The organism is Serratia sp. NPDC078593, assembly GCF_050268245.1.
Classification (GTDB): domain Bacteria; phylum Pseudomonadota; class Gammaproteobacteria; order Enterobacterales; family Enterobacteriaceae; genus JBNNGK01.
In genome coordinates this window covers 1-57,671 of the sequence record NZ_JBNNGK010000005.1, presented here as the reverse complement: position 1 = coordinate 57,671, position 57,671 = coordinate 1, and the positions used below count along the sequence as shown (strand labels likewise).

The 57,671-nt window shown below is 51.2% G+C and carries 53 protein-coding genes, 2 pseudogenes and 1 other annotated feature (1 of these 56 running past the window's edge); of the genes and pseudogenes, 19 read left to right on the top strand and 36 right to left on the bottom strand.

Annotation, left to right across the window (positions count from 1 at the left end; all coding sequences use genetic code 11):
* From hemP to ACQKDS_RS07550, 6 genes are all read left to right on the top strand, one after another.
* A protein-coding gene (hemP, locus tag ACQKDS_RS07575) for a hemin uptake protein HemP (protein ID WP_399668548.1) crosses the window boundary here: on the top strand, positions 1-170 show its 3' portion. 16 nt of this gene lie to the left of the window's left edge; 170 of the gene's 186 nt are visible here — the last part of the coding sequence; its start codon lies beyond the left edge, outside the window; the stop codon is at positions 168-170.
* Between the two features lie 96 nt (positions 171-266).
* A complete protein-coding gene (locus ACQKDS_RS07570) occupies positions 267-2,339 on the top strand; it encodes a TonB-dependent hemoglobin/transferrin/lactoferrin family receptor (RefSeq protein WP_399668551.1) in 2,073 nt (690 codons plus the stop codon).
* Positions 2,340-2,403: 64 nt separating this feature from the next.
* Entirely contained in the window at positions 2,404-3,438 is a 1,035-nt protein-coding gene (locus tag ACQKDS_RS07565) for a hemin-degrading factor (RefSeq protein WP_399668554.1), read from the top strand.
* Entirely contained in the window at positions 3,435-4,265 is an 831-nt protein-coding gene (locus ACQKDS_RS07560) for a hemin ABC transporter substrate-binding protein (protein ID WP_399668557.1), read from the top strand. Before ACQKDS_RS07565 ends, ACQKDS_RS07560 begins: the two co-directional genes overlap by 4 nt.
* A complete protein-coding gene (locus ACQKDS_RS07555; RefSeq protein ID WP_399668560.1) occupies positions 4,265-5,269 on the top strand; it encodes a FecCD family ABC transporter permease in 1,005 nt (334 codons plus the stop codon). Before ACQKDS_RS07560 ends, ACQKDS_RS07555 begins: the two co-directional genes overlap by 1 nt.
* On the top strand, positions 5,262-6,050 hold the full coding sequence (locus tag ACQKDS_RS07550) for a heme ABC transporter ATP-binding protein (RefSeq protein ID WP_399668563.1): 789 nt from the start codon (positions 5,262-5,264) through the stop codon (positions 6,048-6,050). The genes ACQKDS_RS07555 and ACQKDS_RS07550 overlap by 8 nt, the downstream gene beginning before the upstream one ends.
* A gap of 90 nt (positions 6,051-6,140) precedes the next feature.
* Here ACQKDS_RS07550 and ACQKDS_RS07545 read toward each other — a convergent pair whose 3' ends face one another.
* From ACQKDS_RS07545 to ACQKDS_RS07535, 3 genes are all read right to left on the bottom strand, one after another.
* On the bottom strand, positions 6,141-7,583 hold the full coding sequence (locus ACQKDS_RS07545; RefSeq protein WP_399668566.1) for a protein adenylyltransferase SelO: 1,443 nt from the start codon (positions 7,581-7,583) through the stop codon (positions 6,141-6,143).
* 251 nt (positions 7,584-7,834) lie between these two features.
* Positions 7,835-8,569: an EAL domain-containing protein gene (locus ACQKDS_RS07540; RefSeq protein WP_399668569.1), complete on the bottom strand. Its 735-nt coding sequence runs from the start codon at positions 8,567-8,569 to the stop codon at positions 7,835-7,837.
* 427 nt (positions 8,570-8,996) lie between these two features.
* Positions 8,997-10,010 carry a lipoate--protein ligase A gene (locus ACQKDS_RS07535; RefSeq protein WP_399668572.1) on the bottom strand — a complete coding sequence of 338 codons (1,014 nt, stop codon included), beginning with the start codon at positions 10,008-10,010 and terminating at the stop codon, positions 8,997-8,999.
* A gap of 51 nt (positions 10,011-10,061) precedes the next feature.
* Between ACQKDS_RS07535 and ACQKDS_RS07530 the strand changes: the two are divergent.
* Positions 10,062-10,218: pseudogene (locus ACQKDS_RS07530) on the top strand (IS200/IS605 family transposase); the annotation flags it as partial.
* A gap of 28 nt (positions 10,219-10,246) precedes the next feature.
* Here the strand turns inward: ACQKDS_RS07530 and ACQKDS_RS07525 are convergent.
* From ACQKDS_RS07525 to ACQKDS_RS07385, 29 genes are all read right to left on the bottom strand, one after another.
* Entirely contained in the window at positions 10,247-11,833 is a 1,587-nt protein-coding gene (locus ACQKDS_RS07525) for a toxin (protein WP_399668574.1), read from the bottom strand.
* Positions 11,834-12,367: 534 nt separating this feature from the next.
* A complete protein-coding gene (locus ACQKDS_RS07520; RefSeq protein WP_399668577.1) occupies positions 12,368-12,826 on the bottom strand; it encodes an NlpC/P60 family protein in 459 nt (152 codons plus the stop codon).
* Positions 12,827-13,029: 203 nt separating this feature from the next.
* Positions 13,030-13,419 carry a 4-amino-4-deoxy-L-arabinose-phosphoundecaprenol flippase subunit ArnF gene (gene arnF, locus ACQKDS_RS07515; protein WP_399668580.1) on the bottom strand — a complete coding sequence of 130 codons (390 nt, stop codon included), beginning with the start codon at positions 13,417-13,419 and terminating at the stop codon, positions 13,030-13,032.
* Positions 13,416-13,760 carry a 4-amino-4-deoxy-L-arabinose-phosphoundecaprenol flippase subunit ArnE gene (gene arnE, locus ACQKDS_RS07510; protein ID WP_399668583.1) on the bottom strand — a complete coding sequence of 115 codons (345 nt, stop codon included), beginning with the start codon at positions 13,758-13,760 and terminating at the stop codon, positions 13,416-13,418. Before arnE ends, arnF begins: the two co-directional genes overlap by 4 nt.
* Entirely contained in the window at positions 13,757-15,421 is a 1,665-nt protein-coding gene (gene arnT / locus ACQKDS_RS07505) for a lipid IV(A) 4-amino-4-deoxy-L-arabinosyltransferase (RefSeq protein WP_399668586.1), read from the bottom strand. The genes arnE and arnT overlap by 4 nt, the downstream gene beginning before the upstream one ends.
* A complete protein-coding gene (gene arnD / locus ACQKDS_RS07500; protein WP_399668589.1) occupies positions 15,418-16,323 on the bottom strand; it encodes a 4-deoxy-4-formamido-L-arabinose-phosphoundecaprenol deformylase in 906 nt (301 codons plus the stop codon). Before arnD ends, arnT begins: the two co-directional genes overlap by 4 nt.
* The gene (arnA, locus tag ACQKDS_RS07495; protein WP_399668708.1) at positions 16,320-18,302 is read right to left on the bottom strand and encodes a bifunctional UDP-4-amino-4-deoxy-L-arabinose formyltransferase/UDP-glucuronic acid oxidase ArnA; all 1,983 of its coding nucleotides are present in this window, start codon (positions 18,300-18,302) and stop codon (positions 16,320-16,322) included. The genes arnD and arnA overlap by 4 nt, the downstream gene beginning before the upstream one ends.
* Positions 18,302-19,282 carry an undecaprenyl-phosphate 4-deoxy-4-formamido-L-arabinose transferase gene (gene arnC / locus ACQKDS_RS07490; RefSeq protein WP_399668592.1) on the bottom strand — a complete coding sequence of 327 codons (981 nt, stop codon included), beginning with the start codon at positions 19,280-19,282 and terminating at the stop codon, positions 18,302-18,304. Before arnC ends, arnA begins: the two co-directional genes overlap by 1 nt.
* Positions 19,269-20,423, bottom strand: coding sequence for a UDP-4-amino-4-deoxy-L-arabinose aminotransferase (gene arnB, locus ACQKDS_RS07485; protein WP_399668595.1), 1,155 nt, complete (start codon positions 20,421-20,423; stop codon positions 19,269-19,271). The genes arnC and arnB overlap by 14 nt, the downstream gene beginning before the upstream one ends.
* A gap of 403 nt (positions 20,424-20,826) precedes the next feature.
* Positions 20,827-21,582, bottom strand: coding sequence for a vitamin B12 ABC transporter ATP-binding protein BtuD (gene btuD / locus ACQKDS_RS07480; RefSeq protein WP_399668711.1), 756 nt, complete (start codon positions 21,580-21,582; stop codon positions 20,827-20,829).
* 15 nt (positions 21,583-21,597) lie between these two features.
* Entirely contained in the window at positions 21,598-22,149 is a 552-nt protein-coding gene (locus ACQKDS_RS07475; RefSeq protein WP_399668598.1) for a glutathione peroxidase, read from the bottom strand.
* Between the two features lie 42 nt (positions 22,150-22,191).
* The gene (gene btuC / locus ACQKDS_RS07470) at positions 22,192-23,199 is read right to left on the bottom strand and encodes a vitamin B12 ABC transporter permease BtuC (RefSeq protein WP_399668600.1); all 1,008 of its coding nucleotides are present in this window, start codon (positions 23,197-23,199) and stop codon (positions 22,192-22,194) included.
* A 296-nt stretch (positions 23,200-23,495) separates the two neighbouring features.
* The gene (ihfA, locus tag ACQKDS_RS07465; RefSeq protein WP_004943604.1) at positions 23,496-23,792 is read right to left on the bottom strand and encodes an integration host factor subunit alpha; all 297 of its coding nucleotides are present in this window, start codon (positions 23,790-23,792) and stop codon (positions 23,496-23,498) included.
* Positions 23,793-23,796: 4 nt separating this feature from the next.
* Positions 23,797-26,184, bottom strand: a complete 2,388-nt coding sequence (gene pheT, locus ACQKDS_RS07460) for a phenylalanine--tRNA ligase subunit beta (RefSeq protein ID WP_399668604.1) — start codon at positions 26,182-26,184, stop codon at positions 23,797-23,799.
* A gap of 14 nt (positions 26,185-26,198) precedes the next feature.
* Positions 26,199-27,182, bottom strand: coding sequence for a phenylalanine--tRNA ligase subunit alpha (gene pheS / locus ACQKDS_RS07455; protein ID WP_399668607.1), 984 nt, complete (start codon positions 27,180-27,182; stop codon positions 26,199-26,201).
* A 203-nt stretch (positions 27,183-27,385) separates the two neighbouring features.
* Positions 27,386-27,510 (bottom strand) — a sequence feature (Phe leader region).
* Positions 27,460-27,504, bottom strand: a complete 45-nt coding sequence (pheM, locus tag ACQKDS_RS07450; protein ID WP_399668714.1) for a pheST operon leader peptide PheM — start codon at positions 27,502-27,504, stop codon at positions 27,460-27,462. It overlaps the preceding feature by 45 nt.
* 112 nt (positions 27,511-27,622) lie before the next feature.
* On the bottom strand, positions 27,623-27,979 hold the full coding sequence (gene rplT / locus ACQKDS_RS07445; RefSeq protein WP_004963673.1) for a 50S ribosomal protein L20: 357 nt from the start codon (positions 27,977-27,979) through the stop codon (positions 27,623-27,625).
* Positions 27,980-28,022: 43 nt separating this feature from the next.
* Positions 28,023-28,220 (bottom strand): 50S ribosomal protein L35, encoded by a 198-nt coding sequence (rpmI, locus tag ACQKDS_RS07440; protein WP_024485856.1) that lies wholly within the window; start codon positions 28,218-28,220, stop codon positions 28,023-28,025.
* A 98-nt stretch (positions 28,221-28,318) separates the two neighbouring features.
* Positions 28,319-28,870, bottom strand: coding sequence for a translation initiation factor IF-3 (infC, locus tag ACQKDS_RS07435; protein WP_399668717.1), 552 nt, complete (start codon positions 28,868-28,870; stop codon positions 28,319-28,321).
* A 3-nt stretch (positions 28,871-28,873) separates the two neighbouring features.
* Positions 28,874-30,802, bottom strand: coding sequence for a threonine--tRNA ligase (thrS, locus tag ACQKDS_RS07430; protein WP_399668611.1), 1,929 nt, complete (start codon positions 30,800-30,802; stop codon positions 28,874-28,876).
* 820 nt (positions 30,803-31,622) lie between these two features.
* A complete protein-coding gene (locus ACQKDS_RS07425) occupies positions 31,623-32,753 on the bottom strand; it encodes an ABC transporter substrate-binding protein (protein WP_399668614.1) in 1,131 nt (376 codons plus the stop codon).
* A gap of 146 nt (positions 32,754-32,899) precedes the next feature.
* Complete coding sequence (locus ACQKDS_RS07420) at positions 32,900-34,183, bottom strand: HAAAP family serine/threonine permease (RefSeq protein WP_399668617.1); 1,284 nt, start codon at positions 34,181-34,183, stop codon at positions 32,900-32,902.
* Positions 34,184-34,614: 431 nt separating this feature from the next.
* Positions 34,615-35,238, bottom strand: a complete 624-nt coding sequence (locus ACQKDS_RS07415; protein ID WP_399668619.1) for a tail fiber assembly protein — start codon at positions 35,236-35,238, stop codon at positions 34,615-34,617.
* Complete coding sequence (locus tag ACQKDS_RS07410; protein WP_399668622.1) at positions 35,238-36,617, bottom strand: phage tail protein; 1,380 nt, start codon at positions 36,615-36,617, stop codon at positions 35,238-35,240. The genes ACQKDS_RS07415 and ACQKDS_RS07410 overlap by 1 nt, the downstream gene beginning before the upstream one ends.
* The gene (locus ACQKDS_RS07405; RefSeq protein ID WP_399668719.1) at positions 36,614-37,225 is read right to left on the bottom strand and encodes a phage tail protein I; all 612 of its coding nucleotides are present in this window, start codon (positions 37,223-37,225) and stop codon (positions 36,614-36,616) included. Before ACQKDS_RS07405 ends, ACQKDS_RS07410 begins: the two co-directional genes overlap by 4 nt.
* 747 nt (positions 37,226-37,972) lie before the next feature.
* Positions 37,973-39,310, bottom strand: coding sequence for a c-type cytochrome (locus ACQKDS_RS07400; protein ID WP_399668625.1), 1,338 nt, complete (start codon positions 39,308-39,310; stop codon positions 37,973-37,975).
* A gap of 12 nt (positions 39,311-39,322) precedes the next feature.
* Positions 39,323-41,107 (bottom strand): GMC family oxidoreductase, encoded by a 1,785-nt coding sequence (locus tag ACQKDS_RS07395; protein WP_399668627.1) that lies wholly within the window; start codon positions 41,105-41,107, stop codon positions 39,323-39,325.
* 2 nt (positions 41,108-41,109) lie between these two features.
* Entirely contained in the window at positions 41,110-41,835 is a 726-nt protein-coding gene (locus ACQKDS_RS07390) for a gluconate 2-dehydrogenase subunit 3 family protein (RefSeq protein WP_399668630.1), read from the bottom strand.
* A gap of 337 nt (positions 41,836-42,172) precedes the next feature.
* Positions 42,173-42,838: a transglycosylase SLT domain-containing protein gene (locus ACQKDS_RS07385; RefSeq protein ID WP_399668633.1), complete on the bottom strand. Its 666-nt coding sequence runs from the start codon at positions 42,836-42,838 to the stop codon at positions 42,173-42,175.
* 109 nt (positions 42,839-42,947) lie between these two features.
* On the opposite strand from ACQKDS_RS07385, the gene ghoS reads away from it, so the two are divergent.
* The 6 genes and pseudogenes from ghoS (at position 42,948) to ACQKDS_RS07355 (ending at position 48,016) form a co-directional block, all read left to right on the top strand.
* Entirely contained in the window at positions 42,948-43,247 is a 300-nt protein-coding gene (gene ghoS / locus ACQKDS_RS07380) for a type V toxin-antitoxin system endoribonuclease antitoxin GhoS (RefSeq protein WP_399668636.1), read from the top strand.
* A 147-nt stretch (positions 43,248-43,394) separates the two neighbouring features.
* Positions 43,395-44,333 (top strand): metal ABC transporter substrate-binding protein, encoded by a 939-nt coding sequence (locus ACQKDS_RS07375; RefSeq protein ID WP_399668638.1) that lies wholly within the window; start codon positions 43,395-43,397, stop codon positions 44,331-44,333.
* On the top strand, positions 44,330-45,220 hold the full coding sequence (locus tag ACQKDS_RS07370) for a manganese/iron ABC transporter ATP-binding protein (RefSeq protein ID WP_399668641.1): 891 nt from the start codon (positions 44,330-44,332) through the stop codon (positions 45,218-45,220). Before ACQKDS_RS07375 ends, ACQKDS_RS07370 begins: the two co-directional genes overlap by 4 nt.
* Positions 45,220-46,086, top strand: coding sequence for a metal ABC transporter permease (locus ACQKDS_RS07365; protein WP_399668644.1), 867 nt, complete (start codon positions 45,220-45,222; stop codon positions 46,084-46,086). The genes ACQKDS_RS07370 and ACQKDS_RS07365 overlap by 1 nt, the downstream gene beginning before the upstream one ends.
* Positions 46,086-46,946, top strand: coding sequence for a metal ABC transporter permease (locus ACQKDS_RS07360; protein ID WP_399668646.1), 861 nt, complete (start codon positions 46,086-46,088; stop codon positions 46,944-46,946). The genes ACQKDS_RS07365 and ACQKDS_RS07360 overlap by 1 nt, the downstream gene beginning before the upstream one ends.
* Before the next feature lie 204 nt (positions 46,947-47,150).
* Positions 47,151-48,016: pseudogene (locus ACQKDS_RS07355) on the top strand (fructosamine kinase family protein).
* A 192-nt stretch (positions 48,017-48,208) separates the two neighbouring features.
* On the opposite strand, the gene ACQKDS_RS07350 reads toward ACQKDS_RS07355, so the two are convergent.
* On the bottom strand, positions 48,209-48,769 hold the full coding sequence (locus tag ACQKDS_RS07350) for a YniB family protein (protein WP_399668648.1): 561 nt from the start codon (positions 48,767-48,769) through the stop codon (positions 48,209-48,211).
* Between the two features lie 196 nt (positions 48,770-48,965).
* Here ACQKDS_RS07350 and ACQKDS_RS07345 point away from each other — a divergent pair, with 196 nt between their 5' ends.
* The gene (locus ACQKDS_RS07345) at positions 48,966-50,243 is read left to right on the top strand and encodes an HdeD family acid-resistance protein (protein ID WP_399668651.1); all 1,278 of its coding nucleotides are present in this window, start codon (positions 48,966-48,968) and stop codon (positions 50,241-50,243) included.
* Positions 50,244-50,300: 57 nt separating this feature from the next.
* Complete coding sequence (gene hxpB, locus ACQKDS_RS07340; protein WP_399668654.1) at positions 50,301-50,966, top strand: hexitol phosphatase HxpB; 666 nt, start codon at positions 50,301-50,303, stop codon at positions 50,964-50,966.
* Positions 50,967-51,077: 111 nt separating this feature from the next.
* Here the strand turns inward: hxpB and ACQKDS_RS07335 are convergent, their stop codons facing one another.
* Entirely contained in the window at positions 51,078-51,239 is a 162-nt protein-coding gene (locus ACQKDS_RS07335) for a hypothetical protein (RefSeq protein ID WP_399668657.1), read from the bottom strand.
* A gap of 57 nt (positions 51,240-51,296) precedes the next feature.
* On the opposite strand from ACQKDS_RS07335, the gene ACQKDS_RS07330 reads away from it, so the two are divergent.
* The 3 genes from ACQKDS_RS07330 (at position 51,297) to ACQKDS_RS07320 (ending at position 53,854) form a co-directional block, all read left to right on the top strand.
* A complete protein-coding gene (locus ACQKDS_RS07330) occupies positions 51,297-51,578 on the top strand; it encodes a hypothetical protein (RefSeq protein WP_399668660.1) in 282 nt (93 codons plus the stop codon).
* A gap of 152 nt (positions 51,579-51,730) precedes the next feature.
* On the top strand, positions 51,731-52,279 hold the full coding sequence (locus ACQKDS_RS07325) for a metal-dependent hydrolase (RefSeq protein WP_399668663.1): 549 nt from the start codon (positions 51,731-51,733) through the stop codon (positions 52,277-52,279).
* A gap of 183 nt (positions 52,280-52,462) precedes the next feature.
* Complete coding sequence (locus ACQKDS_RS07320) at positions 52,463-53,854, top strand: L-cystine transporter (RefSeq protein ID WP_399668666.1); 1,392 nt, start codon at positions 52,463-52,465, stop codon at positions 53,852-53,854.
* A 143-nt stretch (positions 53,855-53,997) separates the two neighbouring features.
* Here the strand turns inward: ACQKDS_RS07320 and kdgR are convergent, their stop codons facing one another.
* A complete protein-coding gene (gene kdgR / locus ACQKDS_RS07315; RefSeq protein WP_399668669.1) occupies positions 53,998-54,789 on the bottom strand; it encodes a DNA-binding transcriptional regulator KdgR in 792 nt (263 codons plus the stop codon).
* Between the two features lie 210 nt (positions 54,790-54,999).
* Between kdgR and ACQKDS_RS07310 the strand changes: the two genes are divergently transcribed.
* Entirely contained in the window at positions 55,000-56,394 is a 1,395-nt protein-coding gene (locus ACQKDS_RS07310) for an MFS transporter (RefSeq protein ID WP_399668672.1), read from the top strand.
* 74 nt (positions 56,395-56,468) lie between these two features.
* On the opposite strand, the gene htpX is transcribed toward ACQKDS_RS07310, so the two are convergent.
* Positions 56,469-57,347 (bottom strand): protease HtpX, encoded by an 879-nt coding sequence (gene htpX, locus ACQKDS_RS07305; RefSeq protein ID WP_399668675.1) that lies wholly within the window; start codon positions 57,345-57,347, stop codon positions 56,469-56,471.
* Between the last annotated feature and the right edge of the window lie 324 nt (positions 57,348-57,671).

Genomic DNA, 57,671 nt, shown 5'->3' with positions numbered 1-57,671 from the left:
TTCGCCCCACGCCAACCAGTACGGAAAACGATGCCCAAACACGCCTAACGTTGCCCAGCTATGACAGTCGTCAACTGCTGGGCACAGAGGGCGTGGCCATTATTACGCATCAGGGTCAACGTTATCAGTTACGCCAGACCAAAGCAGGAAAACTGATCCTAACCAAATAAATCGAACGATTTCTCAATGCGAGCCACCCCGATTCCTGTGATCCAGGCAGCCAGCAAATCTATTGATATGTTTAACAGCATACGGAGAGTTGCCCCATGCCGCTTACCTTTTCCACCCGGCTGCATTTTTCTACTTTAAGCCTGGCTGTTGCCTGCGCGCTGCCTGCGGTGGCTTTTGCCAACACCACCGTTTCCTCAAGCACTACGGCTGCAAAACACGCCACAAACAAAGACGACACCTTGACGGTTGTCGCCACGGGCAATCAACGCAGCAGTTTCGAAGCGCCGATGATGGTCACCGTGATCGAGGGGCATAGCCCGGAAAGCCAGACTGCGACCACCGCCGCAGAAATGTTACGCAAAGTCCCGGGTATCACCGTCACCGGGACCGGTCGCAGCAATGGTCAAGATATCGTCATGCGCGGTTACGATCGCCGCGGCGTTTTAATCCTGGTGGATGGTATCCGGCAAGGCACCGATACCGGCCACATCAATGGTACGTTCCTCGATCCAGGTTTGGTAAAACGCATTGAAGTGGTGCGCGGCCCCGCCGCTCTGCTGTATGGCAGTGGCGCATTAGGCGGCGTGGTATCTTATGAAACCGTTGACGCCGCCGATTTACTGCTACCTGGCCATAACAGCGGTTTCCGGGTGTTTGGCCACGCCGCCAGCGGCAATCATAGCTTCGGCATGGGTGCCAGCGCCTATGGCCGCAGCGACAACCTAGATGGTGTGCTGTCGTTTGGTTCCCGCGACGTAGGCAATATCCGTCAGGGGAATGGGTTCAACGCGCCCAATGACGAAAACATCAACAATATGTTGGCCAAAGGTCGTTGGACCCTTGACGAAAATCAGTCGCTGAGCGCTAACCTTCGTTATTACAACAACCGCGCCCAAGAACCGAAGAATCCGCAAGAATCGGCCACCTCTGCCAGCAACCCATTGACCAATCGTTCGACTATTCAGCGAGACGCTCAACTGAGCTATAAACTGAAACCTGTGGGTCAGCACTGGCTGGACGCCGAAGCCAAGCTGTATTACTCCGACGTCAACATTAATGCCCATCAGAGCGGCCGCGACGATGAAGCCCGTAAACAAACGACGCGCGGTGCCAAACTGGAAAACCGCACCCGTTTGTTTAGCGACAGCCCAGCCGCGCATTTATTTACCTACGGTACTGAAGCCTATAAGCAAGAACAAACGCCGGGCGGCGCTACCGAAAGCTTCCCGCAGGCAAAAATTAACTTTACCTCCGTTTGGCTCCAAGACGAAATCACCCTGCGCGATCTGCCGGTATCGATTTTAGCAGGAACACGCTATGACGATTATCAAGGCCAAAGCGACGGCTATGCCGATGTCAACGCGGATAAATGGTCTTCACGCGGCGCGCTCAGCATTACGCCGACCGACTGGCTCATGCTGTTCGGTTCGTATGCGCAGGCGTTTCGCGCTCCGACCATGGGTGAAATGTATAACGACGCTAAACATTTCTCGATTCCCATGGGACCGACGACGATCACCAATTACTGGGTGCCCAATCCAAATCTGAAACCAGAAACTAACGCCACACAAGAATATGGGTTTGGCCTGCGCTTTGACGATCTGTTATTGGCCGATGACAGCCTGCAATTTAAGGCCAGTTACTTCGATACCCAAGCCAAAGATTACATTTCTACTGGCGTCACCATGAACCTTGGCAGAGGGCCAACCGGACCGTACTGCATCAGTTGCACCACTTACTCCACCAATATCGATCGCGCCAAGATCTGGGGCTGGGATGCCAACCTCAGTTACAAAACCGCTTGGTTTAGCTGGGATATGGCCTACAACCGCACGCGCGGCAAAGATGCAACTACCGGAGAGTGGATCGCCAGCATCAATCCTGACACCGTCACCAGCGTATTCGATTTCCCGATCGCAGATACCGGGCTTTCTACCGGTTGGATTGCGACCTTCGTGCAGCGTGCCACCCACTTGCCAAGCGGCACGGCGCAGCAGGCTGGCTACGGCGTCAATGATTTCTATCTAAGCTATAAAGGCCGCGCCGAACTGCAAGGATTAACCACCACCGTGGTGCTCGGTAATGCCTTCGACAAAGAATATTACTCACCGCAGGGTATTCCGCAGGATGGCCGTAACGCCAAATTGTTAGTGAGTTATCAGTGGTAATGGATTGATTGGCCGGTGGGTCAGCCCGCCGCACCGCTAACTTCGTCTCGTCAGGAGAAAATGAATGAACAATACGCTCTATAACGACTACCAGCAGGCTAAAGTGGCTAACCCCGGTAAATATGCTCGCGAGCTGGCGGAACTGCTTGGCGTCAGCGAAGCAGAACTCACCCACGCGCGCGTCGGCCATGATGCGCGCCGTCTGGGGGGCGATGCCCGCACACTGCTGAGCGAACTTGAACAGGTGGGCGTCACGAAGTCCATCACGCGTAATCCGTACGCCGTACATGAACAATGCGGTCGTTATCAGAATCAACACTTAAATGGCCATGCCGGGCTAATCCTCAACCCGCGCGCGCTGGATCTGCGGTTATTCCTCAATCATTGGGCTACGGCTTTCGCCCTCAGCGAAACGAACAAGCGCGGTGTTCGCCACAGTATTCAATTTTTCGACCATCAAGGCGAGGCGCTGCATAAAGTCTATACCACCGATGAAACCGATCTTGTCGCTTGGATGAGTCTGGTTGAACGCCACCACAGCGATGACAGCCCCGCTCTTACGTTACAGGCGGCAGAACTAAAAACCGCCGCCGGTGCGCCGAACCATCAAGAGATTGATCGTCAATGGCGTGCCATGACGGATGTGCATCAGTTCTTCCAATTGTTAAGCCGCCATCAACTGACGCGTCAACAGGCATTCCGCGCCGTTGGCGATGATTTAGCTTATCCCGTGGATAACCGCGCGTTGACGCAAATCCTCCATGCGGCGCAGCAGGCGCAAACCGAAATCATGATTTTCGTGGGTAATCGCGGTTGCGTACAAATATTTACCGGGCACATTGAGCGCCTGATGCCGCAGGACGGCTGGGTGAACATTTTCAATCGCCACTTTACTCTGCATCTGATCCAAGGGGCGATTGCTGAAAGCTGGGTGACCAAAAAACCGACTAAAGACGGTATGGTCACCAGTCTTGAACTGTTCGCGGCCGACGGTACGCAAATCGCGCAGCTGTACGGCCAACGCACCGAAGGCCAGCCTGAGCAAAGCCAATGGCGTGAACAGATTGCCGCGCTCCCCAGCAAGGACATTGCCGCATGAATACAGTCCTCACCCGTGGTCTGGCGCTGTGTACCGCGTTATTGCTGATGTGCAGTGCCACGGCGGCGGAACGTATTATTTCCATTGGTGGCGACGTTAGCGAAATCGTCGCTGCACTCGGCGCAGGCGATCGGTTGGTCGCTCGCGACAGTACCAGCCTGTATCCGTCCACCGTTAAAAATCTGCCAGACGTCGGCTATATGCGTCAACTCAACGCAGAAGGCATTTTAGCGCTTAAGCCGACGCTGGTCTTGAGCAGCGAACTCGCTCAACCTGCGTTGGTATTCAAACAGTTAGCAGCGAGTAAGGTGAACGTGGTGCGCATCCCTGCGGATACCACCCTGGAAGCGGTGCCGGATAAAATCGCCGCCGTGGCCGCCGCGCTAAATCGTACCGCGGTGGGGCAACAATTAGCCGAACGCTATCGCCAGCAAATTGCGGCCGTCAACACGCAGCCACTGCCGGTTAAGGTTCTGTTTGTGATGAGCCACGGCGGGATGACGCCGATGGCCGCCGGCCAGCATACCGCCGCGGATGCGGTGATCCGGGCAGCCGGGCTGACGAATGCCATGCAGGGGTTTAACCATTATCGTCCACTGTCGCAAGAGGGCGTGATTGCCAGTGCGCCTGACCTGCTGTTGGTTACCACCAGCGGCGTACAAACCCTCGGCGGGGTAAAACAGCTGTGGGAACTCCCCGGCATCGCCCTCACACCGGCGGGTAAACATCGTCGGTTGCTGATCGTCGATGATATGGCGCTATTAGGTTTTGGCCTACAAACGCCAGCCGCGCTGGCTAAACTGCGCCATGCCGCGGAGCAGTTGTGATGTTTTCCCGCACCTCACCCCGGCTGGCAATGGGAGGTCTGTTGCTGGTGTTAGCCTTGTTGGTCGTCGTCGCCGCCAATTACGGTGCCTTGACGCTGTCGTTTCGCACGCTATGGCAACAACCCTTTAGCGATACCGCCTGGCACATCTGGTTCAATATTCGTTTACCGCGCGTGCTATTGGCGGTGATTATTGGTTGCGCACTGGCGGTTTCCGGCGCCGTGATGCAAGGGTTATTCCGTAACCCACTGGCGGATCCCAGCTTGCTGGGCATCAGCAGCGGCGGAGCACTGTGCGTTGCACTGACCATCGTGTTACCGTTGACCTTACCCACCGTCATCGCGCTCTACGGTCAAATGCTGGCTGCATTCATCGGCAGCCTGTTAATCTCAATACTGATTTATGCCATCAGCCGCCGTGGGCACGCCAGCCTGTCGCGTTTATTGCTCGCCGGTATCGCGATCAATGCGTTGTGTATGGCAGCCATCGGCGTCCTGTCGTATCTCAGTAGCGATCAGCAACTGCGCCAGTTTTCACTGTGGATGATGGGAAGCCTCAACCAATCGCAATGGCCGACGCTGCTCATCAGCGCCTCTCTGATCCTGCCTGCCGCCTTGCTAACATTGTTGCAGGCTCACCGCCTCAATGTGTTACAGCTGGGTGATGAAGAGGCGCATTATCTGGGGATAAACGTTCAGCGCAGCAAACTGCAACTGTTATTGCTCTGCGCGTTGCTGGTCGGTGCCGCGGTGGCGGTTAGCGGCGTGATTGGCTTTATTGGCCTGGTGGTGCCGCATCTGGTGCGTATGCGCCTCGGTGGCGACCACCGCTGGCTCTTACCTGCCTCCGCGCTGGGGGGCGCCTGTCTGTTGCTGATCGGTGATACGTTGGCCCGAACCTGGGTTGCCCCAGCCGAAATGCCGGTTGGCCTGATGACCAGCCTACTTGGCGGACCGTATTTTTTGTGGCTGGTGATGCGCCAGCGGGAGCGCAGCGATGGATAAGCGCGCCCGTCTGACGGCACAACAACTTCGTTACACCCTCGGTTCGCGTCGCATCATCCATGACGTTTCAATGACGCTCACCAGCGGTGAGTTAGTGGCGATTATCGGGCCAAACGGTGCCGGTAAATCGACCTTGCTTCGGCTGCTAACCGGCTACTTATCCCCTGCCTACGGCGAATGTCGATTGCTCGAGCGTCCATTGGAACAGTGGGAAGCGCTGCAATTAGCCAAAGTGCGGGCGGTAATGCGACAACACAGTCACTTGGCGTTTCCATTCAGCGTCGAAGAGGTGATCGCCATGGGTCGAGCACCGCATGGCAAACGTGATTTACAGCAAGCATTACAACAGGTGATGCAACAGACCGATTGCCTCAGTCTGGCATCGCGTGATTATCGCCAACTGTCCGGCGGCGAACAGCAACGCGTCCAGTTGGCTCGGGTATTGGCACAGCTGTGGCAACCTGATCCTGCACCGCGTTGGCTATTTCTTGATGAACCCACTTCTGCGCTCGATCTGTACCACCAGCAACATACCTTGCGCTTGTTGCGTTCACTCACCCGCCAACAACCGCTGGCGGTATGTTGTGTATTACACGATCTTAATCTGGCCGCGCTGTATGCTGACCGTATTTTACTGATGCATCAAGGGTGTCTGGTGGCGAGCGGCACTCCCGCTGAGGTATTGCAAACAGAGATCCTCACCCGATGGTATCAGGCAGACTTAGCCGTTATGCCCCACCCAGAAACCGCCGACTTGCCGCAGGTGTTTTTACGCCAATAGCGACGCGACTCTCATGGCGTTTCTAGATCGCCTAGCCTGCCAAACAGTAACACGATGCTAACGGCGCTGAGGGAGAAGCGCCGCTATCGTTCAGCTTGAGCAGGATATCGCCAAATGCTTGCCCCAGTCTGGCGGCAGCGCGGCTAAATCATCGTAGCGCGGATCGTCGTCAAACGGTTTCAATAGCGCCTGATGCAACCGCGTCAACTTACTAATATCGTCCTGCTCAGCAGCTTCTATCGCTTCCTGCGCCAGATAATTACGCAAGATCAGCTTAGGGTTTACCGCCTTCATCGCCTGCTGTCGCTGCGCGTCACTGATCTGCTCTTGCTGTAAACGTTGACGGTATTGCTGATACCACTGGTCAAACGCATCACGGTTAATAAACTCATCGCGCAAGGGCGATTGCGCTTGTTGCTGTTCAACCTCACTCAACAGCCTAAAGGTTCGGGTATAGTCGCGCCCCTCTGCAGTCATTAACCCCAGTAGACCAGTGAGCAGATCGTTGTCCTCCTTGGCCTGAGTAAAGAACCCGAGTTTGGCGCGCATTTTGTCGCCGAAGGCACGCATCAGCGCCGGTTCATAGGCAGCCAAAGCGGACGTCAACTGCTCAGTGGTCATTAAACCCGATAAGCTCTGCGCCAAACGATGCAGATTCCACAGTGCTACCGCCGGTTGATTGTCGAAGGCATAACGCCCTTGATGATCCGAATGATTGCAGATATATCCCGGCTGATAATCATCTAAAAATCCGTAGGGCCCATAATCCATGGTGATCCCCAGGATCGACATGTTGTCAGTATTCATTACACCGTGAGCGAAACCGACGGTCTGCCAAGCGGCGATAAGATGCGCGGTACGCTCGACCACATCGGTAAACCACCGCTCATATTTATCAGCCACATCGTTCCATTGTGGCCAGTGCCGGTCGATAACAAAGTCTGCAAGTTGCTGAACTTGCTCGGGCTGATGACGGTAATAGTAATGTTCGAAGTGACCGAAACGCACATGGCTTTCCGCCACCCGAAGTAACATCGCTCCCCGCTCCGGCTGTTCACGAAACACCGGTTGTTCACTGGTGACAATCGTCAGCGCGCGTGTGGTCGCGATCCCCAGATGATGCATGGCTTCCGAAGCCAAAAACTCACGCACGACCGAACGCAACACAGCACGGCCGTCCCCCATGCGGGAATACGGCGTCAATCCCGCACCTTTGAGGTGCCAATCCATACTGCGGCCATCCGGCAAGCGCTGTTCGCCAAGCAACAGGCCGCGGCCGTCGCCTAACTGCCCCGCCCAGACGCCAAACTGATGGCCGCTGTAGACCTGCGCCAGCGGGCGCATCCCCGGGAGCAGACGCTCCCCCGCCCATATCGGCGTATTTTCCGGCGTAAACAGGCTTTCATCCAGCCCAAGCTCACGCGCCAGTGGTTCGCTGTGATACAGCAAACGCGCACCTTCCAGCGGCGTTGGGGATAATTCAGTATAAAAACCAGGCAATTGCTGGTGATAGGCATTTTCGAACTGCGGCATAGGCCCTCCGTTCATCGTAGTGTAGAGCCAGAACGTACTGATTAACACGGATGAAATGCAGGGAAAAGCCGCCGTCTGCACACTCGGCGACTAACGGCGGCAAAAAGAATCGGCGCTTATATACCCTTCATACTTCAAGTTGCTTGAGTGTTAGCTGCCTTCTTTCACCTAGTCTCATATTGGCTATTCTCCCAGGGACTCATTCAGTTGCTGCCTACAAGCAACTCGAATTATCTTGGGTATAGCAATTATTAATATTTTTTAAATTCATCCGGTACAGCGCACAGTACGTCCAAATTATCCACATTAATACTGGGCCATATCCCCCCTTGCAGACCATAAATGCCAGCGTAACGTAGTTTATTCAAATACAATCTATTCTCTATTCCGGTAACGATCACCCCTCGACAGAGTAAATTAATATTCTTCAATAACGAATCGAACATGACGTCATGCCCCTGTTGTGCAAACAGCCGCCAGTAAAAATGTTTATCTATTTTTACGTAGTCAAACAAACCGTCGTATAACCCATTCAACGTCGCCTTACCGGAACCGAAATTGTTCAGCCATAAGGTAAACACTTCACTCAGTCGACTGATTTTTTTATTATTTTTTCCAGCGGAAAGCTGAGTAAACGCTTCACTGATGCCTAACACAATAAAAGGTAATTGCCGTAAACGTTGCCGTAAAACTGCATCACTTAGGATGCCATCCACTACATCCTCTTCGATGGGGATACTCAATAACACCTGATGCTCAACAAACCACAACGCATACTGTTCCACTAACAGCAATTGTTCATTAAATAACTCAATCTTTTGTAACGGGTCGAGTAAATGAATGCCGATTTCGATCGGCATAACCAGATCACCATCAAGGCTATTGAAACGGCTTAAGATTTCTAACGCTAACAACCGACCATCCATTGAATAAATCGGTTGGAAAACATAGCGACTAATAAAGTCAGCTTCAAATTGAATTTTCATTTTAATGCCAGAGGGCAAATGGCGAGCATCTCATCGTATATCAATATATTTTACCGATCAATACCTGCGATATTAATCGGGATTATCAATGCAATTACCTATAGAAAAGGGTTTTAATTGATGGATTGAAACCCTACGCGAATCTTTTGGTATCAATAAATAAGATTACTTAAAGTAGACTCATTCATAAAACCGTTTTTATGCTAAGCATTTAACTTAAGTAATATAACTATGCTATTAATTTAACTTAGCGTTGTTGTTTTTGTAGAAAAAAACTACGTATCATCAGCGATCCCTAACCGAGTATTATTTTTCATTCGCTCAATAGGAAAGGGGTGTCATCTGATTACACCCCTATTTCTCTGTTTATTCCCGCGATTGAATTCAATAAAAACGCGCGGTTAATTATTGAGATCGACAGCAATGGTCATTTAATGACGTCATTCAGCCACTGGGCTAACTCGGTCAGTTCCGCCGACTGCTCAGGATAACCCGCAATAACGCGTTGGCAGCAGGCCGTGACGGCTTCGCTACGATACCCGCAGCCAACCAACAACGTTGCCAATTGTTGTAACGGTGCCGGGTGCAGACTATCGGTGAAAATTTGTGCCCGGCTAATGGCCCCGTGCTCGACATCAAAGAAGATGTCCACGCCGCCCCAGACAAAACGCGTGTTGAGTAAATGGCTAAACGCGGGCGCTTTACCGAAATTCCATTGCCAGCTGCTTTGTTTTTCAAACTGTTCTGCAAAATGCGTCAAATCAGGTAAGACATCTGGGGAAATCACTTCCGGTTGCACACTACTGCCGTAATAGTCAAAAAAGGCCTGAGCGATAGCCTCGCATACCTGCTGATGGGTCAGGCCCGGTACGTATTCCGCCAAATTGGCAACGCGTGAACGCACGGAAGTGATGCCTTTCGCTTGCAGCTTTTTCGGATCGGGATTGAGATAATCCGCCAAGCGGTTGAGATCGGCATTGAGCAACAGCGTACCGTGATGGAAACCGCGATCTTGGGTTTCGCGGTAGGCCGAACCCGATATTTTGCGTATACCGTCGGCGGTGTCGATCACCAGATCATTACGGCCTGAGGCGCTTGCGTTGATCCCTAATGTCGATAACGCATGCAAAATGATTCCGGTCGATACCGTTTTGTCGTAACCCGGTTTCCCCGCCATAAAGGTAAAACACGTATTGCCCAAATCGTGAAACACTGCCCCACCTCCGCTACTGCGCCGCGCCAGCCGGATACCATCCTGTTCCATACGCCGCGTGTTGCACTCTTTCCACGGATTCTGCGACTGGCCGATCACCACCGTTTCTGCGTTGCGCCACAAGAACAGAATTTTTTGTGCGTTCATCTCGCGGAAGATACATTCTTCTACCGCCAGATTGAACCAAGGATCGTACGAGTCGGAAATCAAGAGACGTAAATCAGACATGGTAGACACCACTGAAAAAATAACAGGCTGCCATTATATCGAAAACAACGGGCAAGTAGTTGCGGTGGTGCGCCAATATCGCTCATCCAGCAATACATCGAGCAGCAGCAAACACCAAGTTAGTCGGAAAAACGCGCCTTATATCCCCGCCCTGAAGGACGGGGGTTTTACGGCGCACCTGATAAATTATCAACAGCGCCTCTTTTGATGGCTTGTCACCGTTAAGCAACAGAACCTTATTTTTTCCCTGGAACACTGCTTGCACAGTTGTACTCTGCACCTTGCAGACCCATTTTTTCGCAAACCGTTGTTAACACATCATTAGGTGTTGCCCAATCTGGCTGCCAGTTTCCACCATCATGGCGTAGATCTTTAAACAGATCCCACATAATGATGCCTGTGGGGCTGTATTTAACCGTTTGATCAACAATCGCGTTCAGATCTGCATGAGTCAGAGTCAGATTACCGGTCGCCGGCTTTCCGACTTCAAAGCCCACAGTGATCGGTGGTTTGATAAGTAAACGCTGTGGCTGAATAGAAGCTGCGGCCCAGTTTTTAGCGCCTTTGACCAGCGTATGATGAGAGGCCGTTTTGTTAACGGATTTCAGCCAATTCTGATATTGCCCCATGTAGAAACCAACTTGACCTGGCAGGTCGCAAGGGATTTCAGAATCACTACCGCAATCCTTTTCATCAAGGTCATATGACATCACACCAATGTGATTCAGGCGATCAATACTCTCAGGATACAGTAGCGCGGTGTTATAGATCAGACCATACAAATTGCCTCCCCACCACGCTCCACCATAGACATCTGCATTAGTGGCTACAGTGCCGTAGTTGGCGGCCATATTGGGCAGGCCACCCACGGCAGGGGCTGCGGTACTGATTTTAAGCTCAGGGGCAATCTCATCAGCAGCTTTATAAATCGACTTCAAGATAGCGTTGAATTTATCAATCGTAAATGGCATTGCGCGAGGGAGTTTTTCAGCACCTGCTACGATCTTCATATTGTCATCGTAAACATTGTCACCTCCGCCACTACCGATCCCCCCTTTGTCCATTAACTGGGCAGTAGTGAGGTTCTCGAAATTATGTTCGGGGGCGTTTCCAATCGTATCGGGTGTCAGTTTCCACTGTTTGGCATTGATATCCGCGTGCCAGAATTCTTCATAATCAACGTCAATCCCTGTTGCCCCCAGATCTTTAGCCAGACTGACCAACGCGTGATAAGCCTTATCCGCCTCAGCGCCGATAATTTTACTCTCAAATTCTGAACGCGGGATTTGACTAGCAGCCATTGGATTCGGGAAAGTGTCATACACTGCATCTTTTTCGTTGCCACAGGCATCAACTTTGCCCGTAGTGGCATCATAAATCTCTGGGGCACAGCTGAAATTCCAACCACCTACAGCAATATAGACGTCAATTTTATTATTTTTTAATCGACCGATAATATTTTTCAGACGTACAAAATCTGTTTTTGCTTGTTCATTCTTGGCTAAATTTTTTGATTGGGCCTTTGTATCATAGACGTAACCAAATAACCCCGTATTAGCCAGTGAGTTTGGCTCATATTTCACTAATGAAGGTTGGACAAATGAAATAACCAATAAATTAAAGGGGGATTTATTATTTTCAATGCTATCAGTCATCTTCTCCAAATTATCCAGACTAGCATACCAAGATTTTTCTCCTACGGGCGCTGCAGGGCCAGAGAGGTAATAGGCGCTAATCTCAGGCTGTGTAGCAATTGCCTGCGTACAAATTGTGGCTGTCAGTAGGGCGGCACTGAATGGGTTAATCACGGATTTCAGTTTCATCACTATCTCCATTCTCAATGGTAATTATTATACGGGAAACTTATTGGTTATGAGTCATTGCTAATTTTCACCGCAAAGCTCGCGATAAAGTGTAGTACAGCAAATGCTTATTCTGGTGAAAATATCTTTTATGATTAGGAAACTCAATCGCCTCTTTTTGAGTTTCCTTAACATGACCAGTGGCGAAGAAGATCCGCATATAATGAGGTCTGTCGCACAGTAATAACGGGGCGGAGTAACTTTCATCATAATCCACTGTAATTATATTATTTTCACGGCTTATCATTATCACGCTACCGTTAAGCTATTGTACAGTCCGTGCACAGCAGAATATATACTCCAACGACTACATTATTTAATCGAAAAACAGAGGGATATTAAATCAATACGACTAAAAAAGGCCGCTTTCGCGACCTTTTTTGACTGCACCATTCATGGAGAACGCTCAAGTACTCTATATGCTGCCCATCACTAAAATAACATGCTGCCATTATATCGAAAACAACAGGTTAGCTTACCTAAAAGGGCACGTGATTAAATACGCCGCGCTTGCCAATACACCTTTTTCCAATAGACATTATTGAGAGAAGAACGGATCACGCCGCGGCTGGTTGATGCATGAATAAATTGATCGTTGGTGTCATAAATGCCAACGTGTAGGCCACTACCGCCCGCTCCGGTTTTAAAAAATACCAAATCCCCGGGCAATAACTCATCGCGGGACACTTTCGCCCCTAACTCGGTTTGATCTTCCGTTGAACGCGGCAATTGCATGTCGAAGCGATCGCGGAAAGTACGGTATACGAAGCCAGAACAATCGACACCGCCGCGATCCAATCCGCCATAACGGTATGGCGTACCGTGCCATTGACGAAGCTGTTCATTTAATTGCGCCACAACCACGATAGAGTCTGCCAGCTTTCCGCTAGGCGGAGGGGCGTGACTACTGCAACCAACCAAAACCAGGCTGACCAACAAGAATAGTGTGCGCATCCTTCCTATCCCTTTATTGTATATGTCGCTGCATGTTTATGCTGTTGCAGGTAATTTATCCCCACAGAGAGGAAAAAGGCAAGCATGGTGAAAGCATGTCGTGACGTTAATAGCGAACGGGCATTTTCTATAGGTTGTTTTGCCCCCTTATCTCATCGACAGGGGCTTGGCCGCCGCAGGTTTAGCGCTGGCGTTTAGCACCGTTATCCATGACCTTGCGCCTTACCGGCGTTAATCAACCAAACGCCAAATAGAATACAGAGTGTGCCCAGCGTTTTCAGATAGGTTGCTGACTCAGCGAACCACGGCAACATGACCGCCGCCAGATACACTAATGCATAACTGATACTGAGCAACGGGTATGCGCAACTCAGCGGCAGCCAACGTAAGGCGAAGAACCAACACAGCATCGACAGCGCATAGCCCCCGATTCCCCCGCTCACCACCAGCAATGGCACCTGATAGTGCCGCAACAATGTTACGCTGACGTCATTAAGTGACAACGGCGGTAACTGCATCATGCCCCATTTCATCAGTAATTGTGACAACGTCACTAGCAATATGCTCGCTGCGCCCCAACCGTAACCTTTCACGGATTGATACTCATCAAAAAAATCCCCAGCATGATCGAGGCGACGCCGCACCAATGGCGCAGCGTCGTCGGCTCATTGAACAGCCAGCGCGCCGCCAGCGTTACCAACACGAAATTCAGGCTAAGCATCGGATAAGCAACGCTGAGCGGCAGCCGTTGCAGCACACTGAGCCACAATGCCATACCCGATGCCAATAACAGTAGCGCCAGCAGCAGCCAACGCAGCGCGTGACGGCGGCGCATAGCTGCGGGCAATTCCCCACTGCGGGTCGCCTGCTTCTGGCAGAGCTGACCTGCACAGGTTAACAGGCTGACCAACAGCACCAACAGATAACCGATCATGGCTGTTGCTGATACCACAGCAGCACAAACCGATTCATCCGTTGTTGGCTATCAGGCTTCGGCAGGCTGGTTGGGATGCCTTCACCGCGCGACAGTTGCAACACCAGTGAAACGTTGCCTTGCTTGCGCGCCTGCGCCAGCCACTGAGGGAAATGGGCATCACTGACAAAATGGCTACGTGCATCTGCGTAATCAAGCCCGTACGCCACTTCACCTTTTTCACTATACATCAGAATATCGCTGCGCTTAAGTTGCCACGCCAACCCGGCCGCCAGCCCGACGCTATCACTCAACACATACTGGCTCTGCTCAAGTGTGGTCTGATTGGCGCGAATAAAGTGCTGGGGTTGTTTGGAGTCAATCACCTGTTGCGGGATGGCGTAACCGATCAACAAACACAGTAACAGCGGGCAAGCTGCGGCCCAGCGCCAACGCTTAGCCCCGTCGCGCACCGATACCACGGCGAACAGTAACCAACCCGCAAAAGCGATCACGCCGAGAAATATTTTTGGCCACTCATGCGTGGTGAATAAATGCACCCGCGGCAGGAGACCCAGACCAATTGTCAGCAACGCCGCCATCCCCAACACGCCAAATAATCCGTTCAACAACGCGTTGCACTTGAATACCTTCTGACGTAACGCAGCGGCAGCGTCTTCCGCATAGGCCGCCATCAATAGCGCTAACGGTGCCATGCATGGCAGAATATACGTCGGTAATTTTCCTTTGGCGATGCTAAAGAAAATCAGCGGCATGACCACCCAACTTAACAAAAAGAACAGCTCAGGCCGCCCGCTACGCTCACGCCAGCCTTTGATTAAAGCGCCCGGTAATAGTGCCAACCACGGTAACACTCCCGCCATTAATATGGGCAAGTAATACCAGAATGGGGCTTTATGCTGGGCATTGCTCTCGGCAAAACGTTGAATGTGTTCAATCCAGAAGAAGTAGTGCCAGAAATCCGGTTCACGTTGAGCAATCGCCAACGCCCACGGTAGGCTCAACAATGCCGCTACAACAATCGCCAGCGGCCCATAAATCAGTAAGTCCCGCCAGCGCCGTTGGCCGATAGCAACCGGCAATACCGCAATCACCGGTACCGCTAACGCCAGAAAGCCTTTGGTCATAAAGCCCATGCCACAGGCCAACCCGAGCAACACATAGCCACCGACTTTACCCTTCACCGTCGTGGCACGCAGCGTCAGGTAATAACTGAACATCGCGGCAGATAGCCACAATGCGATCATTGGATCGAGCACGCTGTAGGAACCGATGCTAAATACCAGCACCATCGACAAGAACATCAGCGTCGCCAGTCCGGCACGGCGTGCGTTACGCCACATCAACCAGCCTAAGCCAAACACCACCAAGGCGGTAATACCGGTGCTGAACACCGAGCCAAAACGCACCGCAAAGTTGGAATCGCCGAACAACCACTGGCTGATATTGTTGAACCAGTAACCCGCCACCGGTTTTTCAAAATAACGTAATCCAAGCAGATTCGGCACCAGCCAATCGCCGCGTTGCAACATTTCACGACTAATTTCGGCATAGCGCGTCTCATCCGGCTGCCACAGCAAACGGCCGTTAATCGGGATCAGATACACTATCGCGAAAAACAGGGCCAGCAACCCGCCCCAAGCCACTTTTGATGCCTTCATTCTTCGTCCTTTGTTGCAGTTTGACAGCCTAACCAACCTTCCCGCCCTGGGAATGGTGCACGAATAACTCGCCCCTCAGGTAACGAGGTCAGATCCTGTGGCAGTAACCTGCTCAGCGGGCAAAACTCAATGCCTTGCTGCTGCGCACGTTGCAGCAATTGTTCAAACATCGTCGCTTGAGACATACCCTCTACTTCACTATGAATGGTGTAGACCGGTACGCCAGAATGGTTTTCGATCGCCTGTAGAATGTAATCGTTGAAGTTCGCCAGACTGACCTCACTGCCGATCACCTCATCAAAGGTCGGTAAGGTCACCGGAATCTGTACCGTACCAAATCGATCGTCACTCAGCCGAGGGCGAAACGGCTCGCTGCCACGGCAATCGCTGTTATAGTGGAAACCGAAGCGCTGTTTCACCTCTAATACCCGTGAATCGGCACGCCAACCGGCCACTGCGGAGCATTTCACCGGTTGGCCGATCGCCGCAGTTAAGGCATCCAGCCCCCGTTGAGTCTGCCGTACCAGTTCCGCCTCGCTCCAGCGGCCTGCGTTAGCCTGCCACCCTTGGTGATCCCAAGCATGCAAGCCCACTTCATGACCCGCCATGGCCGTTTGTTTCATCACTGACCCTAGCGAACGCGCGATCTGCCGCCCCGGCCAAGCGGTACCCGCCAGTAAAATATCCCAACCGTACAGTGAGGCGGCGTTCGAACGTAGCATCTTCCACAAAAAACGTGGCTTTAACAGGCGCCACAGATGGCGCCCCATATTGTCCGGCCCAACGCTGAAGAAAAAACTGGCCTGAATCTGGTACGTGTCGAATAAGCGCAACAGGCGCGGCACACCGTCACGGGTGCCGCTAAACGTATCGACGTCAACCCGTAAGCCGACGCGCTTCATGCCACGTTACCTGCCTCAGCGGTAGTACGCAGGAAGTAATCCAGCGTATCGGCGACAGTTTGCTGCATCGCAATCGTTGGCTGCCAATTCAGCAAGCGCTGCGCATTCTTGATGCTCGGCGTACGGTGTTCGACATCCTGATAACCTTTACCGTAATAGCTGCTGCTTTCCACATCTTTGAAGCCGGCAAACGGCGGGAAGCGATCGCGCAAAGGATGTCGGTTGAAGCTGTCCAACAACATCTCTGCCAGTTCACGGATGCTGGCCTCATTGGTGGGGTTACCGATGTTAACGATCTGCCCGTCGCACAAACCGTCGCGATTTTCGATAATACGGAACAGGGCTTCTATACCGTCATTGATATCCGTGAAGCAGCGTTTCTGCGCCCCGCCATCCACCAATTTAATTGGCGAACCTTCCACCAGGTTCAAGATCAACTGGGTAATAGCCCGTGATGAACCGATGCGAGCCGCATCAAGGTTATCCAAACGTGGCCCCATCCAGTTGAACGGGCGGAACAGTGTAAAGCGCAATCCCTCTTTGGCACCGTAGGCCCAGATCACCCGATCCAGCAACTGTTTCGACACCGAGTAAATCCAACGCTGTTTATTGATTGGCCCGACAATCAACCGTGACGTATCTTCATCAAACTGCTTATCGTCACACATGCCGTACACTTCTGACGTCGATGGGAAAATAATGCGTTTGTTGTATTTCACACAGTCACGCACAATCTTTAAGTTTTCTTCGAAATCCAGCTCGAAAACGCGCAACGGATTACGGGTATATTCGATTGGCGTGGCGATCGCGACCAGCGGTAGCACCACATCGCATTTCTTGATGTGATATTCAATCCATTCGGAGTGAATGCTGATATCCCCCTCGACAAAGTGGAAACGCGGATTATCCAAGAAGCGGCTAATCGCATCGGAACCGATATCCAGCCCGTAAATTTCATAGCGGTCTTCACGCAACAGACGCTCAGTCAGATGGTTACCGATAAAGCCGTTAACCCCGAGGATCAGCACCCGCGTTCTGCGCTGCACCACACTGCTTGGCTTGGTGGTCAAACGCACGTCGGCCATGATGCCCATTTCCTGCGCCAGACGACTACCGGGGACATACAGCCCCCCTTCGCTCTGCCCGGTGATGATTTCCAGTGCGCCCTCACCGCAGGCGATCACCAGCGGCGTATTACGTAATACGGTGCCCGGTTGTTTGCCGTGCTGCTCATTCAATACGCGGGAACGCCATACCGTCAGTTTGCGCTGGCCAAGATAGCTAAAGGCGCCTGGATACGGTTCAGTCACCGCACGCACCAGATTGTGAATATCAGCGGCAGATTTATGCCATTGGATCTCGCCATCGGCGGGCGTACGGCGGCCAAAATAGCTGGCTTGCGCTTCGTCCTGTGGCGTCAAAATGGCGGTGCCGTTCTTCAACATCGGTAACGCTTCACGTAATACCACCTGCGCGGCTTCACGGACTTTATGATGTAGCGTTAACGCGGTATCGTCAGCGGAGATTGCCACCCGATGTTGCGCGACAATATCGCCAGCATCGGCACGTTTAACCATTTTATGCAACGTCGCGCCGGTTTCTTGTTCGCCGTTGACCAACGCCCAGTTGATCGGCGCCCGGCCACGGTAGCGTGGCAGCAAAGAGCCATGCAGGTTAAAACCGCCCAACGGTGCCAACGACAGGATGGCGTCATCGATTAGGTTGCGGTAGTAGAACGAGAAGATGATATCCGGCTGTAGCTCGCGAATACGTTCGACCCACAGCGGATGGTTAACATCCTCTGGGGCGTAAACGGGCAAGTTCAGTTCCGCCCCCACGCGTGCTACCGAAGAGAAGAAGGTATTCTCACCCGGCTCATCAGTATGGGTAAATACCGCCTGAACGTCGTAGCCAGCTTCAGTCAACGCCTTTAAACCAGCGCAACCAATATCATGGTAAGCAAATACAATAGCTTTCATCATTCTTCTTCCTGAGTGTTGTGGTTCAGCTGTTTTCCAACCACTTTTTGAACAAAATAACGTGGGCGAGCACGTACATCGTTATAGATACGACCGATGTACTCACCCAATAACCCCATGCCAACAAACTGCGCACCAATGAAGGTAAACAGCACTGCAAACAGGGTGAATACCCCGCCCTCAGCCCATTCAGGCCCCAACAATAAACGCATCACGATCAACAAAACGGCCAAGACAAACCCGGACAGCGCCACCACGCTGCCCACCACGCTGAGCAAACGCAGCGGCGTGGTCGTCAGGCAGGTGATCAGGTCATACATCAGGTTGATCAACTTCATCAGGCTGTATTTAGAATCGCCAAATTCGCGCTCGGCGTGGGTTACCTGAATTTCGGTGGTTCGCCGCGCAAAGGTATTGGCTAAAATAGGAATAAAGGTGCTACGCTCGTGGCAATGCAGCATGGCTTCAACGATGTGACGACGATAGGCGCGCAGCATACAACCGTAATCCCCCATCGATTTGCCGGTAGCACGCTGGATCATCATGTTGATCAGCCTCGAGGCGCTTTTGCGGAACCACGAATCCTGGCGGTTGGCACGCACGGTGCCCACTACGTCATAACCCTGCTCGGCCACGCTCACCAGACGGGGAATTTCTTCCGGAGGATTTTGCAGATCGGCATCCAGCGTTATCACCAGATCGCCAGTGACCTGATTAAAACCGGCCATGATCGCCGAATGCTGCCCATAGTTACGATTGAGCAATACCGCTATCACGCAACTGCCCGCTTGCTCAGCCGCAGTGGTCAACAGCTCAGCAGAATTATCGCTACTGCCGTCATCTACCAGAATGATCTCATAGGCCTGCGACAGTTTTTTGCAGGCCGCAGTGGTACGTTCGAGTAGCACTGGCAGGCTCTCTTGTTCATTAAAAACCGGGATAACCACGGAGACTTTCTTGATCGGTTCAACGCGAGACACGGGATAACTCCACCACAGAAAACAACGTTTCAACCACGCGCTCTACATCCGCGGTGGTCATATCAGGGAACAACGGCAGCGTACACAACCGTGCAGAATTCCATTCGGTATTGGGCAGCGACAGATGCGGATAACGCTCGCGGTAATATTTCTGGGTATGTGCCGCCCGAAAATGCAGCCCGCTGCCAATACCCTGGGCGTTAAGGCGCGCCATCAAGGTATCGCGATCGAGGCCACAGCGCGCTTCATCGACGCGCACCATCATCAGATGCCAGGCATGTTGATGCGGGTACTCCGGCACGCCCAAGGGTTGGAATGGCGAATCTTGCAACGCCGCCAGGTAATGCTGCGCCAGCGCTTCGCGGCGGGCGTTCAGCGCAGCCAGACGTTGCAGTTGCACGACCGCAATCGCGGCGTGAATATCAGAAAGGTTGTATTTATAGCCCGGCTCCATCACTTCGGCCTGTGGCTTTCGGCCTTGACGTTGACGATCAAACGCATCAATGCCCAAACCGTGAAACTTCAGGCTACGCAGCCGTTGAGCTAATGCATCATCGTCGGTGGCGATCAGTCCCCCCTCGGCGCAGGTCAGATTCTTAATCGCATGGAAAGAAAAGATCGCCGTGCCGCGGGCACCAACCCATTCATCGCGATAACGGGTACCCACCGCATGCGCCGCATCCTCAATCAATGGCACATGATGGCGCCGTGCTACTGCCCTCAGCGCGTCCAGCGGCAGCGGCGCTCCCGCATAATGCACCGGAACAATCGCCTTAGTATTGGGCGTTATCGCGGCTTCAACGTCGGCAGCGCTCACCATCAGCGTTTCACGGTCAACATCGATCATCACCGGCGTAGCACCAAGTAACTCAATCATATTGAGGGTTGAAACCCAGGTTTGCGATGGCGTAATGACCTCATCACCCGGCCCGATGCCCAACGCCATCAACGTCAGATGCATACCTGCCGTGGCAGAACACACGGCAATCGCATGCCGACAACCAAAGGCTTGGCAGAAATCCTGCTCCAACTGCTGATTTTGTGGACCTGTCGTTATCCAGCCGGAACGTAACACTTTTTCAACCGCCGCAATTTCTTGCTCGCCAATTGCTGGGCGTGAAAAAGGCAGAAATGGTTCCATTGTTAACCCCAAAACGTATCTACATGTTTATTAACGCCACTGTAAATCTCTTTTATTTAACGGATAGTAAACGCAAGAGAAAATCACCATGGTGGATTGACAAACAATCTACGAATTGAAGCTTAACGAAACCTTAAGAAGGGATTTATTTCACTAAGTCAATCTCGTCTAATTGCAAACAGCAAAATGAAAATATTTATTCATAAAAAACAACAAATTAAAATAAAATGGCGGCACATTGATTTTCATAAAGATTATTTAAAAATAATATTGCTTAGGTGGGCTTAAAGAAACGGGAGGCAGTATTCGGTTAAAAATAAATAATGACCGACAATGCGGCCAGTTATTTAAATCAACTTTGTTTACTTTCCATTGATGTTGCCACAATGGCTTCAATGAAAGGTTAAGCGGTTCGCGTCATGATCCAGCGCTGCTCGCCTATTGCGTGTAAATGAAAATCGACATCATAAATTTGCGACAATATTTCCGGCTGCATGACCTCCTGGGTCGCACCTTGTTCAACTAGACGCCCACCATGCAGTAACCACACTCTATCGGCCTGTTGCAAAGTATGGTTAAGGTCATGTGCGCAGATCAGTGCACTTCGACCACTTTGGCAAAACTCACGTAGCAACCGGTCCAATGCCACTTTTTGTGCAACATCCAGGCTGTTGGTTGGCTCATCTAACAACACGATTTGGCTGTGCGGATTGATCGTCGGCCACACCTGTAAGAGCACCGAGGCCAAGCGCACCCGTTGCCACTCACCACCGGAAAGCTGAGTCAACATCTGCGGCAATTTGTCTATCAACTTCAGCCGCTTGCACAGATAGAGAATGGTATTTTCCAGCAGCCGCTGTTCAACGCCTAAAGGCTGATGCAGTGATAAATATTGAAACACCGGCATCAGTGCCACCGGAGGCTGTTGTTGGCTCAGGTATGCCCGACGTATCGCCAACTCACGCCCCTGATAGCGGGTTAGCGACTGTCCTGCCAGTTGAACCTCACCGTCACAGGGCTGGATACCTGCCAAACAGGCCAACAAGGTACTTTTACCGGCACCGTTTGGCCCGATTAAATGTACCTGTAGACCTGCCTCAACCTGAGCAGAACATGGATCCAAACGACCCGCAACGCCAACTTGGCTGAGTTTTAGCAAAGTGCTTCGCATACACTATTTCGCCAACGCTGAGGCGATCGCCGCAACAATACGTGGATCTTCCGGCTGCATGTCAGGCGCAAAACGTTGCAGAACCGTACCATCACGCGCAATCAGGAATTTTTCGAAGTTCCACAGAATATCTCCACGTTGCTTTGGCCCTTGATGTTTAGCGATCCGCCGCGCCATAAACTCGCTGCCTTCCGGCACTATCGCGTCGGGTTTAGCGGCAATCAACGCCTGATACAACGGATGGCGCTGCTCACCGTTGACCGCGATCTTACTGAACATCGGAAATTGGACGCCGAAAGTGCCACGGCAAAATGCCTGAATGTCAGCATTACTGCCCGGCTCCTGGGCAAGAAATTGGTTACACGGAAAGCCGAGTACGGTAAAACCTTGCGGCTGATACGCCTCATACAAACTTTCCAATCCTGCATACTGTGGTGTCAGACCACATTCTGACGCCACGTTAACCACCAGCAGCACGCTGCCTTTATAGTGTTCCAAAGTGATAGATTGGTTGTCGATAGTCTCGAGCGGAATGTCATAAATTGCCTGCGTCATAATGCTGTATCCTATTGTTCTTTGAGGCGTGAGCAGAAATGCTTACCGTACGCGCTTTACGCGGATCAGTAACCAAATAAATAAGGGTGCGCCAAGCGTGGCAGTAACGACACCAATCGGCAACTCCGCCGACAGTAAAGAAATTCGGGCGACCACATCCGCAGTCAATAGCACGCCAGCACCGGCTAACGCACAGCCCGGTAATAAATAGCGTTGATTGGTCAACCCGTTAAGCCGCAACATATGTGGAATGACTAAACCGACAAAGCCAATCACACCCGCCAAGGCTACGCTGACTCCAACTAACCAGCCTATCGCCAACACCAATAGGTTACGCCACAGTTGCAGCGACAGCCCCAGTTGCCGCGCTTGTACTTCACCCAATGCCATAAAGTTAAGCACTCTGCCCTGCAGGCATAGCCAGAGCAACACCGGTAACAACGCGAGCACCAACCATTTCTGCCGCCAATCAACCCCGCCGAAACCGCCCATCATCCAATACATTAATTGGCGTAGATCGAGACTGGAACTGAAATACACCGCCCACGTCATCACTGCACTGCAAACAATCCCCAACGCGACGCCCACCAGCAGCAACCGCGCATTGGTCAAGTATCGCCGCCGTGCAAAACTCAACAACAAAAAGGTCATTAACAGCGCGCCAATAATCGCGCTCAAGCTCATCACCGCAACCGGTAATAAACCATTGCCGAGCAACAGCGTCAGAACTAACGCCACGCCCGCACCGTTCGCCACGCCCAACAGCCCCGGCTCAGCCAATGGGTTTTCAAACAGCGCTTGCATCACCGCGCCGGCCACCGCCAAGCTGGCACCAACCAACATGACGGCGATTGCGCGCGGTAGCCGCAGTTGCCAGACAAAGAGCTCGGCCGCCTCGCTAAACCACTGGCTCGGCCAAAGCCAGATTTCACCCGCACTAAGGCTGAACACAAATGCGATCGCCACCCCCACACTTAATAATGACAAATGTCGTTTGTCACGCTGGCGCTGATGTTGAATCAATAAAGAAAAAGTCTGGCTGGTTGGCATGGATGCAGCAATTCCTGTCGGCGGTGAGAAAGTAGCCTGATAGTTAACGTCTGAAGACAAATAGTAGGGGGTAAGCGCCGGAAGTGGAAGCCTTTGTAAGCCGGAAATGGAGACTGTAAACGAGATTGTGTAATGGCTTACTTTTGAAATGTTCACTTCAACATGGAAAGCAGGCAAATAATGGAGAGACTCGCAATCAACACGTCACTTTTTGCTAAGCGTTTGGCGTGATTGACTTACGCCCGCTTTATGGCAAAAAAAAGGCCGCGAAAGCGGCCTTTTTGGTTTCACACAAGTTATTCTTTCGGGCTCGCGTTTTCCACCCGGCTTTTCAACTTTTGCCCTGGACGGAAAGTGACCACGCGGCGCGCCGTAATAGGAATGTCCTCGCCGGTTTTCGGGTTACGCCCCGGGCGTTGGTTCTTGTCACGCAGATCAAAATTGCCAAAACCTGACAGTTTAACCTGCTCCCCGTTCTCCAGAGCCCGACGGACTTCTTCAAAGAACAGTTCAACCAGGTCTTTTGCGTCCCGTTTGCTCAGCCCAAGCTTTTCAAACAGGTGTTCTGACATTTCAGCTTTAGTAAGCGCCATAGGTTCAATCCCTCAAGGATGCTTGGAATCGCTGTTTTAGAGCCTCTACACATCTTGCAACGGTAGCGGCTATCTCCTCTTCTTCCAGTGTACGAGCGGTATCCTGCAATACCAGACTGATAGCCAGGCTCTTATCACCCTCTGCTACGCCCTTGCCACGATACACATCAAACAAGTTTACGCCAACTACCTGATTTGCGCCAACTTTCTTACACTCTGCCAAAATATCTTCTGCTGGGACGTTTTCAGCCACCACAACAGCGATATCTCGACGGTTTGCCGGGAAGCGAGAAATCTCCCGCGCTTGAGGCACCACGCGGGTTGCGACCTTATCCCACTGCAGTTCAAACACCACGGTGCGGCCGTTAAGATCCAGTTTACGCTCAAGTTCTGGATGCACTACACCGATGAAACCAATGCACTCGCCGTGTAAATAAATGGCCGCACTCTGCCCCGGATGCAATGCCGGATTCGCCTCTGCCTTGAACTGAATTTCAGATAATTTACCCGTCAGTTCCAGTACAGATTCCAAATCGCCTTTTAGATCATAGAAGTCGACCGGCTTTCTTGCCAGATCCCAGTGTTCATCATGGGTGTGGCCAGCAATCACGCCAGCTAGCATGACATCCTGACGAATACCCAGATTTGCTGAACTATCAGGCACAAAGCGCAGACCGCTTTCAAACAAACGCAAACGCGTTTGCTGGCGGTTCTGGTTGTACACTACCGCAGACAGCAAGCCAGTCCACAATGACAAGCGCATCGCAGACATCTCAACCGAGATCGGACTTGGCAGGATCAACGCGTCTTCATTCGGGTGCAGCAGCGCCTGAACTTTAGGATCAACAAAGCTGTAGGTGATCGCTTCCTGGAAGCCATGATCAACCAGCAGGGTTTTCACCCGTTTCAAGGTTAAGTCTGCTTCGCGGTGATGAGTCATGACCAGATCGGCACGTACCGGTACATCAGGGATATTGTTGTAGCCGTAAACACGTGCGACTTCTTCCACTAAGTCTTCTTCGATTTCCATGTCGAAACGCCAGCTTGGCGCAACCGCCTGCCAGTTGTCGCCCTGTTCAGTAACTTCACAGCCTAGTCGACGTAAGATATCGCTCACCTGCTCACTCGGCACCACGTGGCCGATCAGACGATCCAGTTTTTCACGGCGCAGCGTAATGGTGGCACGCTTCGGCAATGCGCTTTCATCCGTTACGTCAATAACCGGTCCGGCTTCGCCACCGCAGATATCAAGCAGCAAACGGGTCGCTCTCTCCATCGCTTTATGCTGCAACGCCGGATCAACGCCACGCTCGTAGCGGTGAGAGGCATCGGTATGTAAACCTTGACGGCGAGCACGACCGGTGATGGCGAGTGGGTTAAAGAACGCACATTCCAGCAATACGTCTTGAGTTTGGTCATTCACACCGGAATGTTCACCGCCGAAAATGCCCCCCATTGCCAACGCTTGCTGCTGGTCGGCAATCACCAAAGTATCTGCGCTCAGTTTGGCTTCATTGCCGTCCAACAGCGTGAGGGTTTCACCTTCACGCGCCATACGCACCACGATACCGCCTTCAATGCGATTCAAATCAAACGCATGCATTGGCTGACCCAGTTCCAACAGTACATAGTTGGTGACATCAACTACCGCATCGATCGAGCGAATACCGCAGCGACGCAGTTTCTCACGCATCCACAATGGGGTTGACGCATTAACATTAATGCCCTTAACGATACGCCCCAAATAACGTGGACAAGCCTGCGGTGCCTCTACGCGAATAGGCAACGTATCGCTAATGGTAGCGGCAACCGGGCTCATGTCTGGCTCGGTTAATGCCACCTGATTCAGCACACCGACATCACGCGCCACACCGATGATCCCCAGGCAGTCTGCACGGTTCGGCGTTACGCTAATTTCGATGGTGTTATCATTCAACTTCAAGTATTCGCGGATATCGGTGCCGATCGGGGCGTCTTCCGGTAGTTCAATGATGCCATCATGATCGTCGGAAATACCCAGCTCGGAGAACGAACACAGCATACCTTCAGAAGGTTCACCACGTAGTTTAGCCGCTTTGATTTTGAAATCGCCCGGCAGTACGGCTCCGACGGTTGCTACCGCCACCTTCAATCCAGTACGGCAGTTTGGCGCACCGCAAACAATATCTAACAGACGCTCACCGCCCACGTTGACTTTCGTCACGCGTAATTTATCGGCGTTTGGATGTTGGCCGCACTCCACAACGTGGCCAACAACCACGCCGTTAAATGCCCCTGCGACCGGCTCAACGCCGTCGACTTCCAACCCGGCCATGGTAATTTGATCGGATAATGCTTCGCTGCTGATGGCCGGGTTTACCCACTCGCGCAACCAGAGTTCACTGAATTTCATGTGATATTCCCGCCTTACTTAAACTGTTTGAGGAAACGCAGATCGTTTTCAAAGAATGCGCGCAAATCGGTGACGCCATAACGCAACATCGTCAAGCGCTCCATGCCCATACCGAAAGCAAAGCCGGAGTAGACTTCAGGGTCGATACCTACGTTACGCAACACGTTTGGATGTACCATGCCGCAACCTAAAACCTCCAACCACTTGCCGTTTTTACCCATCACATCCACTTCAGCAGACGGTTCGGTGAACGGGAAATAGGACGGACGGAAACGCACCTGCAAATCTTCTTCAAAGAAGTTGTTCAGGAAATCGTGCAGCGTTCCTTTCAGATTGGTAAAGCTGATGTCTTTATCGACTATCAACCCTTCCATCTGGTGGAACATTGGGGTGTGAGTCTGATCGTAATCATTACGATAAACACGGCCCGGCGCAATGATACGAATTGGCGGCTGTTGATTCTTCATGGTGCGGATCTGTACGCCAGAGGTCTGGGTACGCAGCAAACGCGTCGCGTCAAACCAAAAAGTATCGTGATCGGCACGTGCCGGGTGGTGACCCGGAATATTTAACGCATCGAAGTTGTGATAATCATCTTCAATTTCTGGCCCCATAGCAACCGAGAACCCCAACTCGCCGAAGAAGGTTTCAATGCGGTCAATGGTGCGAGTTACCGGATGCAGCCCCCCGTTTTCCAAGCGACGCCCTGGTAAAGAAACATCGATGGTTTCGGCTGCCAGACGCGCATTCAGCGCGGCAGATTCCAGCGCATTCTTGCGCGCATTCAACGAGTCCTGCACCTCTTGTTTTGCCTGGTTTATCACCGCACCTGCTGCCGGGCGTTCTTCTGACGGCAATTCGCGTAGCGATTGCATCTGCAAGGTAAAATGGCCTTTCTTGCCTAAATATTCGACGCGCACCAAATCCAACGCGGCAACATCTTGGGCATCTTCTACGGCTGCCTTAGCATTGGCAACCAGCTCTGCGAGATGTGGCATTGCTTTCCTCTTCCTTTGGCCGATATGGCCTTAAGTAATGACTGATAATTTATGTTATTCGGCCTAGTCCGTACCCATAGGATGTCAAGCTACAGCCTGGCTGCGAATGGGCGAGTCCCCGGGAGCTTAGATAGTCTAAGTGACCTAGGTGAACACCTGCGGCCAACGCCGCTGTAGTTTGCAAGACAAAGGGTATGGCTGAAAACAAAAAAGCCTCCACAGGGGAGGCTTAGGCGCTACTTTTCGTTTCTTTTCTTATGCGCAAAGCCTCCTGAGTTCAGGCGCTAAAGTAAAAAAAGAAACGGAAAATAGCAGCGAACATTGTTCTGTTACCTTGCAAATAGATTGGCGCCCCGTAATATAGCATCAATCAACAAAAGCCAATATCGTCTCAAGCCACAAAGATTAAAAGAGGGAGCAAGCTCCCTCTTTTGACTTTCTTACGCCAGAGCTGCTTTCGCTTTTTCAACCAGTGCACCAAAGGCCACTTTGTCGAATACTGCGATGTCAGCCAGGATCTTACGGTCAATTTCAATAGAGGCTTTTTTCAGGCCGTTAATGAATTTGCTGTAAGACAGACCGTTCTGACGAGCTGCTGCGTTGATACGTGCAATCCACAGCTGACGGAACTGACGCTTACGTTGACGACGGTCACGGTAAGCATACTGGCCTGCTTTGATTACTGCCTGGAAGGCAACACGATAAACGCGCGAACGGGCACCGTAGTAGCCTTTCGCTTGTTTCAAAATTTTCTTGTGACGTGCGCGTGCAATTACACCACGTTTTACGCGAGCCATATGCTCTCTCCTAAAGTCTTATTCTTGATTCAAAAAATGTGGCTTATGCGTACGGCAGGCACGCAATAACCAGGACCAGATCGTTTTTAGACACCATGCCTTTCGGACGCAGGTGACGTTTACGCTTGGTTGCTTTTTTGGTCAGAATATGACGCAGGTTAGCATGTTTACGCTTAAAGCCACCGCTGCCGGTTTTTTTGAAGCGCTTGGCTGCACCACGTACAGTTTTAATCTTAGGCATTTTAATTAAATCCACTTCGCATTGTTAAACAACGAATCAGTGAGGCGAATAAAACCCACGCAGCGCAAGCACTGCACGGGTTGAATTACTTGGAAGCCTTACTGTTTCTTCTTGGGTGCGAGCACCATGATCATCTGACGGCCTTCGATCCTCGTAGGGAAGGATTCGACAATGGCCAGATCAGAGTCTTCACACAGATCTTTACGGACGCGGTTAAGCACTTCCATACCGATCTGTTGGTGCGCCATTTCACGCCCACGGAACCGCAGGGTGATTTTGGCTTTATCGCCATCTTCCAGAAAGCGAATCAGGTTGCGTAGTTTGACCTGATAGTCGCCATCATCGGTACCAGGTCGGAATTTGATTTCCTTAACCTGAATGACTTTTTGCTTCTTCTTCTGTTCTTTGGTCGACTTGCTCTTCTCGTAGAGGAATTTGCCGTAATCCATAATTCGGCAAACTGGCGGTTCGGCATTTGGGCTGATTTCTACTAAATCTACGCCTGCTTCCTCAGCTTTTTCAAGAGCTTCATTCAGACTGACAATGCCAATCTGCTCGCCATCGACGCCGGTTAGGCGAACTTCTTGCGCGCGAATTTCTCTGTTAATGCGATTAGGACGCGCCGGTTGAACTCGTTTTCCGCCTTTAATACTTTATTCCTCCAGTTGATGAAGACTACGGCTGCGAATCTCTGTTAGCAGCTTGTCTACGACTTCACTCACGTCTAAGCTTCCCAAGTCTTTGCCACGGCGGGTACGAACGGCAACTTTGCCTGCTTCGACCTCTTTATCACCGCACACCAACATGTAAGGGACTCGACGTAGAGTATGTTCGCGAATTTTAAAGCCAATCTTCTCATTTCTCAAGTCTGCTTTCACCCTAATACCTGCTTCTTGCAGTTTTTTGGTTAATTGCTGGACATAATCAGACTGACTATCGGTGATATTCATCACCACCACCTGTACCGGAGCAATCCAGGTTGGGTAGAACCCTGCGTATTCTTCGGTCAAGATGCCGATGAAACGCTCCATGGAGCCCAAAATAGCACGGTGGATCATTACCGGAACTACGCGTTCGTTGTTTTCGCCGACATACGACGCGCCTAAACGACCCGGTAAGAAGAAATCGAGTTGCACGGTACCACATTGCCATGCACGATCCAAACAATCATGCAGGGTAAATTCAATTTTTGGTCCGTAGAAGGCACCCTCACCCGGCTGATATTCAAACGGAATGCCGTTTTCAGTCAGCGCGGCGGCAAGATCATTCTCTGCTCGGGTCCACATGTCATCCGTTCCAATGCGTTTCTCTGGACGGGTTGATAATTTCACCGCTATCTTTTCGAAACCAAAAGTACCGTATACATCATAGACCATGCGGATACATTCATTCACCTCGGAACGAACCTGTTCTTCCGTACAGAAGATGTGGGCATCATCCTGAGTGAACCCGCGCACACGCATCAAACCATGCAGAGAGCCGGAGGGTTCGTTGCGATGGCAACTACCAAACTCGCCCATGCGCAGCGGCAAATCGCGGTAAGACTTCAAACCTTGGTTGAAAATCTGCACGTGGCCCGGGCAGTTCATTGGCTTGATGCAATACTCACGGTTCTCCGATGATGTGGTGAACATGGCATCTTTATAGTTTTCCCAGTGCCCGGTTTTCTCCCATAGCACACGGTCCATCATAAAGGGCCCTTTCACTTCCTGATACTGGTACTCTTTGAGCTTCATGCGCACAAAGGCTTCCAGTTCGCGGAAAATAGTCCAACCGTCATTATGCCAAAACACCATGCCCGGTGCCTCTTCCTGCATATGATACAGGTCGAGCTGCTTGCCGATTTTACGGTGATCGCGCTTGGCCGCTTCTTCTAAACGTTGCAGATACGCGTTTAACTGTTTTTTATCAGCCCAGGCGGTACCGTATACGCGTTGCAGCATCTTGTTCTTGCTGTCACCACGCCAGTATGCACCAGAGGTTTTCTGCAGTTTAAAATGATGGCAGAAACGCATATTCGGCACATGCGGACCACGGCACATATCAACATATTCTTCGTGGTGATAGAGGCCGGGACGGTCGTCACGACTGATATTTTCATCCAGAATGGCCACTTTGTAGTTTTCACCACGTGCAGCAAACGTGTCACGCGCCTCTTGCCAGCTCACCTTCTTCTTGATGACGTCGTAATCTTTAGCAGCCAGCTCATGCATCCGCTTTTCAAGCAGCTCCAGATCTTCCTGCGTTAAGGTATGGTCGAGGTCAACGTCGTAATAGAAACCGTTATCGATCACCGGGCCGATGGCCATTTTAGTATCCGGCCACAGTTGCTTGATGGCATGACCTAACAGGTGCGCACAAGAGTGACGCAAAATTTCCAAGCCATCTTCATCTTTAGCGGTAATGATTGCCAACTGGGCATCGGATTCAATCAGATCGCAGGCATCAACCAGCTCACCGTTCACCCGCCCGGCAATACAGGCTTTGGCAAGGCCGGGACCAATATCGCGAGCAACATCCATAGGGGAAACGGCGTGGTCATAATGACGCTGACTTCCGTCAGGAAGAGTAATAACAGGCATTAATAATTCCTTATCTACAGTGGTGACCCACACGACAGATCACATATAGAAACACAGTGTTGTTTAATTTCATGTAGTTATGAGCGCTATTTGGCTTCACCCTGCCAAATATATACACGCATAGGGACATAGCTTGTGATGTACCAGGGTGTGACGCCATAACGGAACGGGTATTGTAACATCATGGTTACCCTACCATCTACCTGTTCACTCACTCTACTTTTTGATAAGTAATTTCTCGGCAAATCACTGGGTTTAGGCATATTGGCAGCTTGGATATGCCTTAATACCGATTGGGGGATAGGTCTGACGGGTCAGTAAGGAATGTAAATAATTAGTGTGGCGAATCGACTCAACATTAACCATAAAAGGGCGAGGACTAGATCAAAAGCCAGGCGACACAGGTCCAGAAAGCCAAGCAAAACACAAAGACCCCAAGCCAAGTATTACGCTTGATATTATTTTTGCTAACTTTCGCTGCATCAGCATTCGATACTACTGTAAAATCAGCCATATAGCCGCTCGCGGATTAGGATAATTCCCATATAATAAACTAAGATTTTTCCCATATCCAATTTATCACTATCAAATTTGACATATGTCAAAAATACGTCTACTGAACAACCCAACTCGCCTTCAATTTAATCTCCCATCACGATGATGGGACGCCGCCAGGCGCTAAACAAATGGCCTGGCGGCGATATCAACAGTTAATTTTATCATTCGATAAAGCAGTAGGAAGATTCTGCTTCTGCGCCGGAATGGCGACACAATAATAACTTAGGGAAAGCAGGCTGCTTTCCCTCCACTCAGAGGCAGATTATTTGCCCATCGGTGCCTGCGAACCCAAAATTCCCTGACCTTCCGGCACCTCGGTAAAACGCTTAAGAATTTCACTGTAGGACTTCGCCGGATCAAGATCCTTAAACTGATTTGGATAAATAAATTTCGCCAAATATTCTAACCCGACAATATTGTAAGGATGATTATAGAAATTGTGATAAATACCGTAGAAACGACCATCTTGTATGGCTTTTACTGGCGCAAAACCCGGCCGCTGTTTCATCCGCTCAAACGCTTCGTTAACTTGCTCCTGCGTGACACCGTAACCAAAAGGCACCGCCGCGTTGGATTTACTGGCCCATTGCGAACCGGAAACAATATACACATCAGGCTTTAAGGCGATCACTTTTTCCAGAGAAACATCGCCGGTTGCCCCCGGCAACAGCTCTGAACCCATATTGCGTGCTCCAACTGCTTCCACCAAAGCCCCCCAGCCAACATGCGCATGGGTAAAGCAACAGGACTCCAAGCCATTCAAACCGGCTTTCGCTTCAATGAACACCATGGGTTTAGGTTCAACCGATTGCGTTTTATCAATAATGTTCTGATAGTGGCGTTGATAAAAATCGGTGTATTGCTTGGCTTCTTGCTCCCGATCTAGCGCCTCCCCCAGCAGCGTGACGCTTTTCGGCGTGTTTTCTATCGGTTTTAACATCGTATCGATAAATAACACCGGCACACCTAATTTTTTCAACTGTGCCAATACGCCAGTTTGTTCCAGTGATGGCTTGGAACGTAGCTGGGCAATCATCAGGTCAGGTTGTTTGGCAATCACACTTTCCAGATTGACTTCCCCTTTGTCACTGAACCCCATATCGATGATATCTTTAGCCGCAGGCCATTTACTTTTCAGAATATCCCAAGTCGCTCCATCGCTTTTCTTGAGCAAGTTATTCCATGCCACCAGCCGGGAAAACGGATCGGCGCGATCCAATAACGCCAACGTCAGAATATCCCGCCCATCCTGTATTACCACTCGCGTCGGCTGTTGTTTTAGGGTGACGTTTTGACCTGCGGTATCTGTCAGCGTAAGCGGATAAGTGGTCGCCAATGCCTGAGTGGAGAGAGCGCAAGCGAAAATTAAAGCCGTACGGGTAAAACGATACATGTGAAGCTCCTAAGCGAGAATATCAACTTAGAAATAGTAATGAGAATCGCTTGTATTATCAAAGCCTGACTCGCGATGGGTGCCGTTTAATTGAAAAAAACGGTTAACAGAGGGAACGGTGCGCACCGCAGCGATGCGCCCCCCGTTTAGAGCAGACCATAAATCAAGGCCGACAACGCAATCAACCCTATAACCAAAATAAAAAGATTACTCAATGCGTGATATTTTCGCATCGCGGGCACAGCACGTACGGCATACATCGGCAGAATAAACAAAATTACCGCAATCAGTGGGCCGCTGATGGTTTCAATAATGTGCAATGCACTTGGGTTCCACACCGTTGCCACCCACGTCAGCAAAAACAACGTAACCGCAGAGATTCTTTTTGTCGTCAGTACCGATAACGGTTTTCCCATCGCTCGCGTCATGCCATCTATCAGGCTGGTTGCCCCTTCAGTCACCCCGAGCGAGGTACCAAGGTACGACTTAGCCATCGCCAAAATCGCCATTGCCGGAGCCAGATACGCAATCAGCGGATTGGAGAACTTATTCGCCAATGTAGTCAATACCGTAATGTTTTGCGCTTTCGCCTGTTGCATTTCCTGATAAGACAAACTGAGTACGCAACTGAACACAAAGAATAAAATGGTTACGCAGATTAATACATAGCTGTAACGCATAATGCGCGCGCACCGACGCTCAGCCTGTTCGCCATAAAGACTTTTCTGAGTCGAAGCAAAAGAGGAAATGATTGGGGCGTGACTAAATGAAAATACCATCACCGGCACGGCTAACCACAATGAGTGCCACAAGGTTGGGCTCTCAAACGGGGTATTCATCAAATCATTTGTAAAGTGAGAAACATTCCAGCTTGGTATCAAATACAAGGAAATGCCCAGTAAGAACACCAACAGAGGGAACACCAGCATCCCCATTGCAGAGACAATACCGTCCTTACCCCGTAGCAGCACCAAATTCAGCACGATCACCACCATCAGACTTAACCATACACGGGGCAGCGGCGTCACCTGAAACTGATAGATAAGGAAATTATCCAACGCATTGGTGATCGAAATGCTGTACACCAGCACGATAGGAAAAAAAGCCAGCAGATATAACACCATGATGAACTTACCGGCCAGTACGCCAAAATGCTCAACCACGACATCATGAATATTGCCGTCGCGGCTGGAACCAGAAAGCACAAAACGGCTCAGCGCACGGTGCGGTAAGTAAGTCAATGGAAACGCAAACAGCGCCATCAGCAACAGCACCAATGCGCCATTTAGCCCGGCGTTGATCGGTAAAAACAGCGTGCCGGCCCCAACCGCCGTCGCATAAAGGCCAAACATCCAGACGGTGTCGGTTTTATTCCATTTGGCCGATGGCGATATTGCCAGCGGGCCTGAATCTGGTGAAATCGTACTCATAAGACAGCTCACTTTACTCAACAACGACCACGATTGCGCTTGACGGAATATCCTTCTTCGAGTCAATTGACAAATAACGTATTGAATTAATTAAATTTTTAATTATCAGGAAATAAGAAGACGGCAAAGGATAATTAAAAATGCGGTTGCGGTCTATATTTATGCAGACGATTGTCCAGTCTGTAAGCGTTATCGCCCATTAAACAGGCACTTTCTCAGCAGATTATTTGGTTAACATCGTATGCCCATCCTATCTCCTGACGCGCACCAAAAAGGCCTCTTTCGAGGCCTCAGGCTACTGACAAAGTTTGTTATAAGGGAAAGCGTAGCGAAGAGATCGTAGCGGCTTGCCGACGGTACACCCCGCAGTACACTCGGCCCGCGTATCGCGGGTTCAAGGCAGCGTTGTCACCAATCCCAATTTTTTATTATCACGCAACAGGCACTGATGGCCATGTAATATCTGGTGCCGTGTCAATATTGACGCGACTCAACTCAACACGGTAAGTTTTCCACGCTAGCAATGCATCGGCTTCTGCCTTCGTCGCCATCTCAAGGTTGACCGCATCTTCCAGTAATGCAATTTTGTCACCCGCGACGCGTTGCCGCTGCGCCAGTTCATCATGCGCGGCAGCGATAACAGACGCCTGTTGTGCGGCCGTGTCCGTCACCCATTGCTTGCCGTTCCATTTATCAAATGAAGTGTGCGGGGCAGACAGCGTTAACTTGTGCGGTGCTAACTCACCAATCATTGTCACCGTCGTCGGCTGGCCGGTGGCCGTGCTGTACGCCATCTGGCCGCGATAATCCGGCAGTGTTTCCCATGCGGTGCCGTCCTCACGACGCACCAGCGCAAAACCGGCTTCAGGCAGTGTCGGTTTATCGGCAAAGCTCAGCGCAGGCAAGCCGACGCCCTCCGGCAGATACTCTAATGAAACCTGTTGATATTCACGCTGCACAGGTTCAATGCTGTAAACCGTCAGCCATCCGGCAACCTCGGCCAAGCCACTACCGTTTAGAACTGCGGTGGGTAATTCAGTTGTGTAATTGTTCATTATGCTGCTCTCACAATGTAGTTAAATGCAATGTTGCGGGGGCGTAGCGCTATCCAGCGTGACCCCTCGGCAACCCATTTTGTATTGGTTTTACCAATCATGGCGTTATCGTTCAGCTTCCCGGACGCCGGTTGTAGCGTCCCCGTAGGTGTTTTTGCACCGTGCGGCATGGTTGTCTGTAACGCATCCTCGTTAGCGAATCCCATCCCTACCGCGCCATCGTCTCCCGTTCCATCAGCCCCGTAATACTCCATCGCGCCTGTACGGAGCAGCGTTGCCGCTTGCGCAGAAAGTAATGTCCGCCCAGAGTCAGCGCTGCGCCCATCGTCAAACCCACGAATAAACTCACCGCGTAAATCAGGCAGGCGGCCGCTGGGGTAAGCCTGAGCAAGCAATGGGTATCTGCCTTTATCAAATGCCGCCCCGTTGCACTTTAACCAGCCTGCCGGGATACTTTGCGTCGGCCACGGCAACGGGACACCGACCGGGGAATCCGTGCGGGTTATTGCCCCCACCTCTGATGCTGCGGGGGGATTATCCGTACTGTAAACGCGGCTCCATTGCACGCCCCCGGATGCAGCCGAGCGCCCCAAAAAACCGGCACCGCCGTTTGAAACTGCGATATAACCAGTAGAAGGACCTCCGTCACACGGCAGGCTTAACACACCGTACACCCCGCTACCCGGCGCATTTTTTGACGCGCTATTAACGCGGAATATTTCCCCCTGATTACAATACGCGTCAGCACGAGGCCGAAACCCCGCCCCCAATCCAAAGGCCCCCACAGCCATCACCTGACCGGCTTCAACCCCGACGTCTTTAGTGGCCGCCGTTCCCAGTCCAAGATTGCCGCGTGCGTCAGTCTTGTTGGTTAAATCAGATAAGTTGGCCGCTTTTTTAGCCGCCGCATCGTCTTTGCTGTCCACATATTCCCGCGTTGCCAGCACCACAGCCGGGTCAATCTTGAGCGTCACCGCCTCGGTGCTGGATACAATCAACACCATGCGGATAGTCTGTGTTCGCCCGCTGCCCTCCTGCAATTGCGGCTTGTAGGTTTCCGGGCAGTTGGCAATGGCAATCAAGTCACCGTCACTGTCAAAGAGGCCGACTTCACGTATCCACCACCCTCCCTCGTTTTCAGGGATGATTTGCTCGGCGATAATCTGACCGGCGTTGGCCGGGTCAATCGTCAGCAGATTAATCGCTCCCCGTCGTGTTTCTCCCAACAATGCGGTTTGCGCCGGATCGGGCGTGGGCAGTGTTCCGCCGCCATCGCCAACGGCAAGGTGTGTCAGGTTCAGCTTGGTGCCGAGTGCGGTCGCATTCGCCATTTTCGCTGCACCCTGATGAGTCAGAATGGCAAAGTATTTTGCTGTCATGCGTTTACTCTCAGGTTGTCAATCAGATGCACCGCTGCGCCGCAATACTCCGTTGCGCCTGCGGTGAGGGTTTCCGGTAAATACGGGTATACCGTCAGGGTTTCGCCGCTATACGTCGCCGCGCCAACATAACCGTGACCACCACTGGACAGGCTAATCGCCAGCCCGGTAAGGTGTCGGCTGGCGGGTTTCGCATCAAAAATCATGCGCTCCAGTTCCTGATACATTTCCTCGGTAATACCGGTTTCTAATACGCCGACGACCAGTCGAAAGGTGCCGGGCGTCTCATTTAGCTGCCACCACTCGCGGACTTCAATCAGATAACCAAGCGGCTCCACCACGCGGCGTAATGCGCTAATGGTGCCTTTATGCCGGTGAACAAAGTGCGCACTCGCCACCACGCTCCGCTTGGTTTCTTCCGCCCACGCTTCATCCCAGCGGTCAACCGAAAACGCCCACGCCAGATAGGGCAATAAATTTGCCGGGCAGGTTTGCGGGTTCCACAACTCACGCACTGGCACCCGTACCTGTGCCAGTGCGGCGCAGGCTTGCGCGGCGGCCACCTCAAGCGCAGACGAACCGACCGGCAACAGGCGGTCGCTACTCATCGCTCCCCCTGCCAGTGATAACCAGCCATTACAGCCAGACTCATTGCCCGATCGGTAATCCATTTTTTATCCAGTGAAAAGAAATTATGCATGTCCAAAAACCTCGAATGTTTTAACCAGCAGACGGCGGAAAACTTCCAATGGCACCGGTAATTAACGCCGCGCTACCTAATGATTGGTTTAATCAATTTAAATCACCCGAGATGAAGCGTTAAATGAATTGCGTAGTGTCGTTGAGGGCACATTCACTATTTCTGTGAGCACGGTTGTGGCCAGGCCAGAACAAGCCACAGACGTATATTCACGATGAACTGCTGATCGAGAAGGCGCCTACAGTGCTCAATAAAAAACCAAGGCACGCGGTAGAAATGGGAACAATGACAATCAACTTATCTGCGCAGGGAAAGATGGGTTGCTAAGCATCATCAATGAGTAGAAATGACAGAGGGAAATTTTGCTAAAAATAGCATTCACACCTGAGGCGCCAAAACCTTCCAGGCGCTCCCAAGCCATATTTACCCCTCTGTTTTAACAATATTTACTATTGGATAGATACAAAAAAGGCCTCTTTCGAGGCCTCAGGCTACTGACAAAGTTTGTTATAAGGGAAAGCGTAGCGAAGGGGTCGTAGCGGCTTGCCGCCGGAGCGCCCCTAGGTGCGCTAGGCCCGAGCATCTCGGGTTCAAAGGCAGTATTGTCATCAATTTCAGGCCTCTTTCGAGGCCTCAGGTTTACGCTCAAGCAATACTACTTCGCCATATCGGGATACTCAGGCACTTGAGCACTACCCATCGCTTTTTCATCAGCGATGATGGCGCGATCGTGACGAACATCCGCCACATCAGAGGCGCTGATGGCTTTTGCGTCGTTACCCCAGCTCGAGCGGATAAAGTTGACCACATCTGCGACCTGTTGATCGTTAAGACGCCAGCCAAACGGCGGCATGGTGATAGTAGACACCGCCCCTTGCACTGCCGGTGTGGTGCTGCCAGTTAGCACAATATGGATCAACGACGTGGCATCATCCGTTTGTACCACCGGGTTACCTTTCAGCGCCGGGAAGGCTCGCTTATAGCCCACACCGTCCGTGCGGTGACAAGCGGCGCAGTTATCCACGTACAGCGCTGCACCCGGTTTGCTGTCGTTACCACGCCACAGATCTTGCGCCACGCTGTCCTCACGAACGGCAGCCTGTTGCTTGCCCCCTTTTGGCGGCAAGGTTTTCAGGTAACGGGCGATGGCCGTTAAATCTTCGTCGGTCAGGTATTGCAAACTGTGTTCAACCACGTCGCTCATGCCGCCAAACACGATAGCCTTATCATTACGACCGGTTTTCAAAAACTCGGTCAGATCCGCCTCGCTCCAGGTTCCTAATCCATCTTTGTTCTCGCCGCGCAAACTCGATGCCACCCAGCCGTCGATTGGCGCATTGCTGCCAGACAGGTAATCATCACCATCTTGCTCGCTGAGCGCTTTTTCCTGCATGGTGATACTACGTGGGGTATGGCAAGCACCGCAGTGCCCTAACCCCTCCACCAAATAACGACCACGCTCAATCACCGGATCGGTATTGGTATTTGCAGAAAAATCAGCGGGCGTCGGTGCAAAAACACCCCGCCAAATACTCAGCGGCCAACGCATCGATAGCGGCCACGGAATATCAGATTCACGATTAGCTTCTTCAACAGGTTGTACGCCGTGCATAAAATAAGCATACATAGCGCGCATATCGTCTTCTTTGATAACCGCAAACGAAGGATACGGCATCGCCGGATACAGCGTGCTCCCGTTCTTCGCTACGCCTTTACGCACCGCATTATCAAAATCTTCGAAGCTATAATCACCGATACCGGTTTTTTTGTCCGGGGTAATATTAGTGGAGTAAATTGTGCCGATCGGTGTCTCCATCGCCAACCCGCCAGCAAACGCTTTACCGCTTTTACCCTTGGTGTGGCACGCAACGCAGTCACCGGCACGCGCCAGATACTCGCCGCGCTTGATCAACTCGCTGCTCACCGTCGCATCTTGCGCAAGAACAGAAAAACTCAGTGCACTGAAGACCAGTGCAGGAACAATTGCTTTCATTACTTGCCGTCCTTATGCCTGCACCAATGGGCCTGGGTTCTTCAGATAGTTCTCGCGGATCGCACGCGCAGACCAGTACGCCAACGCCGCAACGGTTCCGGTCGGGTTATAACCCAGCCCTTGAGGAAAAGCAGACGCACCGATCGAGAACACATTGTGCACATCCCAACTTTGCAGATAGCGGTTTACCGCGCTGGTTGTCGGATCTTCCCCCATCACCGCGCCGCCGTTCATGTGGGTAGTCTGATAACTGGTGGTATCAAAGTGGCTATCGGCATGTTTCGGACTGCCGATGATATGTTTTGGGTTCATCGCTTTGGCAATCGGTTCCATTTTCTTGAACATGAATTGTGCCATTTTGATGTCATTGTCCTGCCAGTCAAAGGTCATACGCAGCAACGGCTGACCAAACACGTTTTTGTAATTCGGGTCGAGATCCAAATAATTATTGCGGTAAGACTGGTGCGCACCGTGGGCATCCATTGACACATGGTGAGTATAGGCATCGGCTACTGCCGCTTTCCACTCACTGCCCCAAGCAGGTGTCCCGGCCGGAGTGGGTAAACCCGAAATCGGCTTGGTGCCTGCTTGGTTAACCCAGAACGGTGAGCCGCCGACAAACCCTTCTTTCGCGTGATCAAAATTATCCGCATTGAAATCATCAACGCCAACGCCATTGCCACCGGCACCGATAAAGGGATTGGTGTGGACGTTTTTATCGAAGAACGCTTTGATGGTGGTCATATTTTGGTAAGCAAAGTTACGCCCAACGACACCTTCCCCCGTAACGGGATCGTAAGGTTTGCCAATACCAGACAGCAGCATCAGATGCACATTATGGAATTGGAAAGCGCCCAGAATCACTAAGTCCGCAGGTTGTTCCACTTCACGACCTTGCGCATCAATATAATTCACACCAGTAGCGCGTTTTTTATCGGCAGTCAGGTTCACTTTCAATACATTGGCATTGGTACGTAGCTCGAAACGTTTTTCCCTGCGCAACGCGGGCAGGATGTTAACGTTCGGTGAAGCTTTGGAATACATATAGCACGCATAACCACTACAGAACCCGCAGAAATTACACGGCCCCATCTGCGCACCATACGGATTGGTGTAAGAGTCTGAGGTATTAGCGGAAGGTAAGTTATACGGATGATAACCGACCTCGCTTGCCGCTTTCTGGAACAGTTGCGCAGAGTAGGTATTTTTCTGCGCGGGTAACGGGAAATCGTCCGAACGGTCCGGGGCGAACGGGTTGCCTCCCTTATCGGCGCCAACAACCTGACCTTTGATCGTCCAGGCTGTGCCGGAGGTACCAAATACTTTTTCAGCCTTATCAAAGTAAGGTTCCAGTTCGTCGTAGGTCACGCCGAAATCCTGGATAGTCATGTCTTTTGGGATAAAGTTTTTGCCATAGCGTTCTTCATAATGGCTGCGCATACGCAGTTCGATCGGATCGACCCGGAAATGTACGCCTGACCAGTGCAAACCGGCACCGCCTACCCCGGTGCCCGGCAGGAACGCCGCTAACTGACGATAGGGCACCGCAGTCTGACTGCTGTCATGACGAATGGTCACGGTGCTTTTCGACAGATCTTGGAACAATTTACGCCGAATATTATAAGTGAGTTCGTCAATAACCTGTGGATAGGACCCATCTGGATAGGTATCTCGCATCGGGCCGCGTTCCAGCGCGACAACATTTAGTCCGGCTTCGGTCAACTCTTTCGCCATGATGGCACCGACCCAACCAAACCCGACGATCACCACGTCCTTTTTCTTCATTAACGTTGCCATTATTATCCCCTCTCCCCACGAATCGACACCGGTGGGAAAGGATATCGCTCCCCTCGCTCAACCCAGTCCATAAAGTCGGCGCGCGCGCCCGGAAAATTAATCAGTTTCCAACCGACCATGTCTTTGTTGCCACCATGGATCGGATCGCTAAAGAAACCTTCACGGGTGTTTTGCAGAAGATAGGAGAAGAACAGCGTGGCTGGCACCTGTTCAAATTCGGCTTCGCCCGCTTCCATGTGCTTCAACATCGCGTCTTGCTGTTCGCCATCTAATTGAGCAAATACTTTGCCATAGTGTTTTTTGCTGTAATCGTCAGCGTCTGCGATACCAAGGTTATAGATTTGCTTGGGTACTAACGGCAATTGGTAACCCATTTCTTTCGGCACGTCTGGATTAAACGGCCCTTGCATGTACCAGATTGAACCGGTGGCATACGGCGTGTTCATCTGGCGATCGATAAACTCCGGCACGCCCGCCTCCCTCGCGCCAGGGCCACGTTCATCAGCCGGAATTAACCGCGCCACGGCGGCATTGATGAAGGCCCACTCTTCTGGCGTGAAGAACGTAGGTTGATACGCCTCCTGCTCTGGGGTGCTGCTTGCAGCAATCGCTGGCGCGGGGGCGGTCAACGCGCCCACACTGCTGCCACCAATGACCGCAGCGGGAATTAACGTCATCGATTTCAGTAAGAAATCGCGCCTTGAATTATTGGTTTTATCGTCCGACATATCACATTCCATCCAAAGATAATCACAACTATTTAACCGCAACAGTGCGATTGATGCGGGCTTTAAACATATTTTGTAACTTTTTTGTTTATTAATTGATGGCTAAAAAGTGAGTAATGTCAATAATGTTACCGGTAACTTATTGAATGCACGTAAAGAATTGTGGGTTAATGGTAAGTTAACTTTTTGTGCGGTTTTTCGAGGGGATAACGAGAGGAAGAACCAAATAGGCGTGATGAGCCGTCGTTAACGGTATCTGAACGTCAACGCGCTTGAGAAGTGCTAACGCTTGTTCAGCGAAATACTCATCCTGCAACCGCGTTGTTACGTTGCTAAATTACTGTTGCAACGCCTGATAGGCGTTCGTTACCTTCCACAGATAACGCGGCGCTTGCGGTGCAGGATGCTTCTGCTGAATATGTTGATAAAATTCGTCCGGGCTCATCTGATTAATACGATTCACCGCTACGCGTTTGTCTGACGCGAAAGTACGTAGCATAGCGCCGGCACCATTGACATAAGACACGATAGTCGCGTAGTGCATGGTTTTCGGGTTGGTAATACCGGCTAACTGCTGGTTTTGTAGAATATTGATATAGGCCGTTCCCAGATCAATATTCACCGCTGGATTCTTTAACTCACGTGAGCTCGGTTGCCCCTTTTTACCTTTCAGACGATAAGCATCGCGCCCGGCAGTCGAAGCCTTTAATTGCATCAGACCCACGGCGTTTGATTTGCTCACCGCGCTGGGGTTAAAGCCCGATTCCACCTTAATAATCGCTTTTATCAAGGTTTCATCAACGCCATACTGCCTGGCGGCCTTACTAATGTAATCGCTGTAGGCGACCGGCGTCCCCGTACGGTTAGTGGAGGTCTGCAGCGGCGGCTGTAACCAGCCCCCGTTATTTGCCTGCGTGCCAGAACGATCGCCGCTCGTTTTCGGATCGTTAGCACAACCAGCCAACAGCATGATTGCCATCAGGCACCCAATTTTTGTTTTCACAGAACCCCTCAATCCTTTCAATAAGTTGCATAGCATAGACAACGTGTAAGGACGCCTATATTAGTTTTTTAGTCTATTCTCATGCTATTCGTATACCAAGAGGTGATTTATGAGTCAATCAGCGACCACGTGTTTTGTCGTGACGTTTCATTATCAGGAAGCAGGATTAACTGATTTAGCCAAGCTAACCAGTCAACTCACCCGTGAAGGTTTTACAACCACGTTGGCCGACAAAGAAGGCATTTCACATGAGTTGGGAAGTAACACCTTTGCATTAATAACAATGCTAAATCAACACGATGTACATCAGTTGGCGCAAGGGCTCGGAGAGGTTGCATTAGGAAAAACGCCAGACGTGACGATCTCCACCTTTGATCAGTATGTTAAACAGTTACACGCTGGCGGCTAGTTACATACGGATACATTAAAAACGATAACTCACTGGACGGTATTATTTGTTTAACATAGAAATAACACCTAGTCGGTTAGCGTTGATGCTTGACTTCATTGTAAATGATATTGATAATCATTTTCATTTAATTAATCGGGAGTCATTATGCCGTTGAAACCGAACGTTTTTCCTCTTGTTCACGCCACTGCTCGCTGGCAGAACACGTTGGCACTGCTGAGCCTGCTGTTGACGGGGTTGTTTCTCAGTCATAGCGCACTGGCAGAGAAAAAACTGCGTGTGGTAACCACCTTCACCATTATTCAAGATATCGCCCAAAACGTCGCTGGTGATGCCGCTATTGTGGAATCTATCACGAAACCGGGCGCTGAAATCCATGATTATCAACCGACGCCGCGCGATATCGTAAAAGCACAGCATGCCGACCTGATTCTCTGGAATGGCATGAACCTGGAACGTTGGTTTCAACGCTTCTTTGAGAACCTTAAACAGGTACCCGCAGCCATTGTCACCGAGGGCATCACGCCCCTGCCCATCCGTGAAGGCCCCTACAACGGTAACCCCAATCCCCACGCCTGGATGTCGCCGACCAATGCCTTGGTATATATCGATAATATCCGCCAAGCACTGGTGAAGCACGATCCCGCCAATGCGGCGGTTTATAACCGTAATGCCAGAATCTATGCGGAAAAAATTGCCGCACTTGACGCACCCTTGCGTGAAAGGCTCGCCCGCATCCCTGCCGCACAGCGCTGGCTAGCGACCAGCGAGGGCGCATTCAGCTATCTGGCGAAAGATTATCAGCTCAAAGAGGTCTATTTGTGGCCCATTAATGCCGATGAGCAAGGCTCGCCGCAGCAAGTTCGTCATGTGATCGATACCGTTCGCGCCAATCATATTCCTGTGGTGTTCAGTGAAAGTACCATCTCCGACAAACCCGCCAAACAGGTGGCAAAGGAAACTGGCGCGCAATACGGTGGCGTATTGTATGTCGACTCGCTTTCCACGCAAGACGGCCCGGTACCAACCTACGTTGATCTACTTAACGTGACGGTGCAAAACATCGCAAAAGGATTTAATCAATGACCGTTTTGGCATTCACCCGGCCAACATTAAGCGTCGACGAGGTGACCGTCACCTATAACAATGGCCATACCGCAATTTACGATGCCAGTTTCTCGCTTAACGGCGGGGCTATCTGTGCGCTGGTTGGGGTCAACGGCAGTGGGAAATCGACACTCTTCAAAAGTATTATGGGGCTGGTGCGCCCCACCGCCGGACGCGTCCAGTTGAATAACAAACCGATCGCGGATGCACTGAAAAAAAACCTGATTGCCTATGTCCCACAAACTGAAGACGTCGATTGGAATTTCCCCGTGTTGGTGGAAGACGTCGTCATGATGGGCCGATACGGCAAGATGAATTTCCTGCGTATTCCGTCAAAAGACGATCGCCGACGGGTAGACAAGGCATTAGCGCGCGTTGGATTAAGTGAATTACGCCAACGACAGATCGGTGAATTATCCGGCGGGCAGAAAAAACGGGTGTTTCTGGCCCGCGCATTAGCGCAGCAAGGCACCGTGTTGTTATTGGATGAACCTTTTACCGGTGTTGACGTTAAAACCGAGAACGCGATTATCGATTTATTGCGTGCGCTGCGCGATGAAGGCCACCTAATCCTGGTGTCAACGCATAATCTAGGCAGCGTGCCAGAATTTTGCGATCGAGTTATTTTGATCAATCGTACCGTGCTGGCAGCAGGGCCAACCGAAACGACCTTTACCCAACACAATCTGGAGCTGGCCTTTGGTGGCGTACTGCGTCACATCAATCTTTCTGGCGCGGACCTGCATGACGATAACGATCCGCGTACCGTAACGGTGCTGACAGATGATGAGCGCCCGGCGGTATTCTACGGCCATACCAAGAGCGATCCGCCTACCCAAAGCCAACAAAAGGAGAAACAGCCCTGATGTGGGATCTTTTGTTGCAACCCTTTCATTACAACTACATGGTGAAAGCCATTTGGGTCAGTGCCATTGTCGGCGCCGCCTGCGCGTTTCTCTCCGCCTATTTGATGCTGAAAGGTTGGTCGCTGATGGGGGATGCGCTGTCGCATTCGGTGGTGCCGGGTGTCGCGGGCGCTTATGCTCTCGGCTTACCCTACGCCGTTGGCGCGTTCTTCACCGGCATGTTGGCCGCTTTAGCAATGACGTTGGTACGGCACGTCACTCGATTACGCGAAGACGCCATTATCGGTTTCATCTTCTCTACCTTCTTTGCCGTTGGTCTATTGATCGTTTCGCTGAATCCCACATCGGTTAACGTTCAATCGATCATCTTTGGCAATATCCTCGGCATCGCCGATAAGGATGTGATACAGGTCGAGATCATTATTGGCATTTCGCTACTTATCTTGTGCCTCATTTGGAAAGACCTGCTGGCGGTATTCTTCGATGAACACCATGCGGTATCAATTGGACTATCACCGCTACGGCTAAAAATTCTGTTTTTCACTCTGCTTAGCGCCTGTACCGTCGCCGCATTGCAAACCGTTGGCGCCATTTTGGTGATCGCGATGGTGATCACGCCGGGCGCGACGGCGTATTTGCTGACCGACCGTTTCAGTCGCTTGGTGATCATTGCCATTATTATTGGTGCAATGACCAGTAGCATCGGTGCTTATCTGAGCTTCTTTCTTGATGGCGCGACCGGTGGCGTGATCGTCACACTGCAAACCGTGGTGTTTCTGTTGGTGTTTGTCTTTGCGCCCAAGCATGGTCTGTTAGCTTCAAAGCGCCGGAGCGCGCGTGCCGAATATGCTGAGGAGGAGCGCTGATGGAAATGCTATATCAACTTTTCAGTGAGCCGTTCGCTTATCCTTTTATGCAACGGGCGATGATTGCCGCCATCGTCACCGGCGTGGTCTGCGCAGTATTGTCTTGCTATCTGGTACTTAAAGGCTGGTCGCTCATGGGCGACGCCATTTCGCACGCCGTTTTGCCGGGGATTGTCTTAGCGTTTGTGCTGGGCATCCCTTTGGCCATCGGCGCGTTTCTTTCTGGCATATTTTGCGCGATTGCTACCGGTTATCTCAAAGAAAATAGCCGGGTGAAAGAAGATACGGTCATGGGCATCGTCTTTTCCGGCATGTTTGCTTTTGGGCTGGTGCTCTTCTCACGCGTGGATACCGATCAACACCTAAGCCACATTCTGTTCGGTAATATACTCGGTATTACTCACGTTGAATTACGGCAAATGCTGTTGATTGCCGGTTTTACGCTGGCGATAGTGCTGCTAAAACGCAAGGATTTAATGCTGTACTGCTTTGATCCCAGCCACGCAAGGGTAATTGGCTTACCGGTGAAGCTATTGCACTACGGCCTTCTTTGTCTGCTAGCAATGACTATCGTCGCCTCGTTGCAGGCCGTTGGGGTGATTCTGGTGATTGCCATGCTCATCTCCCCAGGGATTATCGCGTTCATGCTATGTCGCAGTTTTGACCGTATGCTGCTGATTGCCACGGCGGTATCCGTGTTCTCTTGCGTGCTTGGTACGCTGATTAGCTTCCACATTGATGGCGCTACCGGGCCATGTATCGTTATTACCCAAGCCATTTTGTTTGTTGTCGCTCTGCTATACAGCCGGATAAAACCATTGCGGCACCCCGAAAATAACCTGCTGAGTGATGAGCACTGATGACGTCTGTGCCGCAGAGTCCGTAGTAACAATAACGCCCCCCTCGCGAGTGCGTAAATTAATCAATAGCGTATATACTTTGACCAAGATGTGGTTGTGTGAAAGATACCGGTGTTCTCTCCCGGCTGTGCGCAACATCGTGTTTTCAGGTGGTCAAAGACGTTACGCTAATGAGTCAGCAGGCAACACAGAGGAGGGAATACCATGTGGCAAGCCGTTAATCGTTTGTTAGTTGAACATCTTGGCAGCGCGGAAATGGGTCAAAGGACTGAGCTACCGGGGGGAGAAATCCATCCGGCATGGCATGTACGCTATGGTGAACGTGAGGTGTTTATCAAATGTGATACCCGCGAGTTACTGCCGATTTTCACCGCTGAAGCCGATCAACTCTCTTTGCTGGCGCGCAGTAAAACTGTCCGCGTACCGGAAGTGTACGGGGTTGGCAGCGATCGCGATTACAGCTTCTTGCTGCTGGAATACCAACCGCTCAAGCCGCTGGATGCACACGGCGCTTACTGTCTGGGGCAACAATTGGCAGGCTTGCATCAATGGAGCGAGCAATTGCAGTTTGGCCTTGATTTCGATAACGATCTCTCCACGACCCCGCAACCTAATGCTTGGCAACGCCGCTGGGCTGAATTTTTTGCCGAACAGCGTATTGGCTGGCAGCTCCAACTGGCGGCAGAAAAAGGCATGAACTTCGCGATATCGATAAACTGGTGGATAAAGTTTACCTGCGTTTGCAACACCACCAGCCGCAGCCGTCGCTGTTACACGGCGATCTCTGGCCGGCCAACTGTGGTATGGCCGCCGATGGCCCCTTGTTGTTCGATCCCGCCTGTTATTGGGGCGATCGCGAATGCGATCTTGCCATGTTGCCGCTGTACCCCGAGCTGCCGGCACAAATTTACGATGGCTATCAAAGCATCTCGCCGCTGCCTGACGGTTTTATCGAGCGCCAACCGCTCTACCAACTTTATTATCTGCTTAACCGCAGCAATTTGTTTGGCGGCCAGCATCTGGTGGCAGCACAGCGGGCTATCGACACCCTGCTGCAACCCGGAAAATAGCTAAAAACAATGGCCAGTCATAGCCCTGCAGGCTGCTGATAAAGCCAGTTATTAGGGAAAGCGTGGCTGGGGGCGGAGTGGCGTAAGCCACCTGAGCGCCCCTCGCTACGCACGGGTATCTTGGGCCATCAGGCGACGTCGTCATCAAGCTCATGGCCCATATTCATCAACACATCGCCATGCCTGAGTGCGTCACGCAACGCCAGCAATTTGCCCCAAAAGTTTAATCACGAAGTAGGCCACTACGGCAATCACCAATGGCAAGATATACAGCGGAAAATACTGCAAGAAAATAGTGTGGTGCGGCAGCGTAATACGTTGTTCTAACTGGTTGCGGGAAAGCCCCTCATCCCCCTTCGCTTGTTCTAAGATCATTTGATCTTCCAATCGTTCACGAATGAACCTTACTTGGCGCGACATCCGTGCGCCCGATGCCTGAAGCGCCAATCCAACGAAAATGAGAAAATAAATGATGATGAACATCAGGTTGCCGCCGCTAAACACACTCTTGTCAACGTTGGGTATCGGCGAGTTATACCAGAACAGGTTGAGAAATGGCGTATTAAAACGCACCATATCCACCATGACATGCACAAAGTCCATCATCACGGCATTGATACCTTTCGTGACTTCGGTGTGTTGATAGATAAAATTTAACAGTGAAATCAGCGTCGACATTAATGCTGGAATAAACACAACCCATCCCAAAATACGCTTGATAATGGCAATTCGCCCTGCCTGTTGATACGTCATGCGTTCCCCTTATTAGCGACGTAACCGTAATGGGCTAAGTCTACCCGTTGTTAGCCAGATCCGCCCATCGTTTTCTTCATGGGCTAAATCTGCTGCTATTCACACCCAACAGCAGAGCCGTCTGTACAGGCTAACGGTGCTACTTTTTCGAATTATAGTTATAGTGCAACCTTGGCAACTAACAGAAGGGATTACCATGATTCGGCTGATCGTCTTATTGCTCGGCACTCAGGCGCTACAGGGCCAACGCCGAATCCTACAGCTGATTGGTTGGCTATGGGTTGCATTTGGCGTCTTGATGCTGATAGATGTGTTGGAAGATGGGCGCTCAGTATTCGCCCTCGACGCGCTGGCCGTGATGCTAATCTTGGAAGGTATGGTCGCGATCTCCGCCGCTATGGTCATTGGTGGCAGTGCCAGCCGCCCGGTATTGCTGAAAGGATTTGGCTTCATAGTCCTGTCATTTCTGGTGTTCGATATCCCTGCCGACGGGAATATTGTTTCCGCCATCGTTTTTGGCAGCGCACTATTGTTGGATGGTGCTGTGCGCATCGCATCATCAGCGGTGATCCAACACAGTCGTTGGAAGCCCATCGCATTAGCCGGTGGCGGCGAAGTGTTGCTGTCAATCATGATCTTCATCGGCTGGCCAGTATCGCACCGGATGACAGTGCCATTTTGTATCGGCTTGGTGATGATACTCTCCGGCTGGGCGTTGTTACGCATCGCCCAACGTTTGGAACGCTTTACGCTTAATCAACATCATGCCGCCCCCGCTATGGGCGATCAAACTCAACCGTTGACGGTATACGTCTGGACCCCCTTGGGCACGGTAAAGGATGCGCGTCGACGGTATATTGTTGATCGATACATTGCGGCAGTGGACGGTGCAGGCGTCATCGCCACTGGCCACGCAGCACTGGCGTTAGCCCCAGATCTCTACATCAGTCACTATCCGCTCAATGACATCGATAGGTCGACACAAGATTTCCGCCGTATGTTGCATGCTGGCGAGCAAAATAACGCTGCTGGCCGCTTTCTACCGAGTCTGCAACACGAGGTTGCAGACTGGTGCCTGCCGGATAAGAAAATTCATTTCCGCCGGTATAATCCGGCCGCCCTCCGCGATTTTTGGCAACAATATCGCCGAGATACCACTTATAACCTGACACAGCGCAATTGCTCCACTACCGTGATTTGTGCGCTTGATAGCGCACTGGAAGGTGTTTTAGGCGACAAACATCTTTGGCGGCGCTTTATATTGCTGGTTCTTGACCCTAACCTGTGGGTTCTCGCAATGCTGCGCAGCCGGGGAGAAAGCATGACGTGGACACCTGGCTTAGTGTTGGACTATGCCCGCATGTTAAAGCAGGTCAGCGAACGCCAAGAGCAGCGCTGGCTGATGAAGTTGCGTAATGTTATGCACCGTCTGCCCTACAACAAGTTACGACACACGGTGATACGGCGGCAATAATTCCCCGTTAGCCGCTCACTTTATTACTTATCCGCGTCAGCAGGAGTTAAACCGCCAATGGCCTATTCGCGACACATTGACAGTGCAATTTTTGATATGGATGGTTTGTTAATTGATTCCGAACCGCTGTGGTTACAGGCTGAAATGGACATATTCGGTGCCCTCGGTCTGGATCTTTCCGAACGCCACACATTGCCAAACACGCTGGGTCTGCGCATCGATCTGGTGGTTAATCTGTGGTATCAAGCCATGCCGTGGCAAGGGCCGTCGCTTGAGGCGGTGTCCGCACGCATTATTGAACGTGCGATTGAATTAGTGCACCAGAAACGCCCGTTGCTACCAGGCGTTCACCAAGCGCTAGAACTATGCCGTCGCTTGGATCTGAACATCGGTCTGGCCTCTGCCTCGCCGCTGCACATGCAGCAACAGGTGCTTAAAATGTTTGATTTAGAGGACTATTTTGATCATTTGGTTTCAGCCGAGCACCTTCCCTACAGCAAACCCCACCCGGAAGTTTACCTGATCGCTGCCGAGCGGCTGGGCAGCGACCCACTGCGCTGTATCACGCTTGAAGACTCTTTCAACGGCATGATCGCTACCAAAGCCGCGCGTATGCGTTCGATTGTGGTACCAGCCGATGCGTTCAGCCAAGATCCACGCTGGTCCCTTGCCGATTACAAGCTCACTTCACTTGAACAACTCACACCTGCGCATTTGGCCTAATCACCGTTTGCCCTCCGCTATCTTTTTGCACTACCGCTATGGTAGTGCACACACGCACCATAACAAAAAATCAGACCGCTATCGCAATTAAAACAAAACACCATTTCATTTTTATTGAATAAGCATATCAATCCGCCTATAGTCGCCAATATAGAAAATACCGGGTAGCCAATTGTCGCTGTCACTGCCACGCAGCGTCGCTGACTGCCCGGTACTTTCTTCCTCAACCGTCAACAGCGAGGCCTTGAGGTGAATATCTGTCAAAGTATTCACTGCAACCACGCCAAACAACTCGGTGTGAGTCACTTTCTGACGCGGTGCGAACTGGGGATGAGCAATATTGATAACCTTGGCTTTATCGTGGTGGATGAGCATACGGATGAAATTGGCCATGAAGAAGTGTTGTACGTGGGCAAAGGTGCTAAAAGGATTGAATTCAGCAGCGTTAACCCGGCCAAACCCACGAAGTTTTATTACAACAGCGCTCCGGCACATAGCTCGTATCCAAACAAAAAAATCACGCTGGCAGAAACTTCAACGCAAACGCTCTGTGAGGGCGCAACATCATCAACCTCAAGAGCTCTGAATAGCGCTTCTGTTGTTTGCTGTTGATAATCTGCGCATGCAACACGGGACAAAAATAACCCAACCCATTGTAAAACCGACCAAATAATACAATTAGTTACAGCGTCACTATTTCATTACTGGAGAAAAAACCATATACTGGATAAATTACCAGCTTATCAATTGGAATAGCAACCAGCATGACTGCGGAAGGACATCTTATTTTTTCTGTCGCTTGCGCGATTTTTGCCAAGAAAGCAGAAGTCACGCCGGTGCTCGCCAATGGTGACTGGTGGCATATCATTCCTGGCGCTCTACTGACCTCACTCTTGCCGGATATTGACCACCCCAAATCGGTACTAGGGCAACGTTTTCGTTGGTTGGCTATCCCTATCGCTCGCGCCTTTGGTCACCGTGGCTTTACCCATAGCCTATTGGCGATCGCCGGCGGCATGATGTTGTTTCAGCTCGATGTACCACGCAGTTGGCCAATACCAGGTGATGTCTTACACGCCATGATTATTGGTTACTTCAGTCATTTGCTGGCCGATATGCTCACGCCCGCAGGTGTGCCGTTATTGTGGCCCTGCCGTTGGCGCTTTCGTTTGCCGTTACTTAATTCACAAAAGGGCAATCAGCTTGAACGTGTCCTTTGCCTTTGTTTGGTCGCTTTCGCTATCTATTGGCAAGGCGATTGCACTATTCCTGTGCAGTCTTATTTTGAGCAGTTAAAAAATAGTAGACCGTGATCACACTTATCTGGTTAACCAGCACGCAAAACGCTTAATATATCATCAAAATAACACAAAAAGTTATATCACATTCAATTTGGATATAAGGGCGCGGCTCATCAAACTGTTACGATATTTACATCGCTATACATTAGTGCGTAGCCATTTTAAACGATAATAAAAGATATTGGAGACACCGGGATGAATCTACCGCTCGTTATCAACGTGCTGGTTTTTGTCGCCCTCCTTTTGCTATTGGCGCAAACACGCCATAAGCAGTGGAGTTTGGCGAAAAAAGTATTAGTCGGTTTAGTCGCAGGCGTGGTATTTGGCCTGGCGCTACAACTGATCTACGGCGCTAATAACCCAGTACTGAAAGACTCCATCAGTTGGTTCAACATTGTCGGAAGCGGTTATGTGCAACTGCTGCAAATGATCGTGATGCCGCTGGTTTTCGTCTCCATTTTGAGCGCCGTCGCCAAGCTACATAACGCCTCATCGTTGGGTAAAATCAGCTTCCTGACCATCGGCACCCTGTTATTCACCACGCTGATTGCAGCACTGGTCGGGGTATTCGTTACTAATCTGTTTGGTTTAACCGCGGAAGGGTTGGTACAAGGCAGCTTGGAAAGCGCGCGCTTGTCGGCAATTGAGAGTGACTACGCGGGGAAAGTAGCCGATCTGACGGTACCACAGTTGGTACTCTCCTTCGTGCCGAAGAATCCGTTCGCCGATCTGACCGGAGCCAATCCTACCTCGATCATCAGCGTGGTCATCTTCGCTGCTTTCCTGGGCGTCGCCGCGCTGCAATTGCTCAAAGACGATCAGGCTAAAGGTCAGCGCGTTCTGACCGCGATCGATACTCTGCAAACCTGGGTAATGAAGCTGGTTCGTCTAGTGATGAAACTGACGCCTTATGGCGTTATGGCGTTGATGACCAAAGTGGTCGCCGGCTCTAATATTCATGACATCATCAAGCTAGGCAGCTTCGTTGTCGCTTCGTACCTCGGTTTAGCCATCATGTTTGCGGTTCATGCCGTTCTGTTGACGTTGACCGGTGTGAATCCGATGAAATTTTTCCGCAAAGTTTGGCCGGTCATCACCTTCGCCTTTACTAGCCGCTCCAGCGCTGCCAGTATTCCATTAAATGTCGAGGCGCAAACCCGACGTCTGGGCGTGCCAGAATCGATTGCCAGTTTCTCCGCGTCATTCGGGGCCACCATTGGTCAAAACGGCTGTGCTGGCTTGTACCCTGCGATGTTGGCCGTCATGGTTGCACCTACCGTCGGGATCAATCCGCTCGATCCAATATGGATTGCCGCCCTGGTGGGTATTGTGACCATCAGTTCCGCAGGGGTAGCCGGTGTGGGCGGTGGCGCCACTTTCGCTGCCTTGATTGTACTGCCAGCCTTAGGGTTGCCGGTGACGCTAGTTGCGCTGTTGATTTCCGTTGAGCCGCTAATCGATATGGGGCGTACCGCGTTAAATGTTAGCGGCTCCATGACCGCGGGTACCGTCACTAGTCAATTGATGCGGCAGACGGACAAATCCATTATGGACAGTGAAGACGAAGTGGAACTGGCTCACCAGTAATCCCGGCGCCGTCAAAACAGCAACACCAAGGCGAATGCCGCTCAGTTAATCCTGAGCGGCATTTCACATTATGTGCCTCATTGACCTATGCGCGTTTCCCCCACATACCTGACATAAAAACGATTACTGCACGCGGCTCATGCTTAAAACGGATAGTCGTGATAACCTTGCTGTTGCGAAATAATACGTGCAGCTTTATGCAACTGTCGTACATATTCGGATTTGGCCTCCTGCGAGAAGCGAATCGTCGGGAATGAAATGCTTAGACCGGCGATGACCACGCCAAAGCGATCAAATACCGGCACCGCAATGCAGCGCAAGCCCTCTTCTTGTTCTTCAATATCCTCAGCAAAACCTTGCTCACGGACTTTATCCAATACCGGTAACAATTCTGCTGCACTGGTTAACGTGTGCGGCGTACTACGGGTAAACGCCACCTGAGACAGAATATCGTTAACTTCAGAACGGTCGCGCCATGCTAGCAGCACTTTACCGATAGCGGTGCTGTGCAGCGGATTACGGCGGCCGATGCGTGAATACATACGCAAATTATACGAAGAATCAATTTTGTGAATGTAAACAATACTGTCTTCGTCCAGCGCCCCTAAGTGAATGGTTTCACGCGTATGGCTCGACAGTTCACGCATCTGAATGTCTGCACTGCGGATCAAATCAACGTTTTGCAGCGACTTAGCGCCTAACTCAAACAGCTTAAGGGTAAGTGCGTATTTTTCCGATTCTTCTTCTTGGGACACATAACCCAGTGACTTCATGGTTTGCAAGAAGCGGTAGACGGTGCTTTTCGACATCATTACCCGCTGAGCAAGCTCAGTAATGCCGATCTCACGCTCCTCGCCCAGCGCTTGCAAGATACCGAACACTTTTAGCACCGATGAAACCGAATCCGGTTGTTTATCTAGATCTGCATTAGCCATGATCAATACCTACTCAGTATTTGTTGTTTTAATAAATTTGAACAAAGGTTTCAGTATATGCGGAGCGTTCAACATGACGCAATGGATAGGCGATAGCATCCTTTGCACACCGACTCTTACAATTGCCGGCTAAATGCCGGATGCAATCAACGGTGAAACTGTTAGCATGACCCTATTCCCTCTATTCATTTTATTGCTCCGTTTCCAACTATGACGCGTTCATTTTCTGACGGGTTACCCGTTCCACAGCGCTACGGTGCGATCCTCGCCATTGCGCTTGGGATCACCGTTTCTGTGCTTGATGGCGCAATCGCCAACGTGGCGCTGCCCACAATCGCCCGCGATCTCAACGCCAGCCCGGCCAGTTCAATTTGGATCGTCAACTCCTACCAGTTAGCGATCACCATTTCCTTGCTTTCACTGGCCTCGTTAGGGGATTTAATTGGCTATCGGCGTATCTATCAGGCTGGATTACTGCTGTTTAGCATTACATCGCTGTTTTGCGCGCTATCCGATTCCTTAACTACGCTGACGATTGCGCGCGTCCTGCAAGGTTTTGGCGCTGCGGCCATTATGAGCGTTAATACCGCGCTGATCCGTATTATCTATCCGCAGCGTTTTCTCGGGCGTGGTATCGGCATTAATTCATTGATTGTCGCATTTTCATCGGCGGCTGGTCCTACGGTAGCAGCAGCGATCTTATCTATCGCTTCGTGGCAATGGTTATTTGCTATTAATGTGCCCATTGGCATCGTCGCATTGCTGTTAGGTATGCGCTACCTGCCGGATAATAATCAGCCGCGTCGTCAGCAGCGTTTTGATGCGCCAAGCGCAGTGATGAATGCCTTGACCTTTGGTTTATTGATTACCGCCATTAGCGGTTTGGCACAACAGCAACGTCTGGGCTTGATCGCTGGCGAGATAGCCGCGTTATTGTTGATTGGTTTTTTCTTCGTACGCCGACAACTACGTCAGGAATCGCCGCTTCTGCCGGTAGATCTGTTGCGTATTCCGATCTTTGCCTTATCCATGGGGACTTCAATTTTTTCGTTTTCCGCACAGATGCTAGCCATGGTTTCACTGCCATTCTTTTTGCAAGGTACATTAGGGCGTGATGAAGTCACGACCGGCTTACTGCTCACGCCGTGGCCATTGGCAATTATTGTGATGGCCCCCATTGCCGGCCGTTTGGTCGAACATGTGCACGCCGGATTATTGGGCGGGGTTGGATTAGCGGTATTCGCGTTGGGATTATTCTTGTTAGCCATGCTGCCACATAACCCAAGCAACCTCGATATTACGTGGCGGATGTTACTGTGCGGTGCCGGTTTCGGTTTTTTCCAGTCGCCCAACAACCACACCATTATTTCCGCTGCACCGCGTCATCGCAGTGGTGGTGCCAGCGGCATGCTGGGCACCGCACGCCTACTGGGTCAAACGACCGGTGCCGCTTTAGTCGCGTTGATGTTTAACCTATCCCCCACTAATGGCACTCACGCCTCGCTGATACTGGCAGGGGCTTTCGCCACGGTTGCCACAGTGGTGAGCTGTTTACGCATCAGCCAACCACGCGCCAGCGCTGCTGAATCATCCACCGAGAAATAACACGCAAAAATGTTCGTTGCCTATTCACCGGCACAAAAAAACCCTGGCATGCCAGGGTTTTTCATCATGGCGCTTTACTTGATGTATTGGCCAGAACGCAGTGCTTCAATACGTTTGTCCAATGGCGGATGCGACATGAACAACTCACTGAAGGATTTTGATTTACCATTGATGCAAAATGCCATCATGCTACCCGCTTCCTGCGGTTCATGGCTGGTTTTCAATCGTTGCAGCGCAGCAATCATTTTCTCACGCCCCACCAATTTAGCGGAACCGGCGTCGGCGTAAAACTCGCGGTGACGCGAGAACCACATAGTAATGATGCTCGCCAAAATGCCGAAGACCAATTCCAGCACCATTGATACCGCAAAATAAATCATTGGATTACCATTACCTTCACCTTCCCCATCACGGTTGCTCATAAAACCAGCGGCAACCTGAGCGATCAGGCGAGAGATAAAGATAACAAAGGTGTTCACAATGCCCTGAATCAACGTCATGGTCACCATATCACCGTTAGCAACATGGCTGATTTCATGCGCGATAACCGCCTCGGCTTCATCACGACTCATGCTTTGCAACAGGCCGGTACTAACGGCAACCAATGAGGCATCACGACGGGCACCGGTGGCAAAAGCGTTGATATCCGGCGCATGATAGATAGCCACTTGTGGCATGGCAATACCCGCCTGCTGCGACTGACGACGCACGGTTTCTAACAACCAATTCTCGGTTTCATTGCGCGGTTGTTCAATCACTTCCCCGCCAACAGAGCGCAGCGCCATCCACTTGGACATCAGCAGAGACACAAACGCCCCGCCGAAGCCGAACAGACCGGCCATAATCATTAGGCCCTGAACGCTACTGGATTGGATTCCTGTCAGGCTGAGTACCAGTCCGAAAACCAACATCACCGCCAGGTTGGTGAGCAGGAACAGCGCTATACGCATCATAAATTGTTTACTTCCTCATAAATGTTAACAAAATACAGCTTTTGATACCTAGATCGTATGGGCATCCGTCACAGTTTCAAGCGTTGTAGGCCATTAACCCACTAAAAATACGAAACTTTACAAAAACGGCGCCCTGCATAATTTTTACAAATTGAAATCAATTGCTGGAAATGGCGTTTTAAGGAAGAGGCAGACGACCATACTGGGCAGTTCGCTTCTCGATGCCACAAATAAATATCCTCCGGCATAGCCGGAGGTTTTTCATATGCGCCTATAAGGCTCTGTTACCAGCCGCGCCCTAACAGGCGCATAGCAATCTGACAT

Excerpts from the sequence above, each read along its gene's own strand:
- ACQKDS_RS07570 (WP_399668551.1), top strand. The coding sequence starts at position 267 with ATGCCGCTTACCTTTTCCACCCGGCTGCATTTTTCTACTTTAAGCCTG.
- ACQKDS_RS07565 (WP_399668554.1), top strand. The coding sequence starts at position 2,404 with ATGAACAATACGCTCTATAACGACTACCAGCAGGCTAAAGTGGCTAAC.
- ACQKDS_RS07560 (WP_399668557.1), top strand. The coding sequence starts at position 3,435 with ATGAATACAGTCCTCACCCGTGGTCTGGCGCTGTGTACCGCGTTATTG.
- ACQKDS_RS07555 (WP_399668560.1), top strand. The coding sequence starts at position 4,265 with ATGTTTTCCCGCACCTCACCCCGGCTGGCAATGGGAGGTCTGTTGCTG.
- ACQKDS_RS07550 (WP_399668563.1), top strand. The coding sequence starts at position 5,262 with ATGGATAAGCGCGCCCGTCTGACGGCACAACAACTTCGTTACACCCTC.
- ACQKDS_RS07545 (WP_399668566.1), bottom strand. The coding sequence starts at position 7,583 with ATGCCGCAGTTCGAAAATGCCTATCACCAGCAATTGCCTGGTTTTTAT.
- ACQKDS_RS07540 (WP_399668569.1), bottom strand. The coding sequence starts at position 8,569 with ATGAAAATTCAATTTGAAGCTGACTTTATTAGTCGCTATGTTTTCCAA.
- ACQKDS_RS07535 (WP_399668572.1), bottom strand. The coding sequence starts at position 10,010 with ATGTCTGATTTACGTCTCTTGATTTCCGACTCGTACGATCCTTGGTTC.
- ACQKDS_RS07525 (WP_399668574.1), bottom strand. The coding sequence starts at position 11,833 with ATGAAACTGAAATCCGTGATTAACCCATTCAGTGCCGCCCTACTGACA.
- ACQKDS_RS07520 (WP_399668577.1), bottom strand. The coding sequence starts at position 12,826 with ATGCGCACACTATTCTTGTTGGTCAGCCTGGTTTTGGTTGGTTGCAGT.
- arnE (WP_399668583.1), bottom strand. The coding sequence starts at position 13,760 with ATGATCGGTTATCTGTTGGTGCTGTTGGTCAGCCTGTTAACCTGTGCA.
- arnT (WP_399668586.1), bottom strand. The coding sequence starts at position 15,421 with ATGAAGGCATCAAAAGTGGCTTGGGGCGGGTTGCTGGCCCTGTTTTTC.
- arnD (WP_399668589.1), bottom strand. The coding sequence starts at position 16,323 with ATGAAGCGCGTCGGCTTACGGGTTGACGTCGATACGTTTAGCGGCACC.
- arnA (WP_399668708.1), bottom strand. The coding sequence starts at position 18,302 with ATGAAAGCTATTGTATTTGCTTACCATGATATTGGTTGCGCTGGTTTA.
- arnB (WP_399668595.1), bottom strand. The coding sequence starts at position 20,423 with ATGGAACCATTTCTGCCTTTTTCACGCCCAGCAATTGGCGAGCAAGAA.
- ACQKDS_RS07475 (WP_399668598.1), bottom strand. The coding sequence starts at position 22,149 with ATGACGCAGGCAATTTATGACATTCCGCTCGAGACTATCGACAACCAA.
- btuC (WP_399668600.1), bottom strand. The coding sequence starts at position 23,199 with ATGCCAACCAGCCAGACTTTTTCTTTATTGATTCAACATCAGCGCCAG.
- ihfA (WP_004943604.1), bottom strand. The coding sequence starts at position 23,792 with ATGGCGCTTACTAAAGCTGAAATGTCAGAACACCTGTTTGAAAAGCTT.
- pheT (WP_399668604.1), bottom strand. The coding sequence starts at position 26,184 with ATGAAATTCAGTGAACTCTGGTTGCGCGAGTGGGTAAACCCGGCCATC.
- pheS (WP_399668607.1), bottom strand. The coding sequence starts at position 27,182 with ATGCCACATCTCGCAGAGCTGGTTGCCAATGCTAAGGCAGCCGTAGAA.
- rplT (WP_004963673.1), bottom strand. The coding sequence starts at position 27,979 with ATGGCTCGCGTAAAACGTGGTGTAATTGCACGCGCACGTCACAAGAAA.
- rpmI (WP_024485856.1), bottom strand. The coding sequence starts at position 28,220 with ATGCCTAAGATTAAAACTGTACGTGGTGCAGCCAAGCGCTTCAAAAAA.
- thrS (WP_399668611.1), bottom strand. The coding sequence starts at position 30,802 with ATGCCTGTTATTACTCTTCCTGACGGAAGTCAGCGTCATTATGACCAC.
- ACQKDS_RS07425 (WP_399668614.1), bottom strand. The coding sequence starts at position 32,753 with ATGTATCGTTTTACCCGTACGGCTTTAATTTTCGCTTGCGCTCTCTCC.
- ACQKDS_RS07420 (WP_399668617.1), bottom strand. The coding sequence starts at position 34,183 with ATGAGTACGATTTCACCAGATTCAGGCCCGCTGGCAATATCGCCATCG.
- ACQKDS_RS07415 (WP_399668619.1), bottom strand. The coding sequence starts at position 35,238 with ATGAACAATTACACAACTGAATTACCCACCGCAGTTCTAAACGGTAGT.
- ACQKDS_RS07410 (WP_399668622.1), bottom strand. The coding sequence starts at position 36,617 with ATGACAGCAAAATACTTTGCCATTCTGACTCATCAGGGTGCAGCGAAA.
- ACQKDS_RS07405 (WP_399668719.1), bottom strand. The coding sequence starts at position 37,225 with ATGAGTAGCGACCGCCTGTTGCCGGTCGGTTCGTCTGCGCTTGAGGTG.
- ACQKDS_RS07400 (WP_399668625.1), bottom strand. The coding sequence starts at position 39,310 with ATGAAAGCAATTGTTCCTGCACTGGTCTTCAGTGCACTGAGTTTTTCT.
- ACQKDS_RS07395 (WP_399668627.1), bottom strand. The coding sequence starts at position 41,107 with ATGGCAACGTTAATGAAGAAAAAGGACGTGGTGATCGTCGGGTTTGGT.
- ACQKDS_RS07390 (WP_399668630.1), bottom strand. The coding sequence starts at position 41,835 with ATGTCGGACGATAAAACCAATAATTCAAGGCGCGATTTCTTACTGAAA.
- ghoS (WP_399668636.1), top strand. The coding sequence starts at position 42,948 with ATGAGTCAATCAGCGACCACGTGTTTTGTCGTGACGTTTCATTATCAG.
- ACQKDS_RS07375 (WP_399668638.1), top strand. The coding sequence starts at position 43,395 with ATGCCGTTGAAACCGAACGTTTTTCCTCTTGTTCACGCCACTGCTCGC.
- ACQKDS_RS07370 (WP_399668641.1), top strand. The coding sequence starts at position 44,330 with ATGACCGTTTTGGCATTCACCCGGCCAACATTAAGCGTCGACGAGGTG.
- ACQKDS_RS07365 (WP_399668644.1), top strand. The coding sequence starts at position 45,220 with ATGTGGGATCTTTTGTTGCAACCCTTTCATTACAACTACATGGTGAAA.
- ACQKDS_RS07360 (WP_399668646.1), top strand. The coding sequence starts at position 46,086 with ATGGAAATGCTATATCAACTTTTCAGTGAGCCGTTCGCTTATCCTTTT.
- ACQKDS_RS07350 (WP_399668648.1), bottom strand. The coding sequence starts at position 48,769 with ATGACGTATCAACAGGCAGGGCGAATTGCCATTATCAAGCGTATTTTG.
- ACQKDS_RS07345 (WP_399668651.1), top strand. The coding sequence starts at position 48,966 with ATGATTCGGCTGATCGTCTTATTGCTCGGCACTCAGGCGCTACAGGGC.
- hxpB (WP_399668654.1), top strand. The coding sequence starts at position 50,301 with ATGGCCTATTCGCGACACATTGACAGTGCAATTTTTGATATGGATGGT.
- ACQKDS_RS07330 (WP_399668660.1), top strand. The coding sequence starts at position 51,297 with ATGAGCAATATTGATAACCTTGGCTTTATCGTGGTGGATGAGCATACG.
- ACQKDS_RS07325 (WP_399668663.1), top strand. The coding sequence starts at position 51,731 with ATGACTGCGGAAGGACATCTTATTTTTTCTGTCGCTTGCGCGATTTTT.
- ACQKDS_RS07320 (WP_399668666.1), top strand. The coding sequence starts at position 52,463 with ATGAATCTACCGCTCGTTATCAACGTGCTGGTTTTTGTCGCCCTCCTT.
- kdgR (WP_399668669.1), bottom strand. The coding sequence starts at position 54,789 with ATGGCTAATGCAGATCTAGATAAACAACCGGATTCGGTTTCATCGGTG.
- ACQKDS_RS07310 (WP_399668672.1), top strand. The coding sequence starts at position 55,000 with ATGACGCGTTCATTTTCTGACGGGTTACCCGTTCCACAGCGCTACGGT.
- htpX (WP_399668675.1), bottom strand. The coding sequence starts at position 57,347 with ATGATGCGTATAGCGCTGTTCCTGCTCACCAACCTGGCGGTGATGTTG.